Annotated in this window: 53 protein-coding genes (2 of these 53 running past the window's edge); 30 read left to right on the top strand and 23 right to left on the bottom strand. The window is 63.4% G+C overall.

Going from position 1 to position 56,892, the window contains the following annotated elements:
* The 4 genes from murJ to ACFSQT_RS25055 form a co-directional block, all read left to right on the top strand.
* On the top strand, window positions 1-174 hold the 3' portion of the coding sequence (gene murJ / locus ACFSQT_RS25070) for a murein biosynthesis integral membrane protein MurJ (protein WP_379023153.1). Its footprint begins 1,425 nt before the window's first position; only the last 174 of its 1,599 coding nucleotides appear in the window; its start codon lies off the left edge, out of view; it ends in the stop codon at window positions 172-174.
* A 188-nt stretch (window positions 175-362) separates the two neighbouring features.
* Complete coding sequence (gene trpS, locus ACFSQT_RS25065) at window positions 363-1,430, top strand: tryptophan--tRNA ligase (protein WP_379023151.1); 1,068 nt, start codon at window positions 363-365, stop codon at window positions 1,428-1,430.
* A gap of 103 nt (window positions 1,431-1,533) precedes the next feature.
* On the top strand, window positions 1,534-2,025 hold the full coding sequence (locus ACFSQT_RS25060) for a universal stress protein (protein ID WP_111544824.1): 492 nt from the start codon (window positions 1,534-1,536) through the stop codon (window positions 2,023-2,025).
* Between the two features lie 279 nt (window positions 2,026-2,304).
* Window positions 2,305-2,874 (top strand): NifU family protein, encoded by a 570-nt coding sequence (locus tag ACFSQT_RS25055; RefSeq protein ID WP_379023149.1) that lies wholly within the window; start codon window positions 2,305-2,307, stop codon window positions 2,872-2,874.
* Window positions 2,875-3,059: 185 nt separating this feature from the next.
* Here the strand turns inward: ACFSQT_RS25055 and ACFSQT_RS25050 are convergent, their stop codons facing one another.
* Window positions 3,060-3,677: a L,D-transpeptidase gene (locus tag ACFSQT_RS25050; protein ID WP_379023147.1), complete on the bottom strand. Its 618-nt coding sequence runs from the start codon at window positions 3,675-3,677 to the stop codon at window positions 3,060-3,062.
* 222 nt (window positions 3,678-3,899) lie between these two features.
* Between ACFSQT_RS25050 and cueR the strand changes: the two genes are divergently transcribed.
* The gene (cueR, locus tag ACFSQT_RS25045) at window positions 3,900-4,328 is read left to right on the top strand and encodes a Cu(I)-responsive transcriptional regulator (protein WP_379023211.1); all 429 of its coding nucleotides are present in this window, start codon (window positions 3,900-3,902) and stop codon (window positions 4,326-4,328) included.
* Window positions 4,329-4,760: 432 nt separating this feature from the next.
* Here cueR and ACFSQT_RS25040 read toward each other — a convergent pair whose 3' ends face one another.
* The gene (locus tag ACFSQT_RS25040) at window positions 4,761-5,324 is read right to left on the bottom strand and encodes an NADPH-dependent FMN reductase (protein WP_379023145.1); all 564 of its coding nucleotides are present in this window, start codon (window positions 5,322-5,324) and stop codon (window positions 4,761-4,763) included.
* 555 nt (window positions 5,325-5,879) lie between these two features.
* On the bottom strand, window positions 5,880-6,077 hold the full coding sequence (locus ACFSQT_RS25035; protein WP_379023143.1) for a hypothetical protein: 198 nt from the start codon (window positions 6,075-6,077) through the stop codon (window positions 5,880-5,882).
* 198 nt (window positions 6,078-6,275) lie between these two features.
* On the opposite strand from ACFSQT_RS25035, the gene ACFSQT_RS25030 reads away from it, so the two are divergent.
* Window positions 6,276-6,776, top strand: a complete 501-nt coding sequence (locus tag ACFSQT_RS25030; RefSeq protein ID WP_379023209.1) for an MmcB family DNA repair protein — start codon at window positions 6,276-6,278, stop codon at window positions 6,774-6,776.
* Between the two features lie 39 nt (window positions 6,777-6,815).
* Here ACFSQT_RS25030 and nhaA read toward each other — a convergent pair whose 3' ends face one another.
* The 5 genes from nhaA to ACFSQT_RS25005 form a co-directional block, all read right to left on the bottom strand.
* On the bottom strand, window positions 6,816-8,012 hold the full coding sequence (nhaA, locus tag ACFSQT_RS25025; protein ID WP_379023141.1) for a Na+/H+ antiporter NhaA: 1,197 nt from the start codon (window positions 8,010-8,012) through the stop codon (window positions 6,816-6,818).
* Window positions 8,013-8,369: 357 nt separating this feature from the next.
* Window positions 8,370-8,933, bottom strand: a complete 564-nt coding sequence (locus tag ACFSQT_RS25020) for an ActR/PrrA/RegA family redox response regulator transcription factor (protein ID WP_111544836.1) — start codon at window positions 8,931-8,933, stop codon at window positions 8,370-8,372.
* Between the two features lie 85 nt (window positions 8,934-9,018).
* Window positions 9,019-10,344: an ActS/PrrB/RegB family redox-sensitive histidine kinase gene (locus tag ACFSQT_RS25015; RefSeq protein WP_379023139.1), complete on the bottom strand. Its 1,326-nt coding sequence runs from the start codon at window positions 10,342-10,344 to the stop codon at window positions 9,019-9,021.
* Between the two features lie 218 nt (window positions 10,345-10,562).
* The gene (hrpB, locus tag ACFSQT_RS25010; protein WP_379023137.1) at window positions 10,563-13,025 is read right to left on the bottom strand and encodes an ATP-dependent helicase HrpB; all 2,463 of its coding nucleotides are present in this window, start codon (window positions 13,023-13,025) and stop codon (window positions 10,563-10,565) included.
* A gap of 47 nt (window positions 13,026-13,072) precedes the next feature.
* The gene (locus ACFSQT_RS25005; RefSeq protein WP_379023135.1) at window positions 13,073-13,954 is read right to left on the bottom strand and encodes a DMT family transporter; all 882 of its coding nucleotides are present in this window, start codon (window positions 13,952-13,954) and stop codon (window positions 13,073-13,075) included.
* Window positions 13,955-13,983: 29 nt separating this feature from the next.
* On the opposite strand from ACFSQT_RS25005, the gene ACFSQT_RS25000 reads away from it, so the two are divergent.
* The 14 genes from ACFSQT_RS25000 to dhaK all read left to right on the top strand — a co-directional run bounded on the left by ACFSQT_RS25000 (window position 13,984) and on the right by dhaK (window position 26,782).
* Window positions 13,984-14,673, top strand: coding sequence for a PIG-L deacetylase family protein (locus ACFSQT_RS25000; RefSeq protein ID WP_379023133.1), 690 nt, complete (start codon window positions 13,984-13,986; stop codon window positions 14,671-14,673).
* Window positions 14,674-14,948: 275 nt separating this feature from the next.
* Entirely contained in the window at window positions 14,949-16,280 is a 1,332-nt protein-coding gene (locus ACFSQT_RS24995; RefSeq protein ID WP_379023131.1) for an ABC transporter substrate-binding protein, read from the top strand.
* A gap of 126 nt (window positions 16,281-16,406) precedes the next feature.
* The gene (locus ACFSQT_RS24990; RefSeq protein ID WP_379023207.1) at window positions 16,407-17,354 is read left to right on the top strand and encodes a carbohydrate ABC transporter permease; all 948 of its coding nucleotides are present in this window, start codon (window positions 16,407-16,409) and stop codon (window positions 17,352-17,354) included.
* The gene (locus ACFSQT_RS24985) at window positions 17,351-18,301 is read left to right on the top strand and encodes a carbohydrate ABC transporter permease (protein ID WP_379023129.1); all 951 of its coding nucleotides are present in this window, start codon (window positions 17,351-17,353) and stop codon (window positions 18,299-18,301) included. The genes ACFSQT_RS24990 and ACFSQT_RS24985 overlap by 4 nt, the downstream gene beginning before the upstream one ends.
* Window positions 18,298-18,504, top strand: a complete 207-nt coding sequence (locus tag ACFSQT_RS24980) for a hypothetical protein (RefSeq protein ID WP_379023127.1) — start codon at window positions 18,298-18,300, stop codon at window positions 18,502-18,504. The genes ACFSQT_RS24985 and ACFSQT_RS24980 overlap by 4 nt, the downstream gene beginning before the upstream one ends.
* Before the next feature lie 2 nt (window positions 18,505-18,506).
* On the top strand, window positions 18,507-19,619 hold the full coding sequence (locus ACFSQT_RS24975; RefSeq protein WP_379023125.1) for an ABC transporter ATP-binding protein: 1,113 nt from the start codon (window positions 18,507-18,509) through the stop codon (window positions 19,617-19,619).
* Window positions 19,612-20,625, top strand: a complete 1,014-nt coding sequence (locus ACFSQT_RS24970; RefSeq protein ID WP_379023123.1) for an ABC transporter ATP-binding protein — start codon at window positions 19,612-19,614, stop codon at window positions 20,623-20,625. The genes ACFSQT_RS24975 and ACFSQT_RS24970 overlap by 8 nt, the downstream gene beginning before the upstream one ends.
* Window positions 20,626-20,705: 80 nt before the next feature.
* Window positions 20,706-22,349, top strand: a complete 1,644-nt coding sequence (locus ACFSQT_RS24965; protein WP_379023121.1) for a dihydroxyacetone kinase subunit DhaK — start codon at window positions 20,706-20,708, stop codon at window positions 22,347-22,349.
* Between the two features lie 72 nt (window positions 22,350-22,421).
* Window positions 22,422-23,024 carry a dihydroxyacetone kinase subunit DhaL gene (gene dhaL, locus ACFSQT_RS24960; RefSeq protein ID WP_379023119.1) on the top strand — a complete coding sequence of 201 codons (603 nt, stop codon included), beginning with the start codon at window positions 22,422-22,424 and terminating at the stop codon, window positions 23,022-23,024.
* Window positions 23,021-23,410, top strand: a complete 390-nt coding sequence (dhaM, locus tag ACFSQT_RS24955; RefSeq protein WP_027032790.1) for a dihydroxyacetone kinase phosphoryl donor subunit DhaM — start codon at window positions 23,021-23,023, stop codon at window positions 23,408-23,410. Before dhaL ends, dhaM begins: the two co-directional genes overlap by 4 nt.
* 21 nt (window positions 23,411-23,431) lie before the next feature.
* Window positions 23,432-23,734 (top strand): HPr family phosphocarrier protein, encoded by a 303-nt coding sequence (locus tag ACFSQT_RS24950; RefSeq protein ID WP_379023117.1) that lies wholly within the window; start codon window positions 23,432-23,434, stop codon window positions 23,732-23,734.
* Window positions 23,718-25,319 carry a phosphoenolpyruvate--protein phosphotransferase gene (gene ptsP / locus ACFSQT_RS24945; RefSeq protein ID WP_379023115.1) on the top strand — a complete coding sequence of 534 codons (1,602 nt, stop codon included), beginning with the start codon at window positions 23,718-23,720 and terminating at the stop codon, window positions 25,317-25,319. The genes ACFSQT_RS24950 and ptsP overlap by 17 nt, the downstream gene beginning before the upstream one ends.
* Before the next feature lie 8 nt (window positions 25,320-25,327).
* A complete protein-coding gene (locus tag ACFSQT_RS24940) occupies window positions 25,328-25,750 on the top strand; it encodes a hypothetical protein (protein WP_379023113.1) in 423 nt (140 codons plus the stop codon).
* Window positions 25,751-25,795: 45 nt separating this feature from the next.
* Complete coding sequence (dhaK, locus tag ACFSQT_RS24935) at window positions 25,796-26,782, top strand: dihydroxyacetone kinase subunit DhaK (RefSeq protein ID WP_379023111.1); 987 nt, start codon at window positions 25,796-25,798, stop codon at window positions 26,780-26,782.
* A 329-nt stretch (window positions 26,783-27,111) separates the two neighbouring features.
* Here the strand turns inward: dhaK and ACFSQT_RS24930 are convergent, their stop codons facing one another.
* Complete coding sequence (locus tag ACFSQT_RS24930; RefSeq protein WP_379023109.1) at window positions 27,112-27,909, bottom strand: DUF2259 domain-containing protein; 798 nt, start codon at window positions 27,907-27,909, stop codon at window positions 27,112-27,114.
* A gap of 114 nt (window positions 27,910-28,023) precedes the next feature.
* Between ACFSQT_RS24930 and ACFSQT_RS24925 the strand changes: the two genes are divergently transcribed.
* The 3 genes from ACFSQT_RS24925 to ACFSQT_RS24915 all read left to right on the top strand — a co-directional run bounded on the left by ACFSQT_RS24925 (window position 28,024) and on the right by ACFSQT_RS24915 (window position 31,844).
* Window positions 28,024-29,931 (top strand): propionyl-CoA synthetase, encoded by a 1,908-nt coding sequence (locus ACFSQT_RS24925; protein ID WP_379023107.1) that lies wholly within the window; start codon window positions 28,024-28,026, stop codon window positions 29,929-29,931.
* Between the two features lie 182 nt (window positions 29,932-30,113).
* On the top strand, window positions 30,114-31,199 hold the full coding sequence (locus ACFSQT_RS24920) for an acyltransferase family protein (protein WP_379023105.1): 1,086 nt from the start codon (window positions 30,114-30,116) through the stop codon (window positions 31,197-31,199).
* Window positions 31,200-31,373: 174 nt separating this feature from the next.
* Complete coding sequence (locus tag ACFSQT_RS24915; RefSeq protein ID WP_379023103.1) at window positions 31,374-31,844, top strand: nucleoside deaminase; 471 nt, start codon at window positions 31,374-31,376, stop codon at window positions 31,842-31,844.
* Window positions 31,845-31,991: 147 nt separating this feature from the next.
* Here ACFSQT_RS24915 and ACFSQT_RS24910 read toward each other — a convergent pair whose 3' ends face one another.
* The 6 genes from ACFSQT_RS24910 to ACFSQT_RS24885 form a co-directional block, all read right to left on the bottom strand.
* On the bottom strand, window positions 31,992-34,379 hold the full coding sequence (locus ACFSQT_RS24910) for a polysaccharide biosynthesis tyrosine autokinase (RefSeq protein WP_379023101.1): 2,388 nt from the start codon (window positions 34,377-34,379) through the stop codon (window positions 31,992-31,994).
* A 311-nt stretch (window positions 34,380-34,690) separates the two neighbouring features.
* Complete coding sequence (locus ACFSQT_RS24905; protein ID WP_379023099.1) at window positions 34,691-35,587, bottom strand: UTP--glucose-1-phosphate uridylyltransferase; 897 nt, start codon at window positions 35,585-35,587, stop codon at window positions 34,691-34,693.
* Window positions 35,588-35,660: 73 nt separating this feature from the next.
* Window positions 35,661-36,611, bottom strand: a complete 951-nt coding sequence (locus ACFSQT_RS24900; protein WP_379023097.1) for a glycosyltransferase family 2 protein — start codon at window positions 36,609-36,611, stop codon at window positions 35,661-35,663.
* Window positions 36,601-37,551, bottom strand: coding sequence for a glycosyltransferase family 2 protein (locus tag ACFSQT_RS24895; protein ID WP_379023095.1), 951 nt, complete (start codon window positions 37,549-37,551; stop codon window positions 36,601-36,603). The genes ACFSQT_RS24900 and ACFSQT_RS24895 overlap by 11 nt, the downstream gene beginning before the upstream one ends.
* Window positions 37,551-38,546, bottom strand: coding sequence for a glycosyltransferase family 2 protein (locus tag ACFSQT_RS24890; RefSeq protein WP_379023093.1), 996 nt, complete (start codon window positions 38,544-38,546; stop codon window positions 37,551-37,553). Before ACFSQT_RS24890 ends, ACFSQT_RS24895 begins: the two co-directional genes overlap by 1 nt.
* A 40-nt stretch (window positions 38,547-38,586) precedes the next feature.
* The gene (locus ACFSQT_RS24885) at window positions 38,587-39,777 is read right to left on the bottom strand and encodes a glycosyltransferase family protein (RefSeq protein ID WP_379023091.1); all 1,191 of its coding nucleotides are present in this window, start codon (window positions 39,775-39,777) and stop codon (window positions 38,587-38,589) included.
* A 184-nt stretch (window positions 39,778-39,961) separates the two neighbouring features.
* Here ACFSQT_RS24885 and ACFSQT_RS24880 point away from each other — a divergent pair, with 184 nt between their 5' ends.
* Window positions 39,962-41,458, top strand: a complete 1,497-nt coding sequence (locus tag ACFSQT_RS24880; RefSeq protein WP_379023089.1) for a lipopolysaccharide biosynthesis protein — start codon at window positions 39,962-39,964, stop codon at window positions 41,456-41,458.
* 53 nt (window positions 41,459-41,511) lie between these two features.
* On the top strand, window positions 41,512-42,534 hold the full coding sequence (locus ACFSQT_RS24875; RefSeq protein ID WP_379023087.1) for a phosphoribosyltransferase: 1,023 nt from the start codon (window positions 41,512-41,514) through the stop codon (window positions 42,532-42,534).
* A gap of 99 nt (window positions 42,535-42,633) precedes the next feature.
* On the opposite strand, the gene ACFSQT_RS24870 is transcribed toward ACFSQT_RS24875, so the two are convergent.
* The 7 genes from ACFSQT_RS24870 to ACFSQT_RS24840 all read right to left on the bottom strand — a co-directional run bounded on the left by ACFSQT_RS24870 (window position 42,634) and on the right by ACFSQT_RS24840 (window position 49,873).
* Window positions 42,634-43,713, bottom strand: coding sequence for a glycosyltransferase (locus tag ACFSQT_RS24870; protein WP_379023085.1), 1,080 nt, complete (start codon window positions 43,711-43,713; stop codon window positions 42,634-42,636).
* Between the two features lie 67 nt (window positions 43,714-43,780).
* Entirely contained in the window at window positions 43,781-44,230 is a 450-nt protein-coding gene (locus ACFSQT_RS24865) for a hypothetical protein (protein ID WP_379023083.1), read from the bottom strand.
* 14 nt (window positions 44,231-44,244) lie between these two features.
* Window positions 44,245-45,687: a GMC oxidoreductase gene (locus tag ACFSQT_RS24860; protein ID WP_379023081.1), complete on the bottom strand. Its 1,443-nt coding sequence runs from the start codon at window positions 45,685-45,687 to the stop codon at window positions 44,245-44,247.
* A 67-nt stretch (window positions 45,688-45,754) separates the two neighbouring features.
* The gene (locus ACFSQT_RS24855; RefSeq protein WP_379023079.1) at window positions 45,755-47,086 is read right to left on the bottom strand and encodes a UDP-glucose dehydrogenase family protein; all 1,332 of its coding nucleotides are present in this window, start codon (window positions 47,084-47,086) and stop codon (window positions 45,755-45,757) included.
* A gap of 67 nt (window positions 47,087-47,153) precedes the next feature.
* Window positions 47,154-48,017: an endo-1,3-1,4-beta-glycanase ExoK gene (gene exoK, locus ACFSQT_RS24850; protein ID WP_379023077.1), complete on the bottom strand. Its 864-nt coding sequence runs from the start codon at window positions 48,015-48,017 to the stop codon at window positions 47,154-47,156.
* Window positions 48,018-48,168: 151 nt separating this feature from the next.
* Entirely contained in the window at window positions 48,169-48,570 is a 402-nt protein-coding gene (locus ACFSQT_RS24845) for a hypothetical protein (protein ID WP_379023075.1), read from the bottom strand.
* A gap of 280 nt (window positions 48,571-48,850) precedes the next feature.
* Entirely contained in the window at window positions 48,851-49,873 is a 1,023-nt protein-coding gene (locus tag ACFSQT_RS24840; protein ID WP_379023073.1) for a glycosyltransferase family 2 protein, read from the bottom strand.
* 457 nt (window positions 49,874-50,330) lie between these two features.
* Between ACFSQT_RS24840 and ACFSQT_RS24835 the strand changes: the two genes are divergently transcribed.
* The 3 genes from ACFSQT_RS24835 to ACFSQT_RS24825 all read left to right on the top strand — a co-directional run bounded on the left by ACFSQT_RS24835 (window position 50,331) and on the right by ACFSQT_RS24825 (window position 53,434).
* Complete coding sequence (locus ACFSQT_RS24835) at window positions 50,331-50,840, top strand: hypothetical protein (RefSeq protein ID WP_379023071.1); 510 nt, start codon at window positions 50,331-50,333, stop codon at window positions 50,838-50,840.
* 567 nt (window positions 50,841-51,407) lie between these two features.
* Window positions 51,408-52,085, top strand: a complete 678-nt coding sequence (locus tag ACFSQT_RS24830) for a sugar transferase (protein ID WP_379023205.1) — start codon at window positions 51,408-51,410, stop codon at window positions 52,083-52,085.
* A gap of 83 nt (window positions 52,086-52,168) precedes the next feature.
* Complete coding sequence (locus ACFSQT_RS24825; RefSeq protein WP_379023203.1) at window positions 52,169-53,434, top strand: polysaccharide biosynthesis/export family protein; 1,266 nt, start codon at window positions 52,169-52,171, stop codon at window positions 53,432-53,434.
* A 230-nt stretch (window positions 53,435-53,664) separates the two neighbouring features.
* On the opposite strand, the gene ACFSQT_RS24820 is transcribed toward ACFSQT_RS24825, so the two are convergent.
* Window positions 53,665-54,996, bottom strand: coding sequence for an O-antigen ligase family protein (locus tag ACFSQT_RS24820; protein ID WP_379023069.1), 1,332 nt, complete (start codon window positions 54,994-54,996; stop codon window positions 53,665-53,667).
* A gap of 482 nt (window positions 54,997-55,478) precedes the next feature.
* Here ACFSQT_RS24820 and ACFSQT_RS24815 point away from each other — a divergent pair, with 482 nt between their 5' ends.
* Together ACFSQT_RS24815 and ACFSQT_RS24810 are read left to right on the top strand one after the other, a co-directional pair.
* Window positions 55,479-56,810 carry a glucoamylase family protein gene (locus ACFSQT_RS24815; protein WP_379023067.1) on the top strand — a complete coding sequence of 444 codons (1,332 nt, stop codon included), beginning with the start codon at window positions 55,479-55,481 and terminating at the stop codon, window positions 56,808-56,810.
* On the top strand, window positions 56,800-56,892 hold the beginning of the coding sequence (locus ACFSQT_RS24810) for a mercuric reductase (RefSeq protein WP_379023066.1). 1,437 nt of this gene lie beyond the right edge of the window; 93 of the gene's 1,530 nt are visible here — the first part of the coding sequence; it begins with the start codon at window positions 56,800-56,802; the stop codon falls past the right edge of the window. The genes ACFSQT_RS24815 and ACFSQT_RS24810 overlap by 11 nt, the downstream gene beginning before the upstream one ends.

The raw sequence follows: 56,892 nt of genomic DNA, 5'->3' as shown, positions 1-56,892 counted from the left end.
CGAGGCTCGCCGCTGGTCGTCAAGGCGACGACGCTGCTGGCGCTCGTCGCCGGCGGGGCGCTGCTCTACTTCATCGCCGCCTTCGCCACCGGCGGCGCCGATTTCGGCATGATCCGGCGCAACGTCAAGCGGAAGGGCTCCCCTCCCGTCAAGGAACCATCTCCAGATCCGTGAGACGGAATTCGTCCGCAGTCGAAAGCATCGGAACGGCGCAGCAGCGCGCGCAGGCGTAGTGACAACTGTCAGCCAGGTTCAGGGCGTTCTGCGAGCCTCTTGATCCTCTCCCCGCTCTCGTCCATAAGCGCGCCGTCGCAAGACTTTCGCCGCGCGCGAAACGGCCCTCCACAAGCCAAGGGAACAACATGACCGCCTTCAAGCCACTCGTCTTTTCCGGCGTCCAGCCGACCGGCAATCTGCACCTCGGCAACTATCTCGGCGCCATCAAGAAATTCGTCGCCCTGCAGGAAACCTCCGACTGCATCTACTGCGTCGTCGACCTGCATTCGCTGACGGCACAGCTCGTCTATGAAGACCTCGCCGACCAGACGCGGTCGATCACTGCGGCGTTCCTGGCCTCGGGCATCGACCCCACGAAGCACATCGTCTTCAACCAGTCGCGGGTCATGCAGCACGCAGAGCTCGCCTGGATCTTCAATTGCGTGGCGCGCATCGGCTGGATGAACCGCATGACGCAGTTCAAGGACAAGGCCGGCAAGGACCGCGAGAACGCCTCGCTCGGCCTGCTTGCCTATCCGAGCCTGATGGCTGCCGACATTCTGCTCTACCGCGCCACCCATGTCCCGGTGGGCGAGGACCAGAAGCAGCACCTGGAGCTGACCCGCGACATCGCGCAGAAGTTCAACAACGACTTTTCAGACCGCATCGCCGCCCTTGGCGTCGGCATCGAGATGCAGGTCGGCGAGGAGACGGTGAACGGCTATTTCCCGCTGACCGAACCGGTGATCGGTGGACCGGCGGCGCGCATCATGTCGCTGCGCGACGGCTCGAAGAAAATGTCGAAGTCGGATCCGTCCGACCTGTCGCGCATCAACCTGACCGACGATGCGGACGCCATCTCGAAGAAGATCCGCAAGGCCAAGACCGACCCGGAAGCGTTGCCGAGCGAGCTGGACGGCCTGGCCAGCCGGCCCGAGGCGGAAAACCTGGTTGGCATCTATGCGGGTCTCGCCGATATGTCGAAGGCGGACGTGCTGAAAGAGTTCGCCGGCCAGCAGTTTTCGGTGTTCAAGCCGGCGCTGGCCGACCTCGCGGTGGAGAAGCTGGCGCCGATCGCCAGCGAGATGCGCCGCATTTCCGATGACCGCGTCTATGTCGACGCGGTGCTGAGGGATGGCGGCGAGCGCGCCGGCGTGCTGGCCGAAGCGACGATGAAGACGGTGCGCGACATTATCGGGCTGCTGCAGGGCTGACTCTGACGTCGCTGCGCTGCACCATACCGGCGTAAGGCCGGCGGCTTGCCGCCGGTCTGCCGCAGTGGCAGATTGCGGCCGGAAAGACATCGAGTAGACAGACATGGTCTCCAAACGCCTCAGCCGCGAAGCCGGCCATCGCCGCAAATTCCTGGCGATCATCGACGACACGCCGGAATGCGAGCGCGCCGTCGCCTACGCCTCGAAGCGGGCGCAGAGCACCAGCGGCATGCTGGTGCTGCTCTATGTCATCGAGCCGGACGATTTCCAGCACTGGCTGGGCGTCGAGAAGATCATGCGCGAGGAGGCAAACGCCACGGCGCGCGCCGCGCTCGACAGTTATGCCAACAAGGTGCGCCAGAAGCTTGGCATCGAGCCGGAGATGGTGGTGCGCGAAGGCAAGCCAACCGAAGAGATCCACAAATTGATCGAGGAAGACCAGGACATCGCCATCCTGGTGCTGGCCGCCGGCGCCGGCAAGGAAGGGCCGGGACCACTGGTCGGCGCCGTGGCCGGCAAGGGCGCCGCCTTCCCGATCCCGGTGACGGTGGTGCCGCAGAATCTGTCTGACGAGGAGATCGACAGCCTCGCCTGAGGTGTATCGAGATTCAGGTGATGCCGGCCTGCAAACGTCGGCTTCCTGCGCTTCCGGTGCTCGCCTACCCAAAAGTACGCTCCGCTCCGGTTCTCGGAAGCCACCATTTTCGGCTCGGCCTGACCTGAATCTCAACACACCTTGGAGCGCGTCCCAGGGCGCGCAAAAACATTCCGCCAGCCAGCCGTTCCGGCGACGCGTTTCGCTTGAATGTCCCGCCGATAGAGCCTATTTAGAATTATTCCAGACTAGCTGCCCGAAACGGGCACGGAGACGGCCATGTTCATCCAGACCGAATCGACGCCAAACCCGGCGACGCTGAAATTCCTACCCGGCAGAGAAGTGCTTCTGGAAGGCACCGCCGATTTCCGCGATGCCGACAGCGCCGCCACCGCGTCGCCGCTGGCTGGCCGGCTGTTCGAGATTCCTGGCGTTACCGGTGTTTTCTTCGGCTATGACTTCATCACCGTGACCAAGGACGGCCCCGACTGGCAGCATTTGAAGCCGGCGATCCTCGGCGCCATCATGGAGCATTTCATGTCGGGCGCGCCAGTCATGGCCAAGGCCGGGCCTGCCGCCGAGACCAGCCTGACCGGTGAGTTCTACGACAAGGCCGACGAGGAACTCGTCATCACCATCAAGGAACTGCTCGACACGCGGGTGCGCCCGGCGGTCGCCCAGGACGGCGGCGATATCACCTTCCGCGGCTTTGAGAACGGCACGGTGTTCCTGCACATGAAGGGCGCCTGCGCCGGCTGCCCGTCATCGACGGCGACACTGAAGCACGGCATCCAGAATCTTCTGCGCCACTTCGTGCCGGAAGTGCAGCAGGTCGAGCAGGTCTCCTGACCGTTCGACCGGCCGCTTTGCCGGCAAAGCAGATACAATCAATCGCAAAAACAAAAAACCGGGCCGAATTGCCCGGTTTTCTGTTTGGGACGTCCGTTGTTGCCTAGACGGTCCGCGTACGAAAACTGCCTCTTATCTGACCATGATTTTGCCGAAAACCGGTACCGGTTTTTCGGCATCATGGTCTAAAGAACAATGACCTTGGCGCCGACCGAGGCGCGGTCATAGAGGTCGATAATGTCCTGATTCATCAGGCGGATGCAGCCCGACGACATCGCCTTGCCGATCGAATTCCATTCCGGGCTGCCATGCAGGCGATAGCCCATGTCGCCGCCCTTGTTGAACAGATACATGGCGCGTGCGCCGAGCGGGTTCTTCAGGCCCGGCTCCATGCCGCCGGCGAACTTCGCCAGTTCCGGCTGGCGCTGGATCATCTGCGAAGGCGGCGTCCAGGTCGGCCATTCGCGCTTCAGCGCGATATGGGCGGTGCCATGCCACTCGAAGCCCTCGCGGCCAACGCCGATGCCGTAGCGAATTGCCCGGCCGTCACCCTCGACGAAGTAGAGGAACTTGTTCTGCGTATCGACGATGATGGTGCCCGGCTTTTCGTTGGTGTCGTAATTCACCTCTTGCCGATGGTACTTCATCGGCACCTTCTCGATCGGGATGCGCGGCAGCTGGTAACCGGCATCGTTGACTGCGCCGTAGTCGTTGGAGAAAATCGGCATGCCGATGCTGCTGCACCCGGCGATAGCAGTGGAAAGCGCCAGTGCGGCGACAATTGCAAACGACTTCATGCGCATGAGGTGATCCGGAGCCCAACTTCAGCGGCACGAGTCGGCCGCTTTCTCTCACCATCATTCATGCTGGCATTTGCTTTGCTTGCCAAGTACGCGATGCCTATATGTAGTGGCTTACGTGCTGGTAAGCGCATCACTATGGCATTTCGGCAACAGGCCTCACAGGATTGTCGAGCAAATTCAATGGCCCTGTCCGCAAGCCCGTTAGAAATCGAGGAGATCGTCATGAATGTCGGTGACGCCGCCCACCATTCCGGCCTGCCGGCCAAGACCATCCGCTACTATGAAGAGATCGGCCTGATCGCCCCTGCGCGCGCCGCCAACGGCTACCGCGACTATTCCGGCGACGACATCCACCGGCTGGCCTTTCTGCGCCGGGCGCGCAACCTCGGCTTTTCGATCGACGATTGCCGCCAGCTGATGGCGCTCTACAAGGATCGCAGCCGCGCCAGCCATGACGTGCGCGAAATCGCCGCCGCGCATGTCAGGGCGATCGAGGACAAGGTGCGCGAACTGCAGTCGATGCGCTCGACCCTGCAGACGCTGATCCACGCCTGCCATGGCGACGAAAGGCCGGACTGCCCGATTTTGGATGATATGGCGGGGGCGGCGTTGCCCAGCGACAGAGGCGCTTCGGCTTCGGCATCGGGATAGCGTCGACGGGACTTGATGCCTGTCTATTCCAGCCGGGAGACCGGCGCGGCCTCGGCGATCTCGGACTTCAGTCTTATTTGCGCGATTGCTAATATGCCTATAGATTAATCGACGCGGGGGACGCCCAAAACCCCACCCGCTAGCCGGTGCGGCGCAAAGTGAAGCTGCCCCAACGCAGCCGGCCGCACCGGCTATTCATTGCCTTTAAGGCCAACGACGCAAGTCCGGAGGGCGAGGCCGGGCACTGCAACGCACCCACGAATCGCTGTTGAGGACGGTCAAGGACATCACCGGGAAGGATGCGCAGTACATCTGGTGGAACGGTGCAGGGTCGGTGAAGCAGGGTGCCCGCAAGACCCCGCGCCGCGAGATCCATCGGCCATCCCTACGCCTGAGTAGCGCCCGCGCCGTGTCCTGTCACTTATGTGGACGCTAAGCCAGCGCGGTATAGACCCGAGTGATGAAGTTGTGGAATTGTATCATGTAGTCGCGCAGGAACTCCTCGGTCCGGAGCTCGGTGACCTCACCTTCATCGGTGATCAGGCCGGGTTTGAACTGGATGTAAGCCTCGATCGAGTTCATCTGCGGGGAGTTGCAGAAGCCAAGAACGCCGCGAAGGCTTTGCTGCGCCAGCGCGGTGCCGATCGAACCCGGCGAGGTGCCGATGACCGTCGACGGTTTTCGGGTGAACGAGTTATGGCCGTAGGGTCGGCTCGCCCAGTCGATCGCGTTCTTGAGCCCACCTGGGATTGAGCGATTGTATTCCGGCGTGACGAACAACACGGCTTCGATCCCGGCGAGCGCTTCCTTGAATGCCTTTGCCGGCGGAGGGAAATCCGCGTCGTAGTCGTAGCTGTACAGCGGCAGGTCCTTGAACGGGATCTCGGCCATCGAGAGTTCGTCTGGCGCCAAGTTCACGAGCGCCTTGGCTAGTTTCCGGTTGATCGAGCCCTTGGCGAGGCTGCCAATGAGATAACCGACTTTGTACACGGTCATGGGAACGCCTCCTCGGGAGAATGCCAGTAAGCGGCTGGCTGCACAGTCCCGAAGGGTACACCCCCAGGCCGATCAATGCACGCGTGTCGTGGGTAGCGACTGCCCTATGGCTCGGTTTGTTCTGCACGTTTTTCACAGACAAAAACGCGAGTTAGGCACCTTTCATCCGGTGGAATGGGACAGGGCCACTGCTCCGGTTAGTGCCGTCCCTTCAGGAAATGAGCCTCGGCAAAAGCAGTCTCATCGGCTTCGGCTTCCGTATGGGGCGCAAAGAAGCAGCGGATATACGAAAACGGCGGGGACATGCAGATGTGATACTGGCTGTCTTCGCTCTCTATGACGCGGTTCTTGGGGATGAAATATCGCGACTTGGACCCCGTGCGGACATTGAAATTGCCGCCCGGTAGCGGCTGCCAAGATAGCGCTGTCGTTCTATCGCCGAGTTGATGATGCCGCCGAGTTTTTCGCGCAAGGTCGCGTCAATTTTTCATAGCCTAGTCGCCGGCAAGGATGCGGCGTTCATTCGGTGGAACGGGACAGGGCCAGTGCGCTAGCCTACTTCTGCGTGATCCATGCCAGCAATTCAGGATCAATTTCTTCATCGTCGCCGGTGAAGTCGTGGACCAACTGTGCAGCGTGTTCCGGCCAAAGATCTTCGGCTAGGCCAGTTTCATGCACCGATGCCCTGAAGGCACTCCGCAGGATATCGCAGTCAAACGCCGATATCCCACCCGTTGGAGGTTCGTCATCCATAGCAAACACCCCGATATGCGGGCGAGAGCTTAGAGAACCCTCAAGCGTCCGCCTGCCTCTACTGGATGCGGACGACACCGGGAATTATACGCTTGCCCTTGGTCGTCTGCGAGTCCAATCGCATCCGGGTTTGTCAACCGGATAATCGCCCCCAACAAACAGGTTCAAACCGTGAACAAAATCTGGCATGGTGGCGCCATGCCAATCATTTCGCCGATTCTGCAAAACCCACTCATCGACGGTCGCCAGTCGGAGCGCGCCATGCTGGTGCGGCGCGGCGTGCAGCGGCTGTTGAGGGAGATGGGCGCGCATGTGCTGCCCGAACTGTCGCTGGCCACCGGCCGGCGTGCCGACCTCGTCGCGCTGACGCGGCAGGGCGACATCTGGATCATCGAGATCAAATCGTCGATCGAGGATTTCCGGGTCGACCGCAAATGGCCCGACTACCGGCTGCATTCCGACCGCTTCTTCTTCGCCACCCATCCCGGCGTGCCCGCGGAAATCTTTCCGCAGGAGTGCGGCTTCATCCTCTCGGACGGCTACGGCGCCGAGATCCTGCGCGATGCGCCCGAGCACCGCATGGCGACGGCAACGCGCAAGGCGCTGATGCTGCGGATCGCGCGGGCTGGCGCCTCGCGGCTGCTGGCGGCCGAGCTTGCCGGCGTGTCGGTGCCGGCGCTGGAGGGTGAGAGCGAGTAATTCGCAGGGGTGAGGAAACCCAAGAGCTGCCGGTCCGCCCTACTCCTCGCCCTCTTCCACCCCAGCAGCCGCCGGCGCCATCAGCAGCACGGTGGCGCCGAGGATGGCGGCGAGGAAGGAGCCGGCGAGGATGCCGACCTTGACCGCGTCCTGAAGCGCCGTGTCGCTGGCGAAGGCGAGCAGGCCGATGAACAGGCTCATGGTGAAGCCGATGCCGCACAGCAGCGAGATGCCGATCATGTGCCACCAGCCCGCACGGGCCGGCAGGTCGGCAAGGCCGAGCCGGATGGCAAGTGCCGAGGAGCCGAACACGCCGACCAGCTTGCCGACGACGAGGCCGGCGGCGACACCCAGCGTCAACGGTTCGATCAGCGCGCCGACGCTCAGGCCGGCGAGCGAAACGCCGGCATTGGCGAAGCCGAAGATCGGGATGACGACAAAGGGCACGATCCTGTGCAGGCCGTGCTCGAGCCGGTGCAGCGGCGAATGGTCGAGGTCGTGGCCGATGCCGGCGGAGCGCTCGAGCGGAATGGTCAACGCCAGCGCCACGCCGGCCAGCGTCGCATGCACGCCCGATTTCAGCACCAGCACCCACAGGATGACGCCGAGCACGAGATAGGGCACCAGCGTCATCACCCGCATGCGGTTGAGCATGACGAGCACGGCAATGACGGCGAAGGCGGCGCCGAGATAGGCCAGTGACAGGCCGTTGGTGTAAAAGATGGCGATGATGATGACGGCGCCGAGGTCGTCGATGATGGCGAGTGCGGTGAGGAAGACCTTCAGCGAGGCCGGCACACGACTGCCGAGCAGCGACAGCACGCCAAGCGCGAAAGCGATGTCGGTGGCGGTCGGGATCGCCCAGCCGGACAGCGCCGCCGCATTGTCGCGGTTGATCGCGACATAGACGAGTGCCGGAACCACCATGCCGCCGGCGGCGGCGATGCCGGGCAACGCGCGCCTCGGCCAGGTCGAGAGCTGGCCGTCCAGCATCTCGCGCTTGATCTCGAGCCCGACGAGCAGGAAGAACACCGCCATCAGCCCGTCATTGACCCAGTGCGAGACGCTGAGCGGGCCAAGATAGGCGTGGAGAACGGAGAAATAGGTTTCGGCCAGCGGCGAGTTGGCGACGATCAGGGCCAGTGCGGCCGCCGCCATCAGGATGATGCCGCCGGCCGCTTCACTATCGAGGAATTCGCGAAAGACGGAAACCGGCCGCTGCTTCAAATCCTGCATCTCGCCTCCGTCATGCCGCCTGTCGGCCGGCGTCATTCGCGATGATGCTCAAACTGCAGCTGCCGGGCAAGCATCGAACTATGTCTACCTGCAATCGCCTCAGATTCGAATTCGCCCCATCCCATTTCCGAACGCTGGCTCCGGCCCTCACCTGCCTGCCGGCATCCTCTCCCCGTATAGTGACGGGGAGAGGGGCGCTCTCATCGGCGATTCGCCAATCACCAGGGTCGCAAGAAGGGCGTTTAAGTTGCGGTCCGCGTCCTTCTCCCCGTCACTATACGGGGAGAAGTGCCCGGCAGGGCGATGAGGGGCAGCGCCCACTTCCGCGGTTGATGGTCCTGATCACGAGCGGCAATCTCAGCGCGGTGCGCGCTTGGCCAGTATCCGCTGCAAGGTGCGGCGATGCATGTTGAGCCGGCGCGCGGTCTCGGAGACATTGCGCTCGCACATTTCATAGACGCGCTGGATATGCTCCCAGCGGACGCGGTCGGCCGACATCGGGTTTTCCGGAGGCGCCGCACGCTCGCCGGCCGTGCGGGTGAGCGCGGCGAAGATGTCGTCGGCATCGGCGGGCTTGGAGAGATAATCGACGGCGCCGAGCTTCACCGCCGTCACCGCGGTGGCGATGTTGCCATAGCCGGTCAGGATGATGGTGCGGGAATCGTCGCGCTTCTCACGGATGGCGGCAACAACGTCGAGACCGTTGCCGTCGCCGAGCCGCATGTCGACCACGGCATAGGCCGGCGGGTTGGCGCGCGCCTTGGCAACCGCCTCCTCGACGCTCTCGGCCGTCTCGACCACGAAGCCCCTGGTTTCCATGGCCCGGGCCAGGCGCGTGAGGAACGGCTTGTCGTCATCGACTATGAGCAGCGAGGTGTCCTCGCCTTCAACCATTGCGCCAATATTTTCGTCGCCTGTCATGGTCTCAAAATTCCTGCTGCCTTAATTTTACGCAGATATAGTTCCTGAGCCTCATTGTCCAATTTTTCGAGCCCTTGCAAGGCTCTCAGGCGGTGTCGAACATACTGGCCGAGGTGATTTCCGGATTGAGGAACACCCCGCGCGGCCACGATATCTGTACCACGGCGCCCTCGCCCAGGCCGCTCGAATTGCGGAAATCGAGCGTCGCACCCGAGCGTTCGAGCAGCGTCTTGGCGATGAACAGGCCCAGCCCCAGGCCGCCGCCGGCTTCCGTGCCCTGGCGCGTCGACATATAGGGCTCGCCGATACGGTCGATGATCTCGGCCGGAAAGCCGGGACCGTCATCTATGATCGAGAAGGTGACGGTGGCCTCGTCCCAGTTCCAGCGCACGGTGACGCTCTCGCGGGCGAAATCGACGGCGTTCTCGACCAGGTTGCCGAGACCGTAGATGACGCCCGGATTGCGGCGCCCGACCGGCTCGGGCCCGATGCGCTCGCCGGGGCGAAGCTTGATCGAGATGCCGAAGTCGCGATGCGGTGCGGTGACCTCCTCGACCAGCGAGGTCAGCGGCAGCCGGGAAAGATGCGCCTCGCCCTCGGACGACAGGCTGGTAAGGCGCTTGAGGATCTCGCGGCAGCGCTCGCTCTGCGAGCGCAGCAGCCTGACGTCTTCGCCGTATTTGGGATCGTTGCCGAGCGCCTTTTCCATCTCCTTGGCGACAAGTGTGATGGTGGCGAGCGGCGTGCCAAGCTCATGCGCGGCGGCGGCCGCCAGCCCGTCGAGCGCCGATAGGTGCTGCTCACGCTGCAGCACCAGTTCGGTGGCGGCAAGCGCATTGGCCAGAAGCCGCGCCTCGGCGGCGACCCGGAAGGCGTATATGGCGGTGAAGGCGATCGAGGACAGCACCGCCATCCAGATGCCGGCGACGTAGATGAAAGGCATCTCCAGCGGCGCGCCTTCACGCCAGGGCAGCGGCAGATGGACAAAGACCAGCAAGGTCGCCGCCGCCATCACCAGCCCGCCGAGGATAGCGGTCAGGCGCAGGGGCAGCGACGTCGCCGAAATGACGACAGGCACGGTCATCAGCAGCGAGAACGGGTTGGTGAGGCCACCAGTCATGTAGAGCAAGCCGGCAAGCTGCAGGCTGTCGAAGATGAGGATGCCGAAGGCCGCCAACGGGGTTAGCCGGTGCGCCGCCGGAAAGCGAAAGGCGAGAAACAGGTTCATCCAGGCCGAACAGGCGATCAGCGCGAAGCAGAGGCTGACCGGCAGCGGGAATTTCAGGCCATAGGCGACGACGAGCACCGCCAGGCTTTGACCGACGATGGCAAGCCAGCGCAGCCTGATCAGCGTGTTGAGGCGCAGTCTCTGGCTCTGCTGGAAATCGGGCGAACGCAAAACGTTGGACATGGTAATGGATTACAGCCGCGGGACGGTGAACGCTAGGTACCGTTGCTCAGGGATTGACGGGCCAAGCTTCCCCGACTTCGTCATCCACGGGCGGAGCGGGAGCGAAGCGGACGCGCAGACCCGAGGATGACGAAGTGATGGGCGTTTGCGCCAATCGCCGAGGCATGCGATCCGCCAATGCGACCACATCAGATCCGACCCTTCGAGACTTCTGCGTCCTAGGTACCTCTGGGCTTGGCGCGGGCGGTGGCGGCGGCGAGCAGCGGATTTTCCGGCCACACATGCTTGGGATAGCGGCCGCGCATGTCGGCGCGCACATCGGCCCAGGAGCCGCGCCAGAAGCCGGGCAGGTCGCGTGTCGTCTGGATCGGCCGGTGCGCCGGCGACAGCAGTTCGAGCGTCAGCGGCACCGTGCCGCCGGCAATGGCAGGATGGCGGTCGAGGCCGAACAACTCCTGCACGCGAACCGCCAGCACCGGCCATTCGCCGTCGTAGCGGATCGGCACATGGCTGCCCGACGGGGCGTCGAAATGGGTTGGCGCCAGCGTGTCGATCCGGCGCTGCAAGTCGTGCGGCACGAGTGTGGCCAGCCCGGCCGGGACAACAGCCGGATCGATGGCGGCAAAGGATGCCGCGCCGGACAGGAACGGCAACAGCCAGTCGTCGAGGCGCTCGATGAGGGCGGCATCCGCCATATCGGGCCACGGCGCACCGAGCCCGCGATGCAGCCAGGACAGCCGATGGCGCAGCGTTTGCGCCTCCTTGCCCCAGGTCAGCAGCGACAGCCCATGCTCGCGCACCGCATCGAGAATGGCGCGATCGGCGTCAGCGCCGGTCGGCGGCGGCAGCATGCGCTCGGAGAGCGTGATGGCGCCAAGGCGCACCGTTTCGCGCACGCGCACGGCGCGCTTGTCGCGGTCAAAGCTCGTTTCCCGGCGGGTTTCGATCCTGTCCGCCAGCGTGGCGCGGACATCGTCCTCGCCGATTGCCGCCGCTGCAGTGATGCGCGCATTCTGCGCCTTGCCCTGCAGGTCGGCGACGACCAGGAACGGCTCGCGCGCCAGCGGGTCGGCCGCGTCGAGCATGGCGCCGGAGCCATTGGCCAGCACGAAACGGCCACGCTCGCCGCGCGCCTTGGCGACGCGGTCCGGCCAGGCGTGAACGAGGAGCGCGCCGGCAGAAACGGTTTCACCGTTCTTCGCGCCGCCGGCCTGTCTCGCCAGCCGTTCGGCGAGCTGGCGCGCGGCGGTGGCACGCGGCGATCGTTCCGAGCGGAAGCGCATCAGTCGCCGCTCGAGATCGGCGCCGTCGCCGCCAAGGCCGCGCTCGGTCAGCAGCACCGCAAGCATGGCTGCCTCGTCGGCATGGCCGCTCCTGGCTGCCTCGGCGACCATATGCGCCAGCCGCACGGGCAGAGCGAGCTTGCGCATGGAAGCACCCGCCTCCGTCAGGCGCCCGGCCGCGTCGATGGCATCGAGCGCGCGCAGCAGCAACCTTGCCTCGTTGAGCGCCGGAGCCGGCGGTGGGTCGAGAAAGGCAAGCCCCGTCGGGTCGGCGACGCCGAAGGCGGCGCAGTCGAGCAGCAGGCCGGACAGGTCGGCTTCGAGGATTTCCGGTGGCGTGAAGGCGGGAAGTGCGGCCGTCTGCTCGGCCCGCCACAGCCGCATGGCGACACCCGGCTGCGTGCGCCCGGCACGGCCGGCGCGCTGGTCGGCGGAAGCCTTGCTGACGCGCACGGTCTCCAGCCGGGTGAGGCCGCTGGCCGGCTCGTAGCGCGGCAAGCGCGACAGGCCGGAATCGACGACGACGCGCACGCCGTCGATGGTGATGGAAGTCTCGGCGATGGAGGTGGCCAGCACCACCTTGCGGCGGCCAGCCGGCGCCGGCTTGATCGCCGCGTCCTGCGCCTTGCCGTCGAGCATGCCGTAGAGCGGCACGAGGTCGGTCTCGGCGCCGACCTTGCCGGCCAGCCGCTCGGAGGTGCGCTCGATCTCGCGCTGGCCGGGCAGGAAGGCGAGCACGCTGCCGCTTTCGTCGGCAAGCGCGGCGCGGATCGCCTTGGCCATGGCATCCTCGATGGCGATGCCGGCCGGCCGTTCGTCGTAGCGGATATCGACGGGGAAGGCGCGACCCTCGCTCTCGATCACCGGAGCGCCCGACAGCAGTCTCGCGACACGCGCGCCGTCGAGCGTCGCCGACATCACCAGCACCCGCAGGTCCGGCCGCAGCGCGCCTTGCACGTCGAGCGCCAGCGCCAGACCGAAATCGCCGTCGAGCGAACGCTCGTGGAATTCATCGAAGATCACCGCCGAGACGCCGGGCAGTTCGGGGTCGTCGAGGATCATGCGCGCCAGCACGCCCTCGGTGACGACGAGGATCTTTGTCCGTGCCGAGGTGCGGTTCTCCATGCGCATGGCATAGCCGACGGTCGCGCCGGGCTCCTCGCCGATGAGTTCGGCCATGCGGCGGGCGGCGGCGCGGGCGGCGAGCCGGCGCGGTTCGAGCAGAACGATCTTGCCGGCACCCAGCCAGGGCGCGTCGAGCAGCGCCAGCGGCACCAGCGTCGTCTTGCCGGCGCCGGGCGGCGCCACCAGCACGGCGCTGTTGCGTTCGGCCAGCGCTTCACTCAGCGCCGGCAGCACGGCCGATACGGGAAGCTCCGGCAAGGGGTTCGTGGTCATGGCGTCCGCATATCAGCGCTCGCGGTCGCGGCGCAACCGGGGCCAGTTTAGAGCCGGGTGCGTGAAAACGGATTCCAGCGCACGGTGCCGAGCCGCGCCTCTTCGCGCACCATGGTCAGCAGGCCCGCGCCGCCGACGACGGCAAGCCCGACCAGCGACAGCCAGTCAGGGTATTCCCGAAAAAACAGCGCGCCTAGGACAACCGCCCAGACGATCTGCGAATAATGCGTCGGTGCGATCCGGTTGGCGGGTGCGTATTTGGCGGCGAGCAGCTGCATGAATTGCCCTCCGGCCGTGAAGGCGCCGGCCATGGCCAGCCAGACAAGCTGTACGACATTCGGCAAGGCGAACGAGGTGGTTGCCGCGCCGACCCCGTTGAACAACAGGCCGAGCACGCCGAGCATCGATGTAAGCTTCTCCTGCTGGGCAAGCGATCGCATCAGGGTGACGCTGGTCGCGGCGAGGAAGGCATTCACGAAGGTCGCCAGGTGGCCGAGATTGAGCTCGCGAAACCCCGGCCGCACCACCAGCATTACACCGGCAAAGCCGGCAACCACGGCCAGCCAGCGCCACGGGCCGACCTTTTCCTTCAGGATGACGGTCGACAGGATGGTGACCAGCAACGGTGCCAGAAAGATCAGAGCGTAGACTTCCGCCAGCGGAATGTGGGTGAAGGCATAGACGCTCAGCACGCCCGACGCGATGCCGGCCCAGGCCCGGGCCTGCACTGCCCATGGCCGCTTCATGCGCCAGAAATCACGCCAGCGTTCGTTCGCTGGCCGGGCGAAGAACAGCAAACAGCCGGCAAACAAGGTCACGAAGAAGCCGATCTCGAAGACGGTCAACTGTCCGCCCAGGCTCTTGATAACGGCATCGCTGCCCGAATAGCTTGCATAGGCGAGCAGGGCGAGCAGAATTCCGTTCGTCACGTTTTTCCATTTCCGGGGAGAGAGCAGCTTTGAAAATCCTGGCGCTCGGTGCGCATCCGGACGACATCGAGATCTTCATGTTCGGTACGATGGCCGCCTATGCCGCGCAAGGCGCAGAACTGACTTTTGCCATGGCCACGGATGGGGCCAAGGGCGGCAAGGGTGATCCCGGCGCGCTTGCCCGGGCGCGTCGCCATGAGGCGGCTCAAGCGGCAGCCTTGCTTGGTGCCGCGCCACGCTTTCTCGACTTCCCGGATGGCGCGCTGGTGGCCGATGCCACGCTGATCGCGGCGCTGAAGGCGCTGATCGGCGAGATCGGCCCGGACCTTGCGATCACCCATGCGCCGAACGACTATCATGGCGACCACCGCGCGCTGTCGGACGGCGTGCGCATCGCGGCCTCGTTCGATGTGCCGGTGCTGCACGCAGACACGCTGGGCGGCACGGGTTTTTCGCCGACGCACTATGTCGATATTTCCGCGCATGCCGAAGTCAAGGCCAAGGCGATCCGCATGCATCAGTCGCAGGATCCCGAGCGCTTCGTCGACGCGGCGCGGACGCAGAACCTTTTTCGTTCAGGCCAGTGCAACGGCGCGCAGGGTTCATTGGCGGAAGCCTTCCGCTTCGAACCTGTGTTTCCGTTCGCCGACATCCGCGCCCTGCTGCCGCCGGCGCCGTCGATCCGGCCGGTGACGGTGAGCACCAAACGGGTCGACTGAGAGCCGAGAGGAGCTTCAGGTCTGGCGGGCTCGGCCCGCAGGGCTTCGACAGTCCGACCCGCGATCCACGCTTTTCCCAACATTTTCAAACACCGTCGCCGGCATGCTGCGGCGCAGCAACGATTTCGCTTGCGTTGTTTAGTAAAAATTGCATCACTAAACAAATTACTAAACATCCGCAGCGCTGTCGCGCCGCCATGTTTAGGCCCCTGAGGAGAGGGGTTGAGGGCTCTTGAAACCGTCATCCGGACGCGTTTCGCAAATGGGAGGAAGGCATGAAATCGAGCTTGAAACTGGCGTTGGGACTGGCCTCGGCGATTACAGCGTCGACAGCCGTCACGACCGTCGCGCACGCTGAAGACCTGACGCTGTGCTGGGCCGCCTGGGACCCGGCGAACGCGCTCGTCGAACTGTCCAAGGACTTCACCAAGGAAACCGGCATCGGCATGAAATTCGAATTCGTGCCGTGGACCAACTATGCCGACCGTTTCCTCAACGAGTTGAACTCGCACGGCAAGCTGTGCGACCTGATCATCGGCGACAGCCAGTGGATCGGCGGCGCCGCCGAGAACGGCCACTACGTCAAGCTGAACGACTTCTTCGACAAGGAGAAGATCAGCATGGACGACTTCGTGCCGGCAACCGTCGTCGGCTATTCGGAATGGCCGAAGAACACGCCGAACTACTGGGCGCTGCCGGCCATGGGCGACGTCGTCGGCTGGACCTATCGCAAGGACTGGTTCTCCAAGCCGGAGCTGCAGAAGGAATTCAAGGAGAAGTACGGCTGGGATCTCGGCCCGCCGGCCACCTTCGACCAGCTGAAGCAGATCGCCGAATTCTTCCAGAAGCGGCAGATCGACGGCAAGACCGTCTATGGCGCCTCGATCTATACCGAGCGCGGCTCGGAAGGCATCACGATGGGCGCCATGGACGTGCTCTACAGCTACGGCTTCCAGTACGAGAACCCGAAGAAGCCCTACGAGATGGAAGGCTTCGTCAATTCCGACAAGTCGGTGAAGGGACTGGAGTTCTACAAGGCGCTCTATGATTGCTGCACCCCTCCGGGCGCGTCGAACAGCTACATGGGCGAAGGCGTCGATGCCTTCAAATCCGGCCAGGTGGCGATGCACATGAATTTCGCCTTCACATGGCCGGGCCTGCAGAAGGACGAGAATGTCGGCGGCGACAAGATCGGCTACTTCGTCAACCCCAAGGGGCCTGACGGCGACCAGTTCGCCCAGCTCGGCGGCCAGGGCATCTCGGTGGTGTCCTATTCCGACAAGCAGGAATCGGCGCTGAAATACATCAAATGGTTCGCCAACAAGGACGTGCAGGCCAAGTGGTGGTCGCTCGGCGGCTATTCCTGCCTCAACGCGGTGGTGAAGGACCCGGCATTCCCGGCCAGCCAGCCCTATGCGCAAACCTTCCTCGACTCGATGGCCATCGTGAAGGACTTCTGGGCCGAGCCGAGCTACGCGCCGCTGCTGCAGGCGTCGCAGAAGCGCTTCCATGACTATGTCGTCGCCGGCCAGGGTTCGGCCAAGGATGCCCTCGACGGCCTGGTCAAGGACTGGACGCAGGTCTTCCAGGACGATGGCAAGATGTAACCGGGGCAAGAAGTAACCGGCTCCTCCCGAGCTAGGCCCAAGCGTCCCGTGCCGCCCTTGGCACGGGACGCAGTTCAGATAAATTCCATGACAGAGACGACCCAAGTGACCGAAGCAGGACTGACCATGCTCAATCGGACCGCGGAGAACGTTGCCCGGGCGACCCCGGAACCGTTGGCCCGCAAAGTCCGGGGCATCAGCGACAAAGGCCTCGCCTGGCTGTTCATTTCGCCGACGATCCTGTTGCTGCTCGCCATCAACATCTTCCCGCTGTTCTGGGCGATCTATCTGTCGTTCACCAACTACCGCGCCAACCGGCCGAACGAGGTGGTGAAGAATCTCGGCTTTGCCAACTACCAGCGCATCCTCGGCGACAACGACATCTGGATCGCCATGCAGACGACGGCGCATTTCGTGTTCTGGACCATCCTGCTGGAGACGCTGATTGGCTTCACGCTGGCCTGGCTGATCGACAGGAAGTTCCGTGGCCACGCCTTCTGGACGACGCTCATCCTGGTTCCGATGATGCTGTCGCCGGCGGTGGTCGGCAATTTCTGGCGCTTCCTCTACGAGCCGCAGATCGGCCTGTTCGCCTATGCCATTTCCTTCGTCACCGGCATCCCGCCAACAAACATCCAGATGCTCTCCAACGTGTCGCTGGCGCCATGGTCGATCATCATCGTCGACACCTGGATGTGGACGCCCTACGTGATGCTGATCTGCCTCGCCGGACTGCGCTCGATCCCCGAATACATCTATGAAGCGGCCGAGGTCGACCGCGCCTCCAACTGGCGGCAGTTCTGGTCGATCACGCTGCCGATGGCGCTGCCGTTCATCATGCTGGCGGTGCTGTTTCGCGGCATCGAGAACTTCAAGATGTTCGACATGGTCAATCTGTTGACCGGCGGCGGGCCGGGCTCGACCACCGAGGTCGCCTCGATCACGCTCAAGCGCCAGGCCTTCGAAAGCTGGCGCACGGGCTATTCCTCGGCCTTCGCCATCATCCTGTTCGTCGCGGTGTTCGGTCTCGCCAACATCTACGTCAAGGCGCTCAACAAGGTGAAGCAGAGATGAGCCTGACCACTGCCCACTCCGTCGTCGCACCCTCGGCAAATTCGAAGCGCATCGCCGGTGCGATCATCATCGGCTACGCGCTGATCTCGATCGTGCCGCTGCTGTGGATCTTCGCCACCAGCTTCAAGACGCCGCCGGATTCGATCGCCTATCCGCCGAAGCTGCTGTTCCAGCCGAGCCTCGAGGGCTACTGCAACCTGTTCACAACCCGCACCCGGCAGACGCCGGAATACATCAACTCGCTGGGACCGGCGACGGGCTTCTGCGACGAGACCACGCGCAAGCGCAACATGGTGATCGCCGGTCCGTCCAACTTCCTGCCGCGCTTCGTCAATTCGCTGATCATCGCCTTCGGCTCGACCTTCTGCGCCGTCTTCCTTGGCACGCTCTCGGCCTATGGTTTCTCGCGCTTCAAGGTGCCGCTGGCCGACGACCTCCTGTTCTTCATCCTGTCGACGCGCTTCATGCCGCCGATCGCCGTCGCCATTCCAATCTACCTGATGTACCGCGAGCTCGGCCTGTCCGACACCGCGCTTGGCATGATCCTGCTCTACACGGCGGTCAATGTCTCGCTGGCCGTCTGGCTCTTGAAAGGCTTCATCGACGAGATCCCGCGCGAATATGAGGAGGCGGCGATGATCGACGGCTATACGCGGCTGCAGGCCTTCTGGCGCACCGTGCTGCCGCAGGCGACCACCGGCATCGCCGCGACCGCCATCTTCTGCCTGATCTTCGCTTGGAACGAATATGCCTTCGCGGCCCTTTTGACCTCCGGCACGGCGCAGACCGCGCCGCCCTTCATCCCGACCATCATCGGTGAAGGCGGCCAGGACTGGCCGGCGGTCGCGGCCGGCACGACGATCTTCCTGGTGCCGATCCTGGTCTTCACCATCCTGCTTCGCAAGCAATTGCTGCGCGGCATTACCTTCGGCGCGGTGCGCAAATGACCCTGACCAGTCCTCAGAAACGCAAATCGCGCTGGCCGCTCTGGGCGAGGCGCGGGCTGATGGAAAACATCGCCACAGTGCTGATCGCCATCGGCTTCCTGATGCTGTTCCAGCCCTTCGCGCTGTCGCTCTACACCTATTCCTTCATCACCATGCTCGCCGGCACCGTGATGTTCATCATCGTCTCGAAGTTCCCGGAATAGCCATGGCCGAAATTCGTGTTCAGCACCTGAGAAAGGCCTTCGGCGATTTCGTCGCCGTGCAGGATTCCAACTTCGTCGTCGAGGATGGCGAGTTCTTCGTCATGCTCGGGCCATCGGGCTGCGGCAAGACGACGACCTTGCGCATGATCGCCGGGCTCGAACTGCCGACCGGTGGCCAGATCCTGCTCGGCGGCGAGGACGTCACCATGCTGCGGGCGCGCGAGCGCGACATCGCCTTCGTTTTCCAGCTGTTCGCGCTCTATCCGCATATGAACGTGCGCAAGAACATCGGCTTCCCGTTGCTGGCGCAAGGCATGCCTTCGGCAGAGATTCGCGAGCGCGTCGAAGAGACGGCCAAGCTGCTGCGCATCGACCATCTGCTCAACAAATCCGTCTCCGGCCTCGCCGGCGGCGACCGCCAGCGGGTAGCGCTCGGCCGCGCCATCGTGCGACGGCCAAAATGCTTCCTGATGGACGAGCCGCTGGGAACCCTCGATACTGAATTCCGCGATTTGATGGTCCATGAGCTGCGCGAACTGCACAACCGCATCCACGCCACCACCGTCTACGTCACGCACGACCAGATGGAAGCGATGTCGATGGCCGACAAGATCGCGGTGATGAACCATGGCGTCATCGAGCAGTTCGGCACGCCGCGTGAGATCTATGACCGGCCGGCGACCATGTTCGTCGCCGATTTCATCGGCTCGCCGCCGATGAATTTCCTGGGGTTCGGCGGCGGACTGGCAAAGGGCGCGAAAGAAATCGTCGTGCAGGGCGCGACAGTGGCGGTGCCGGAAGTGCGCGAGGACATCGCGCCGGCCGATATGGCGCTCGGTATCCGCCCAGAACACATCCGCTTCGACGACAACTCGAAGCTACGCGGCGCCATCTACGGCACCGAATATCTCGGTACCACCCAGATCGTCGCGGTGGAGACGGCGGACGGCATCATCAAAGCGCGGGTGCCGGCCGAAATCCGGCTCTCGACCGGCGACCATGTCGGCCTGACGCTGAGCAGTGCGCGGCTGTCGCTGTTCGAGAAAGGGTCGGGCCGCGCGGTGAGAACCGCGATCCACGATGCGGTCTCGGAGCGGAGAGCACAGCATGGCTGACGTGCGCATCAAGAACGTGAGCAAGAGTTTTGGCGAGCATGTCGCCGTCAACGGTCTCGACCTCTCCATCGCCGATGGCGAGTTCGTCGTGCTGCTCGGGCCGACCGGGGCGGGCAAGACGACGACGCTGCGGCTGATCGCCGGGCTGGAGCGGCCGGATGCCGGCACCATCGAGATCGGCGGCCACAATGCCACGACGCTGTCACCGGCCGAGCGCGACACCGCCTTCGTGTTCCAGCAGTACTCGCTCTATCCGCATTTGTCGGTGTTCGACAATCTCGCCTTCCCGCTGCGCTCGCCGGCGCGAAAAATGCCGGAGGAGCAGATCCGCCGCCGGGTCGAGGAGGTGGCGAAGATGGTGCGCATCCATCACAAGCTCGCCAATCGCTCGACCAAGCTTTCAGGCGGCGAAATGCAGCGTGTCGCCATCGGCCGCGCGCTGGTGCGCAAGCCGGCCATCTACCTGATGGACGAGCCGCTGTCGTCGCTCGATGCCAAGCTGCGGGCGGATCTGCGGCTCGAACTGAAGCGCATCCAGTCCGAACTTGGCGCCACCATGCTCTATGTCACGCACGACCAGATCGAGGCGATGACGATGGCCGACCGCATCGGCATCCTCGCCGACGGCGTGCTGGTGCAGATCGGCTCGCCGCGCACGATCTATTCGGAGCCGGCAAACCTGCATGTCGCGGCCAGGCTCGGCCAGCCGGCGATCAATCTCCTGCCGACCGGGCTGCTGCCCGATGGCGGCGCGCCGGTGGGAACAAAGACGATCGGCGCACGCACCGAACATCTGTCGATCGAGAAGGCCGCGAACGGCCACGCCGACGGCGTCGTCGACTGGGTCGAGCATCTCGGCGACCAGAACCATCTGCATGTAACGGTGGGGGCCAGGAAGCTGGTGACGCTGACCGATCCCGACACGGATCTGGGGCAAGGCGACAGAGTGGTGATCCGCTACCGGTCGCCGCTGTATTTTGGTGCCGACGGACAAAGGCTGATGTGAACGGTTTCGGTGTTTCCCCTCGAGGGTTCAACACCGGCTTCTGATTGGACGATCGCGAATACAGGACTGGACGAAATTCGATGAAGCACTTTTTCAATCGCAGGGAAACGATCGTCACCGAGGCGCTGGACGGCCTCTTGCGGACCATTGGCGCCGGCGACCTGGCGCGCCTCGACGGCTATCCCGAGATCAAGGTCGTCCTGCGCGCCGACTGGAACAAGACGAAGGTGAGCGTCGTCTCCGGCGGTGGCGCCGGGCACGAGCCGTCACATGCCGGCTTCGTCGGCAAGGGCATGCTGACGGCTGCGGTTTCGGGCGAGATCTTTGCCTCGCCAAGCGTCGAGGCGGTGCTGGCGGCCATTCGCGCGGTCACCGGCCCGGCCGGTTGCCTGCTTATCGTCAAGAACTACACCGGCGACCGACTCAATTTCGGCCTGGCTGCCGAGAAGGCGCGCGCCGAAGGTTTTCACGTCGAGATGGTGATCGTCACCGACGACATCGCGCTGCCCGGCATTGCCCAGCCGCGCGGCGTTGCCGGCACCTTGTTCGTGCACAAGATATCAGGGCATCTTTCGGAAGCCGGGCACGATCTGGCTGATATCGCGGCGGCCGCGCGAGCCGCGGCCAAGGACATCATGTCACTCGGCGTGTCGCTGTCGTCGTGCTCGATCCCCGGGTTGCCGCACGAAGACAGGTTCGGCGAAAATGACGGCGAACTCGGCCTTGGCATTCATGGCGAGCCGGGCGTCGAGCGGATTGCGGTGCAAAGCGCCAGCAGGCTGGTCGCGATCATGGCGGAACGCCTTGCGGCGCGGCTCGATCCCGCGGCCAGCCATGCGTTACTGATCAACAATCTCGGTTCGGTGCCGCCGCTCGAAATGTCGCTCGTCGCCAACGCGGTGCTCGCCTCGCCGCTGGCCCAAACAGTCAAGCTGACGATCGGCCCCGGACCGCTGATGACGGCGCTCAACATGAACGGCTTTTCGCTGTCGCTGATCCGGCTGGACGCCGTGCGCGAGAAAGCCCTGCTGGCGCCGGTCGGCCCGCACGCCTGGATGCCGGCGAAGCCTGTTGTTGCGCCATCTGTCGTGCCGTTGACGAACCCAGCCGCTGAAGGCGCGGCACGCAAACCCAGCCAGGATGCTCGCACCAGACGCCTTGTCGTCACCATCTGCGAAACGCTGATCGTGCTCGAAGCCACTTTGAACGGGCTCGACGCCAAGGCGGGAGACGGTGACACCGGTTCGACGGTGGCGACAGGTGCGCGCAGTGTGCTGGAACGCCTTGATACGCTGCCGCTTGCCGATCCTGCGGCAACCCTTGGCGCGGTCGGCGACATTCTAAGCGCGTCGATGGGCGGCTCCAGCGGGGTGCTGCTGTCGATCTTCTTCACGGCAGCGGCGCAGGCCCTGGACGGCGGCGCCGGCTTGGCGAAAGCGCTGCTTGCCGGCCTTGAGCGGATGACCTTCTATGGCGGCGCAAAGGTCGGCGACCGCACCATGGTCGACGCCCTCGAACCTGCCCTGAAAGCGCTGGACGCCGGCGGCCTGGAGGAGGCGGCAACAGCGGCCCGACGGGGTGCCGAGGCCACGTCCGCCATGGACAGGGCAAAGGCCGGGCGGTCCGCCTATGTCGGCAGCAAGCTGCAAGGCGTGGTCGACCCCGGTGCCCATGCGGTGGCCGAGGCCTTCGCGGCCGCGGCCGCGCAGCTTGCGGCGGCCTGACGCATGCTTCAGTTGTCGAATGAAAATTCTTTCGCTACTGCCGTCAGGGTGGAAACCGGGAATTGGGCTGACATGGCGGCGTTGAACCTTTCCAGGCTGATCGCGGCTGCCGCGGACACGATTGCGGCTCACGCCGAGGCGTTGACGGCGCTGGACCAGGCGATCGGCGACGGCGATCATGGGCTGAACATGAAACGTGGTTTTGAGGCCGTGCGCGGCGAAGCCGAGGCGTTTTCGGCGAAGCCGCTGCCCGAAGCCTTGAAGGCGATCGGCACCAAGCTGGTGATGACGGTCGGCGGCGCTTCCGGTCCGCTGTTCGGCACCTTGTTCATGGCGCTCGGCAAGGAGATTTCCGCCGCGCCCGATCGAGCCAATCTGACCCTGGCTTTCGGCAAGGCCATCGAAGCGGTGGCCGCGCGGGGCAAGTCACAGGTCGGGCAGAAGACGATGCTCGACGTGCTGCAGCCGGTGCATGATGCACTGCTGCAGGGAAAGGCGGCGGCGGAAATTGCCGATATCGCCGACGCGGCCGCCGAAGCGACCGTGCCGATGAAGGCCCTGCGTGGCCGCGCCTCGTTTCTTGGCGACCGCTCGATCGGCCACATGGATGCCGGCGCGCGCTCAACCGCATTGCTGGTGCGGACAGTGGCGGAAACCGTCGGGGAAAGCGCATGAGCAATGTCGGCATCGTCATCGTTTCGCATTCGCCGCTGGTTGCCGAAGGCACGGCCGACATGGTCCGGCAGATGGTGGGCGACGAAGTGCCGCTTGCATGGTGCGGCGGAAACGGCCATGGCGGGCTCGGCACCAATGTCGAGGCGATCATGAGCGCCATCGACAAGGCCTGGTCGGAAGCCGGCGTCGCCATCCTGGTCGATCTCGGCGGCGCCGAGACCAACAGCGAAATGGCAGTGGAGATGATCGGCGAGCCGCGCGCGCAGAAGATCATCGTCTGCAACGCGCCGATCGTCGAAGGCGCGGTGATGGCGGCGACCGAGGCGTCCGGCGGCGCCTCGCTGCGGGAAGTGGTGGCGACGGCGCACGAATTGTCACCGTCGTGAACGAACGGGAATCTTGAAAACATGTCCGCATCCGCCGAAGCGACCGTCCTGATCACCCACGAGGTGGGTCTGCATGCGCGTCCTTCGGTGAAGTTCACCAAGCTGGCCAAGACCTTTGCCGCCGAGGTGGAAATAGCGCTGGCCGCCAACGGGCCATGGTTCGACGCCAAGAGCATCGTCAAGGTGATGGCGGCAAAGGCGCCGAAGGGCACGGTGCTGCACATCCGGGCCACCGGCGATGGCGCCAACGATGCCGTCGACGCGCTGGTTGAACTGGTGCGGCGCGATTTCGACGAAGGCGCGGACCATGTCCGAACCGCTTAGGCTGCAAGGCATTTCGGCCTCGGCCGGTTATGCCGAGGGACCGCTGTTCGACCTCGACCGGATTGCCATTGCCTACGCCTGCAAGGAAAATGCCGACGACGAGAAGGCTGCACTCGAGACCGCAATCGCCATTGCGACGGGCCGTCTCGCCGCATTGATCAAAGTCGCTGACGGTGACGCCGCCGACATCCTCGAATTTCAGATTGCCATGCTGGGGGACGACGCGTTGAGCGGCCCGGCTTTTGCGGCGATTGCCTCCGGACACCCCGCCGATGCGGCATGGCGACAGGCGCTGGATGCCGAAATCGCCGGCTACGAAACGTCGGACCAGGATTATTTCCGGGCACGTGCCGCCGACATCCGCGACATCAGGGACCAGGTGCTGCGCGCGCTGGCAGAGGATGGCGAGGTTCAAGCACCAGCCGGCGCCATTCTCTACGGCGAGGACATCGCGCCGACGCGTTTTCTCGAGACCGACTGGAGTGGCGGTGGCGGCATCGCGCTGAAGGCGGGCAGCACGGCCAGCCACGTCGCCATGCTGGCGCGCTCGCGCGGCGTGCCCATGGTCGTCGGGCTTAGGGTGGTGGGTCCTGGCAACTCGCCCGCCAATCTTGCCGGCATCGCACTGCTCGATGCCGAACATGGCGGCATCGTGCTGTCGCCGTCGAAGGCCGAGATCGACGCGTTTCGGCGATCGTCTTCATCGTTCGCGGCGCGCCGCGACCGGGCCGGGATTTTCCTGACGCGGCCGGCGGTGACCAGGACCGGCGTAGCGGTGCGCGTGCAGGTCAACATCGCCGACCCGTCCGATGTCGACGGCATCGACATCGCGACCTGCGACGGTGTCGGGCTGATGCGCACCGAATTCCTGTTCGGCAAGACATTACCCGATGAGGAGACGCAGTATCGCGCCTATCGCAAGGTGCTGGAATGGGCCGGCGAAAAACCGGTGACGATCCGCACCGTCGATGCCGGCGGCGACAAGCCGGTGCCCGGCTTCACCGTCGCGGAAGGCAATCCGTTTCTCGGCCTGCGCGGCATAAGGCTGTCGCTGGCAAGACCGGAGGTGTTTCGTGTACAGATCCGGGCGCTGCTGCGCGCCGCCATCCACGGCAGTCTGAAAGTGATGTTCCCGATGATCGCCATTGTGGAGGAATACAGGCAGGCAGCGGCGATGTTCGCCGAGGAGCAGGTGGCTCTTGCCGCGCGCGGCGTTCCGCAAAAGATGCCGCCGCTCGGCATTATGGTCGAGGTGCCATCGGTGGCGATCGTGCCGGAGGCCTTTGCAGAGGCCGCCTTCTTCTCGATCGGCTCCAACGATCTCACTCAGTATGTCATGGCGGCTGCCCGCGACAACACCGCGGTGGCGCACCTCAACTCGGTCCGTCATCCGGCGGTGCTGCGGCTTGTCGCCGCCGTGACCGCGTTTGGCATGCGTGAAGCAATCCCGGTCAGCCTGTGCGGCGATGCCGGCGGCGACCCCGCCGCGATCCCGTCGCTGCTCGAGGCCGGCCTGCGCGATCTGTCCGTTGCCCCGGCGCAACTCGCCATGGCCAAGGCGGCCATCGCGGACGTTTCGGTCTAGGCGCCGGCATGGTCGACAAGATCCCTGAACCCGGTTCCGAAGAGGCGATCCGCGCCTACAAGACGATCCTGTCGCACGTCATCGACCAGCGGCCGTCCGGCATGCGCCAGCGGCTTGCCGATGCGCTCGGCAAGCATCGCAGCTTCGTCACGCAGATTTCCAGCCCGGCCTATTCGATCCCGATTCCGTCAAAGCATTTGCCTTCCATCTTTTCCGTCTGCCATTTCAGCCCGGCCGAGCGCGACCAGTTTCTCGCCGCCTACCATCAGGCGCATCCGGGAAAAATGTCTGTCGCGGCAGGCATGCGCAAGACGCGGCATGTGTCGCTGATCGTGCCCGATTTTGGCGACGAAAAGCAGAACGCCGCACTCGATCGGGCAGTGAATGATTTCATCCAGAAGATCACCAGCATCACCGGCAAGGGTGGCTGATCCGTTAGAGCGGTTCAACAAGGCCCATTTCGGGAGGAGACGGCCGTGAAGAAATTTATGAATTCGGTGGACACGGTGCTGACCGAAAGCCTCGACGGCTTCGTCGCCGCTCATGCCGACATTCTCGCGCTTGGCGACGAACACAAATTCGTCCGCCGCAAGGCCTTGCGGCCAGGCAAGGTGGCGCTGATCTCCGGCGGTGGTTCCGGCCACGAGCCGCTGCATGGTGGCTTTGTCGGTCACGGTATGCTCGACGCCGCCTGCCCCGGCCAGGTGTTCACCTCGCCGACGCCGGACCAGATGCTGGCTGCAGCGGAAGCCGTCGACACCGGCGCCGGCTGCCTGTTCATCGTCAAGAACTATGAGGGCGATGTGATGAACTTCGAGATGGCGGCCGAAATGTCGGAAGGCGTCATGCAAATCGTCACCAATGACGATGTCGCCGTCGAGAACTCGTCCTACACGACCGGCCGGCGCGGCGTTGCCGGCACGCTGGTGGTCGAAAAGATCGTCGGCGCGGCGGCCGAGCATGGCCTGGCGCTGGCGCCGCTGAAGGCGCTGGGCGAACGCGTCAACACTGCCACCCGCTCGATGGGCGTGGCACTGACCAGTTGCACCGTGCCGGCCGCCGGCAAGCCGACTTTCGACATCGGCGACGGCGAGATGGAGTTCGGCGTCGGCATCCACGGCGAGCCCGGCCGCCGGCGCGACACATTGAGAAGCGCCGATGCCATTGCCGAGGAGATCTGCGCCACGATCCTGGGCGATCTCCGCGACAAGGCAAAAGGCCCGGCGCTGCTGTTCGTCAACGGCTTCGGCGGCACGCCGCTGATGGAACTCTATCTGATGTACAACAGCGCGCGGAAAATCTTCGAGGAGCACGGCGTGACGGTGATCCGTTCGCTGGTCGGCTCCTATGTCACCTCACTCGACATGGCCGGCTGCTCGATCACGCTGACCATGCTCGACGCGGAAACGACCGCATTTTGGGATGCGCCGGTGCACACGGCGGCTTTGCGTTGGGGCATGTAACCTTGCTGCCAGGCCGGCGATTGAAATCGCTCCCGTCGTCGGCTTCCGGCAGCGATCGTCCCAGAAATAGTCTTCTTCGCGATGCGGGCACGCCCGAACCGTCCGGGCCGGACCGTTGCTTTTCTTCCCCTAAGTAAGGTAAAGACTCCTCGGGACTTCGGGAGATAGCGTATGCGTTACAATTGGGAGCGGGCTCCGACGAGCTTCGAACGTCACAGAAAAGCCTTGGCGACAGCCATTTTGATCTTCGGCGGCATAGGCCTCATGCTTGTGGCGTTGCCGATCTAGGGAAATCAACATCAATCGAATGGATGCGGCCTGTGTACCTGTCAGCGCGGCTGGCCGGTCACGGCAATGAAGCGGCGGTCGCGCCCCTCGAAGCCTTGGCTGAAGCGCTGCACCAGAACAACAATCACGGCCGGTTTGCCGGCGGGGGTGAATTTGTAGGATTCCGACAGGCTGTAGGAAGTCGGGCAGTTCCTCGACCCCGGCACGGCCTTGTCCTCGTGCAGGACCTTGAACGGCTTGCCGTCCTGTCCCTGCAGCGTCAGACGAAAACCAAGCGCCTTGCCGGTCTTGTCGCCTTGCTGCGTCTCGTCGAAACTTGCCGAGCAATCCGTGTTGCTGTTGGCCAGTATCTGGTCGAGCTGGATGGTCGAGATGCCAAGCTCGTCATAGATCGGCGAAAGCCATTTCTGCGACACCTGTTCGAGGCGGGAAATGTCGTTGTAGGCAACCGTCTCATCGGGAAAGGTGAACTTGTCGGAAGCCGTCTGCTCGCCGCGCGACGCGATGGCATATTTGGCAAGGATGGGCGCCGCCTTCGCCGCGGCCTGTGCCCTCGCCTGCTCCAGGGTCAGCGTCGCCTCCTCGGACTCGTCGACAATGAGGATCGGCTTGCCGCCGACAAATTCATCGGTACGGGTGTCGATGATGTCGATCTCAGAATAGCCGGACGCTGAAGCACCGGCATCGAGCTGGCCATATTGCTCGAAGGCGAAATAGTTCCCGTCGGGCGAAAAGCCGATGATGCGCCGTGCCGCAGCATCGCCGGCCTGAGCGGCGGACGCGACTGTCAACGACAGCGCCGCCAGCACGGCCGCTCCAATCCGATGTCGCAATTTCATCGCAGCTTGCCCCCAAGCGCCCGGTCGGTGCCGGTCGCACAATGGCGCGCATTTGCGGCCAAGGTTAGAGCGCGCTATCTGGAGGATAGAAAATTGTTCCTGGGGAGATGTCCGATGGCTTCACGCTATCACGAGGTCTATGACGGCTGGAAACGCGATCCGGAAAAGTTCTGGGCGGAGGCGGCCGAGGCCATCGACTGGTATTCGCCCTACGACAAGGTGTTCGATGCCGATGCCGGTGTCTATGGCCGCTGGTTTGCCGGCGCCACCTGCAACACCTGCTACAATGCCGTCGACCGCCACGTCGCGGGCGGACGCGCCGACCAGGTCGCCCTGATCCACGACAGCGCCATCACCGGAACGATCAAGAAATTCACCTATGCCGAGCTGAAGCGCGAGGTGGTCGCGCTGACCTCGGTGCTGAAGAACCGCGGCATTCGCAAGGGCGACCGCGTCATCATCTACATGCCGATGGTGGCCGAGGCCGCATTCGCCATGCTGGCCTGCGCGCGCATCGGAGCGGTGCATTCGGTGGTCTTCGGCGGCTTTGCCTCGCATGAGCTTGCCACCCGCATTGACGACGCCAAGCCGAAGCTGATCATTTCCGCCTCCTGCGGCCTGGAGCCGGGTCGCGTCGTCGCCTACAAGCCGCTGCTCGACAAGGCGATCGAGATTTCCCGCCACAAGCCGGATGCCTGCCTGATCCTGCAGCGCGACCAGTTGCGCTGCGAGCTGAGGGAGTATTTCGACATCGACTATGCCGACGCCGTCGCTCGTGAGCGGGCAGCCGGCGCCAATGTCGACTGCGTTCCGGTGCTCGCCACCGACCCGCTCTACATCATCTACACATCGGGCACGACCGGCCAGCCCAAGGGCATCGTGCGCGACAATGGCGGCCACATGGTCGCGCTGAAATGGACGATGGAAAACGAGTTCGGCGTCAAGCCGGGCGAGGTGTTCTGGGCCGCCTCCGATGTCGGCTGGGTGGTCGGCCATTCCTATATCGTCTACGGGCCGCTGCTGCATGGCTGCACCAGCGTGCTGTTCGAAGGCAAGCCGATCGGCACCCCCGATGCCGGCACCTACTGGCGCGTGATCTCAGAGCACGGCGTCGTCGCGCTGTTCACCGCGCCGACGGCGTTTCGGGCCATCAAGGGGCAGGATCCGAAGGGCGAGTTCATTCCGAAATACGACCTGTCGAAATTCCGCACGCTGTTCCTCGCCGGCGAGCGCGCCGATCCGGAAACCATCAAATGGGCGGAGCAGAAGCTGAACGTGCCGGTGGTCGACCACTGGTGGCAGACCGAGACCGGCTCGCCGATGACGATCAATCCCGCCGGATTGGGGCTCTTGCCGGTGAAATACGGCTCGCCCGGCGTACCGATGCCCGGCTACGACATCCGCGTGCTTGACGATGCCGGCCACGAAGTGCCGCGCGGCACGCTGGGCAATGTGGTGGTCAAGCTGCCGCTGCCGGCCGGCTGCCTGCCGACGCTGTGGAACGCCGACCAACGGTTCCGCCAAGCCTATCTCGACGAGTTTCCCGGCTTCTACAAGACGGCGGATGCCGGCATGGTCGACGAAGACGGCTATCTCTACGTCATGGCCCGCACAGACGACATCATCAATGTCGCCGGCCATCGGTTGTCGACCGGCGCCATGGAGGAGGTGCTTGCCGCCCATCCCGATGTGGCCGAATGCGCCGTCATCGGCATCGCCGATGCGATGAAGGGCCAGGTGCCGCTTGGCTTCGTGGTGCTGAATGCCGGCGTTTCACGCGAAACCGGTGTCATCGAGAGCGAAGTGGTCGGCCTGGTGCGCGAGCGCATCGGCCCGGTCGCCGCCTTCAAGACAGTGGTGACGATCAAGCGCCTGCCCAAGACACGCTCAGGCAAGATCCTGCGCGGCACCATGCAGAAGATCGCCGACAAGGAAGAATGGACGATGCCGGCGACCATCGACGACCCGGTCATTCTCGACGAGATCACCGCCGCCCTGAAGGAGCGCGGGATCGCGGTTTAGCCTGTAGCAATTCCTTCGGATGGATGCTGGTTCGCGAAGGCTGCGCTGCCCTTCTCCTGTGCACAGCGGGGAGAAGGGTTGCGCCAAACCTGACTGATTTGCTGCACCGCAGCCAATCTTTTGTTGTGCAATGCAGCAATGCGCCCTACAGTCCCTGGCGGGGGGCCATCGACAGGGGTCGCATGGCTCAGCAGAAGAAAATCACATTTGGCGGCGTCGATATCCTGCGGTTCCTCGCCGCCGTCATGGTCATGGTCTACCATTATGGCTTCTGGGTGTGGGCGTTCCCGGACGGCGTTTCGGCACGCGCCACGGGCGGGATCCCCGCGCAGCCGGCGATAGGCGCCTGGGTCGAATCCGGCTGGGTCGGCGTCCAGATCTTCTTCGTCATCAGCGGCTTCGTCATCGCCTTCAGCGCCGAGACATCGACGCCGCTGCGGTTTTTCGAGGCAAGGTTGAAACGACTGGCGCCGGCGGTCTGGATCTGCGCGCCCATCACCGCGGTCGTGCTTTTGATCGTCGGCCTCAGCTGGCCGACCGACGCCGTCACCAGGCTGGTTCGCACCGGCCTGTTCGTTCCCTACGCACCCTGGGTGGACAGCGTCTACTGGACGCTCGGCATCGAAATCGCCTTCTATGCCGTGGTCTGGACCTTGCTTCGGCTTGGCCGCTTCCATCGGATGGAATTGGTGGCCATCGCCATCGGGCTGGTCAGCACGCTTTTCTGGTGCCTCTATTACCCGCTCGGCTGGACCGACCTTGCCGAGACACGCACGCTCGACCTCTTGTTGGTGCATCACGGCGTTTTCTTCGCGATCGGCGTCATGCTGTGGCTGATGCGCTTCAAGGCGGTGACGACCGCTCGCCTTGCCTTCTGCGCCCTGTTCCTGGGCGGCGGCGTGCTGCAGATCGCCAGTTCGGTCGACGTTCACATCCTGAAGGTCGGGCAACAGATGCCGTTCGCGCCGCCGATCCTCATCTTCCTCGCCGGGGTCGGACTGATGGCGTGGTCGCTTCGGCTCGACCTCTCCTGGAGCGGCTGGCGCCGGATCGGGCTGATGACCTATCCGCTCTACCTCCTGCATGACGTCGTCGGCGCGGCCCTGCTCGGTGTCCTGGTCCGCGCGGGTCTGCCGCATCTCTCCTCGATGGTGGTCGTCGGCGCGACAATGATCGCGGCAAGCTGGCTGGTGGCGACCGAGGCCGAGCCACGCATCCGGCGGCTGCTCGACCACACCGTTTTCCGCTATCGGCTCAAGGCCGCGTAGCAGCGACCTCGCCGATCTCTCGGTCCAATGGATCAGACTCGTGCATGGCCGTGTCACCGAGCCTGGAGCAGGTGGACGCGCAAGCGACGAGCTCTTGCCAATCGTGTCCCTTGGCAGCAATCTCGGCTCAAAGAGCCGCTCATCGGGTGGATGTCGGCTTGATGGGATTTTGCCATGACCCGCGATCAGATGCTCGCCCACCTCCGATCCGCCGATGCCGTCGCGCGCGAGGCGGCGGCGCATGGGCATCATCCGTTCGGTTGCGTGCTGGTCGGGCCGGACGATCGCGTGCTGATGCGGCAGGGCAATCTCGACACGGTGCGCCATGCCGAGACCGAGCTCGCCCGGCGTGCCGCAGCGGCCTACGAGCCGGAGTTCCTGTGGCAATGCACGCTGGTCTCGACCGGTGAGCCCTGCGCGATGTGCACCGGAACGCTCTACTGGGCGAATATCGGCCGTCTGGTCTACGGCTTCGAGGAGGCCAAGCTCCTGGCGCTGACCGGGAACCACGCGGAGAATCCGACGATGAGCCTCTCTTCGCGCACCGTACTCGCCTCCGGCCAGAAAAAGATCGAGGTCTTTGGGCCCTTCCCCGAAATCGCGGACGAGCTGATCGCACCGCACCGCGATTTCTGGAAGCGCTGACGCGGTTGTCTCCAGAACGGGCGTCGCGCGGTCCAGGCGCGATCCTTCGCACGACGGTGAGGTGACAACGTCACATCAAGGCGCGCCGACTAAACCCGTCTCAACGCGATGCGCTTTGGAACGGACCTGCCTGGACAACGGCCGATATCAGACCGTTGCCTTCGCCCGCACGTCCGACTTTTCCAGATAGTAGGTCGAGTATTTGTCGAAGAATTTCTCGGAGGCGCCGAACGATCCGTATTTGGCCAGCTTTTTCAGATCGACCTTGTTCAGCACCGCCCCGATGATCTTGTTGGCGACATAGGGTTCGGATTCCAGCATCGACCTCACCATCGCGCGGGGCGTGCGCCCCCATTCGGTGACGAGCACAAAACCGTCGACCAGCGGCGCGAAAGCCTTGGCGTCGACCACGGGTCCGAGCGGCGGCAGATCGACGACGATGTATTCGAACGTCTCCTTGGCATTTTCGATGAAACGCCGCATCCCGGCCGAGGAGAGAAGTTCGCTGGTGTGCGAGAAGTGGCCGCGCAACACGGCCGGGATGATTGCCAGCTTCGTCTGCCGGTCGATCTTGCCGACGGACTGCCAGGTCTGGCCGTTGACCACCGCTTCCATCAAGCCTTGCTCGGTCTCCATGCCAAGGCCGCGGCTGAGGCCGGGGTTGCGCAGGTCGCCGTCGATCAGCAGCGTCTTGGCGCCATTGGCGGCAAGCAATCCCGCAAGATTTGCCGCGACGGTCGACTTGCCCTCGCCGGGAAGCACCGAAATGATGCCGATGACGCGGCTGCCTTGCCCTTCCATCACGACGTCGAAGGCGATCTTGGCGCTGCGCAGCGTTTCGGAGAACATCGACGCAGGCGAATCGATGCTCACCCGCATGCGCGCCCGCTTTTCGGCTGAAGATAGCGATTTGGCGGTCTTGGCATCCACCTGGGTCTCACCCGGCTTGTCTTCCTTGCCGAGCTTGCCGCCGATCGCCGGCAGATAGCCGAGGAATTTCAGGCCGACACGGTCGCGCACGTCCTCGCCGGTCCTGAAGAACCGTTCGTTGAATTCATTCAGGCCGCCGAAGCCGGCGCCCATCAGCATGCCAAGCACCAGCGAAAGGCCAAGCACGATGATCGTGCGTGGACTTGACGCGGCCATCGGCATCGAGGCGTCCGAGATGATACGGATCTTGCCGACCGGGAAGGATTGCTGCTGCGCGGCTTCCTCGTAACGGCCGAGGAATGTCTGATAGAGCGTGGTGAGCGCCGTCGCCTGCTGATCGAGTTCACGCAGCTTGACTTGCGTCTGGTTGTCGACGGAACTCTTGCCTTGCGCGGCCGCGACATTGGCCCTGAGCGCGGTCTCGCGTGCCTGCGCCACTTCATATTCGTTGCGATAGCTTTCCGTCAGCTGCTTCAATTCGCCGAAAATCTGCGTCGATATGTCGGCCTTCTCCTTGGCAAGCGCCACCGCCTGCGGATGCTGGGCGCCGAAATTCGCCTCGACGTCCTGCAGCCGCTTGGAGACCGTGAGGTAGCGGGTCTTGAGCGCCGCGATGACCGAGCTGCTCGGCTGGTCGCTTGATATGGCGGCATCATTGAACGCGTTGTCGGAGCCGCTTTCGACAATCGCCTTATACTGCTGGTAGCGGGCACTGGCGCGTGCGGTGTCTGCCTGCGCGACGATGAGCTGGGCGTTGAGGTCGGAGAGCTGCTTGTCGCTCATCAGCTGACCATCGCTGTTGGCGGCCAAGCCATGTTCGGCCCTGAATTTCTCGACCGCGAGCGATGCCGCCTGCGAGCTCTCGCGCAATTCCGTCAACCGGCCCTGCAGCCAGACCGCCGCCCGCTCGGTGGCGTCGAAGCTGGCATCGAGCTGATCGGCGAGATAGGCATCGGCGTAGGCTTTGGTGATCGCCTTGGCCAGGGCCGGATCCGTCGACTGATAGCCGAGGGCGATGACGTAGCTTCGCCCGGTGCGCTCCGCCCGCACCTCGTTCTGCAGCTTGAGGATCGCGTAGTCGCGGCGCGACGTGGCGATGAGCGCATCGCGGGTCGCGGGGTCGAGCTTGCTGATGTCACCAACGCCCGGCATGGCAGGGCTGGGGCGAACATACTGGATCAGGCTGCGGACCAGACCGATACCCTTCGCCAGAGCCGATACTGGCGGATTCATGAACGCATCGTTCTGGTCGAGCTTCAGCTTGTCGACGACCACGGCGGCAAGCCGCGTCGAGGTCAGGATTTCGATCTGGCTCAGGATGGCGGAATCGGTCTGCATGGTTGTCGATGCCGCCGAGATGTCATCGACGATCTTGTTCAAGCCCTCGTCGATCAGCACGCTTGAGACCGACTGATATTGGGGCGGCGTGGTCTGCAGATAGAGCATGCCTAGAAAGAGACCGATGACGGCGCACACGGCAACCACCTTGGCCTGCCGCGAAGCCATGCCAAGCAGCCGCTCGATATCGATGAAGTCTTCGCCGTCTCCTGCGTCCGAATTCGGCAATGGCATCCTCTTGTCGAGAGGAAAGTTGGCATAATTCATCTTCGGTCCAATTCTAGAGCCTGTTCCATCCCGATGATCGGGATGGGGTTCTATCTCTTTGTTTGAGCATGACCTTTTCCGAAAACCGGTAGCCACTTTTCGGGATCATGCTGCCCAGTGTTTGAGCATGATCTTTTCCGAAAACCGGTAGCCACTTTTCGGGATCATGCCTTGGCTTGCAGGCGCGGCGGCTTGCAGGCGCAGCGAAGATCGGGAGCATTGCGCAACACAATGCAAACTTTGTGCCAGACAGCGCGGGAGCTATCGCCCCGCGCCGTCAGCCATCTGAAAATGCTCCCGAAACATGGGCATTATGCGGCTTCTTCCTGGCGTTCATGCGACCGGACGAACTCCTGAAGCATCTCGAAGATCGGGCCCTTCATGTCGTCGCGTGCCAGCGCGAAGGCGATGTTGGCCTGGATGAACCCTTCCTTCGAACCGCAGTCGAACATGCGACCCTTGAAAGGTTGGGCGAAGAACGCTTGATCCCGCGACAGCCGGACCATGGCGTCCGTCAACTGGATCTCGTTGCCGGCGCCGCGCTGCTGATTGCCCAGAAGCGCGAAAATCTCGGGCTGCAGGATGTAGCGGCCGTTGATGTAGAAGTTCGACGGCGCGTTGGCCGGTGCCGGCTTTTCGACCATGGCCGTCACCTCGAAGCCGCCGCCGATATCGGCGCCACGGCCAACGATGCCGTATTTGTTGGTCTCGGTCGGATCGCAGCGCTCGACGGCGATCACGTTGCCGCCGGTTTCAGCGTAGAGGTCGACGATCTCGGCCAGGCAGCCGCGCCCACCGAACGACACCATGTCCGGCAGCAGCAAGGCGAAGGGCTCGTTGCCGATGACTTCGCGCGCGCACCAGACGGCATGGCCCAGGCCTTGCGGCGATTGCTGGCGGATGAAACTGGTGGCGCCGGCTACCGGCAGCAGGCTTTCCAGCGACTGCAATTGCGCCTTCTTGCCGGTCTGCTCCAGGGTTCCGATCAGTTCCGGATGGAGGTCGAAATAGTCCTCGATCACCGCCTTGTTGCGGCCGGTCACGAACACGATGTGCTCGATGCCCGCCTCGAAGGCCTCATCCACCGCATATTGCACGACAGGCCTGTCGACGACGGGAAGCATTTCCTTCGGCATCGACTTGGTCGCCGGCAGGAACCGTGTTCCAAGCCCCGCCACCGGTATTACGGCCTTCCTGATTTTCTTCATCGCAAATTCCTTCTGAGGAGATCGACTTCAGTCCATTCGCAGGCCACGAAAACCCCTCCATGCGCCTGCATCTTCACCTCCCCACCCCAACGGCAAACTGTGCCGCCATTCTTCGCAACCGCACGGCTATCGGCATGCCCATATGCCTGACCGCCGCCGGGTCGCTGAGCGCCGTCCGGATCGCCTTGAGCGGGGACCGCGCCTTGATGTGCTGAACCATCGACAGGAACGATGCGGCCTTGCGCAGGCTGCGGCCGCGCCGGGCGAACGCGACTTGCGCGGCCTCGTCCATCGAATGGGTTTGAGCGAACACAGCATCTGCCTTGCGCATCGCTTCGACGTGATGAAGCTCGAGCACGCGGGAGATGGAGCCGCTGCGGATATGGTAGGCATAGCCGATCGTCGGCTCGACGACGCATTTGCCGCCCTTGGCCAAAGCATTGGCCAACAGGATGTAGTCTTCGCCGATGATCAGTTTTTCATCGTAGCGAAGCCCGTTTTCGTCCAGGAACGCGCGCAGGAAGATCGGCTTGAGATAGCCGAGATTGAACTTCGATTCGAAAACGACGTTGCCGGCGATGTAGCTGGCCAGCGAGATTTCGCTCAAATCCTCCAGATAGCGCGTCGGGAACATCGCGTCCTCGACGACACCGTCCTCGCGAATGACCTGCAAATTGTCGACGGCGATCTCGGCGCCGGCCTTTTCGGCGCGAGCGATCATGGTGGCGAGGCGGTCGGGAAAAACGGCGTCGTCGGAATCGAGAACCGCGATCCATCTGCCGCGGGCGGCATCGAGCCCGGCATTCCTGGCGCCGCCAGGACCGCGATTGCTGGCCAGGGCCACGACGCGAACGACATCGGGCGGATAGGCCCGCGCCACGTCGAGCGTCGCGTCGCGCGACTTGTCGTCGACGACGACGATTTCGACGCTGACGTTTTTCTGCGCAATCGCGCTTGCGATCGCCCGGTCGAGGGTCGCATCGGAATTGTAGGCGGCGATGACAAAGCTGACGTCAGGCTGCACGCTTGCTCCCTTCCTGCGGCGAAGGCTGGCCGTAGAGGCGGATTTCGCGGATGCCGACGAGGCCACTGACGACACCGACATGCATAATGCCGCGCAGCACGCTGCGGTTCCTTCGAACCGGACTGATGACGACCGGAAGCGCCGAGGCGAAGCAATAGATGGCCTTTGCCGACGCCAGGCCGACCTGCTTGACCAGGCCGATGCCGCGCGCGTCGCGCCCCAGAAGATGCCCATGCGTCTGCCCGACGCGGAAGCGGCGGCGGCCGAGCCAGTCGAAGGCCGCCCTTGAGCGCGGCACCACCTCGTCGACCCAGGCCTCGGGCGAAAAGGCGATGCGGCCGCCCGCTTTGTGCATCTGGTCGAAGAACTCGGTGTCCTCGCCGCCCGTCTGGCCGCGCGCCAAGCTGAAGCGGCGGCCACGCAGGCTGTCCGATCCCATCCGGAGCAGGACGTTGCAGGTGTAGCCGGTATTTATCTCGCCGCGCACCCAGACGGGCAAGGTCGAATGGAAGTCGCCACGGCGCATCCAGTCCGGCGCATCCGGACGATAGCGCGCCCTGACCGGGCCGAGCACGGCGGCCGCACCGCTCGATTGCGCCATCGCGACCAGCTCGGCGAGCCAGCGGGGCGTGGCCGTCTCGTCATCGTCGATGAAAGCGACGAAATCCGCGGCGCTGGCGTCGAGGCAAGCGTTGCGGGCGATCGAAATGTTGCGCGCCGGGCAATGCTGATAGCGGATCGGCACCGTCAATTCCCGCGACAGCGCCGTCACCAGGTCCCGGGCTGTCGGCGTATCGTCATTGTCGGCGACGATGATGCTGATATCGAACCCCGCCGGCATCTCCATGGCGTCGAGCGAGCGCAGCGTGTCGGCCAGTTCCGGCCGCCGGAACGTGCAGACGCCGATGTCGATGGTGAGGTTCCTGGTTTGCACCGCCATCACGCCACCCCGCGCCGCGACCCGAGGCCGAGGAGTTGCAGCCAGAAGCCGACAGACCAGCCAAGATGCATGACCATCGCCGAGACGCCGGCAAGCGCGATGTCGGCATTGCGCTGGCGGATGGCCGTCCACAGGCCATAGCCCAGGCAAACCGACGCCCACAGCACCAGCGGCACCGCCGCCAGCCAGTGCACGAATGAAAAGGCCGCCAGCAGCACGACCGGAAACACCAGGAGCGGCACCATCTGCCGGACTTTCGGGATGACGCGATGCTTCAGCACATTCTTGGCCCGGCCGCGGCCATAGCCGAGATACTGGAAATAGAGGCCGCTGAGCGAGGCGCGCGGATAATAGACCATCTGCGTTTTGCCGCTCATCCAGATCTTGTAGCCGGCTTGTCTCAGCCTGTAGTCGAGCTCGGCATCCTCGTTGTGGCTGAACGTCTCGTCATAGCCGCCGACAGCCCCGAACGCCGATATCCGCATCAGCGCATGATGACCGTGGTCGATCCACTGTCCGGCGGAGAGGTGCCGGTGCCTGGAGCCGCCGGTGCCGAGTTTGGAATTCTGTGCCGCCGCGGCGGCCTTCTGCACGGTGCCGCTGCCGCTGGTCAGCATCGAAACGACAACCGAATCGGCTCCGGTGGCCAATGCCTCCTCGACCAGCCGGTCACAATAGTCGTCAGGATAGCCGCCATGCGCATCGATGCGGATGAGATAGTCGGCACCCTCGCCGAAGGTGCCGACGGCGAGGTTGATCGCCGCACTCTGGATGCGCCGCTTGTTGTGGAGCAGGATAACGCGCGAATCCCTGCCCGCGATGTCCTCGACGATGGCCAGCGTGCCGTCGGTACTGCCGCCGTCGGCGACGATGATCCTGCCGCCAAGCCTTGCCGCGGCGGGGCGCAGTTGATCGAGCAGCGCACCGATATGCGCGGCTTCGTTCAGGCATGGGATAACGATCAGGCTGGATGAAGGTTTTTCAGTCTGCGTCATCAGCCTCTGTCCATCTTGCCTCTGTCCATCTCTGGCCATCCTATGCCAATGCCTCGGCTGCAAACGAACCGGGTATGGCGGTCAGGCCGCGCAGCCGCTCGACAAGCGCCCGGCAATCGCTGCTATCGTAGCTCCACGTCCCCGGGTTGCGGGCCAGAACACGCGCCTTCAGCCTGGCGAAACGATGTTGGTCCATCTTGCCAAGCGTGGCTTCGAGCGCCGCGGGCGAAGCTTCGGCCAAGAGAATGCCGATATCCTGCTGGCTGAGGAACCGTCCGGTTTCGGTGTTGCCCATCGAGATCGGCACCGCGCCGAAGCGGCAGCCTTCGTAGAGGCGGTTAGGCAGTAGCCATTCGGAGTTCTGTCCCGCTTCGAAGAAATCGATCGCCCAGGAAAAATGAACTTCGCCGTAGATCGCCGCCATGTCCTCGGGATTGCGATACGGTCCGCCAAACGACAGCCATGGCTCGGATTCGACGAAAGCATGGAAATCCGGGAATTCGGACAAAGCGGGACGGCCGCGCAGCACGATCTCGAAGCGTCCCTCCATCCGGCGGGAGAAATCGGCCAGCAGTTCGAGCGAGCGGCGGCAGCGCAGCGCGCCGAACCAGCCGATCCGCCATGGCGGCCCGATTGGGCTCTCAATCGCCTCAGGATCGCCAGGCGCCTCAGACCCACCGGGCAAAATCGCGGCTGCCTCGAAATACTTGTTCTCGACCAGCTCGATCGGCGCCGCGACCTGGCCGAACGGCTTGAAATAATTGGCGATGAAGGCGGGCGAGCTGGTCACCAGCAGCTGCACGTCCCTAGCCAGAAAGCGTTCGGTGGCGCGCAGCGCCTTGCCCAGGACATCGTTGCGAAGCACAAGGCGATGAATGTCGAGGCACTCGTAGACGATCGGCACCGTGGCGCCGAACGCCGACTTGGCGCGGCCGGCAAGCGCCAGCATTTCCAGATTGCGCGCGACGATGAGATCGGGCCTTGGCATATCGCCGAGCTTCGCGCCGATCGAAACCGCCGCCTTGGCGATCGCGGCGAGCCGCTGGCCGAATCGCCCGTCGCGCGTCGCGCCAAGGTCGATCGGCCGCAATCCCTCGATATCCGCAATCGGATTCGTGGTGCGACGGAAGCCGGCCAAGGTGACCTGGGCCCCACCTGCCTTGAGCATTATGATCCGCCGGCGCACGGCCGGGTCGGAAACGTCGTGCACAAGGTACAAGACATGCAGCATGAAAACTCGACCGCTGTTGGCCCACCCAAGGGAAGCCTAGTACAGCTCTTGCTGCATCGCAACATTTTTGGCACGACGATCCACGTTTTCTGTTGCACTGCAAAATTATTGCCGTAGTTTGTCGTTGGCGGCGGTAGTGGATTTTCGGGCTCGGAAATCCGCGCAAAAATCAGGAATCCTGAATTTGGAAGCCAATGCATTCGATCCGCCGGAAGGCTCCCTGCGCAAATCGGTCGGGCGCGGCGCGGTTGTCACGGCCATGGCGCAATCGGTGCGGGTCGCGACGCAGATCATATCCGTCATCGTGCTGTCGCGGCTGCTGTCGCCGCAGGATTTCGGCGTCGTGGCGATGTGCGCGCCGGTGCTGGCCTTCATCGCGCTGTTCCAGGATTTCGGCCTGACCCAGGCGACGATCCAGAAAAGCGGCATCCGGAACGAGGAGGTGAATTATCTCTTCTGGATCAATGTGGCCGTCAGCGCGATCCTGGCCTGCGTGCTTGCGGGCGCCGCGCCGCTGGTCGCCGCCTTCTACGGCGAGCCGCGCGTGGCCGGTCTGGTGGCCGCGTTCGGGCTGCAGATCATGGCCTATGGGCTCGGCGCGCAGCATCTGGCGCTATTGACGCGCCGCATGCAATTCGGCCGGCTGGCCGTCATCGACGTCGCCAGCGCCATTGCGGGGCTTGCCGTATCGATCGCCTGGACCTTCATCGACCGCTCCTATTGGGCGCTGTTTGCCGGCACGCTGACCGGCGCGGTGTTGCCGACGCTCTGCTATTGGGCAAGCTCGCGCTGGCGGCCGGGCCTGCCGCGCAAGGTCGCTGGAATCAGCGAATTGATCAATTTCGGCGCCGGCATCACCGGCTTCAACTTCGCCAACTTCTTTGCCCGCAACCTCGACAATGTGCTGATCGGCAAATACTGGGGCGAGGCCCAGCTCGGCCTCTATGACCGCGCCTACAAGCTGCTTTTGTTTCCGCTGAGCCAGATTACCAACCCCTTGTCGAAGGTCATGGTTCCGGCGCTGTCCAGGCTGAAGGACGAGCCGGACCGCTACCGCAGCGCCTATCTGCGCGTCATGCCGCTGATCCTGCTGGTGGCGCTTCCCGGTGTCGCCTTCGCCACCGCGATGTCGGACGTGCTGATCCCGTTCGTGCTCGGCGAGCAATGGCGCGCCAGCGCCAGCATCTTCCTGGCGCTCGGCTTTGCCGGACTGCTGCAGCCGCTCAACAATCCGGCGGGATGGCTTTTCGTCAGCCAGGGCCGCTCCGGCGATTTCATGCGCTGGGGCATCATCACGGCGGTGACGTCGGTGCTGGCCTTCGTGCTCGGCCTGCCCTATGGCGCGCTGGGCGTGGCGATTGCCTATGCGATCAGCGAGTATCTGAGGACGCCATTCCTGTGGCTCTATGTCGGCAAGAGCGGGCCGCTGCAGGCGCACCATGTGCTGCGCGCGGCCGCGCCGTTCGTGCTTGGCGCCCATCTGGCGCTGGCCGCCATCTGGTTCATCAAGCCGATGCTGCCGCAGCACCATGTCATCGGCCTGGCCAGCGGCGCCATTCTCGCTTACCTGATCACCATCGTCATCGCGTTGGCATTCGCATCCGGCCGCGAAGCCCTGCGCGAGGCTTTGAAGATGCTGCCGGCAAGGCAGCCCGCGGCAACACCACGCGAGGCGCAGTAATTTCTCGCGACCTCGACAGGTACGGACATTCACCCCAGGACCAGGTCTGACCCATGCACTACCGATCGATTTCCGACATGAATGACGCCATCGTCAGGGGCCTGCACAGGCTGCCGCGCGACATCGACCTGGTCGTCGGCGTTCCCAGGAGCGGCGTGCTCGCGGCAACGCTGGTGAGCCTGTCGGCGAACATTCCGATGACCGATCTGGACAGCTTTCTGGCCGGCCGGATCTATACCTCCGGCATCACCAAGCGCCGGGCGGCACTCGACCGCAAGGTCTCCGAGATGCGCAAGGTGCTGGTGATCGACGACAGCGTCGCCGGCGGCAACGCCATGCGTGACGCGCGCGCCCGTATCCAGGCTGCCGGCATCGAGGCCGACTTCACCTTTGCGGCCGTGTTCGGCCTGCAGCCGCAGCATCAGGAAACCGACCTCGTCTTCGAGGTCGTGCCGCATCCGCGCATGTTCCAGTGGAATTTCATGCATCACAAATTCCTGGCGCAATGCTGCGTCGACATTGACGGCGTGCTGTGCCTGGATCCTACGGAAGCAGAAAACGACGACGGCCCGGCCTACGAGAAATTCCTCAGCGAGGCGCGGCCTCTCCATGCCCCCACCCACAAGATCGGCTGGCTCGTCACCAGCCGGCTGGAGAAGTACCGTGCGCTGACCGAGGCGTGGCTCGACAAGATCGGGATCAAATACGACCAGCTGATCATGCTCGATCTACCTAGCAAGGCGGAACGGCAGCGGCTTGGCGCGCATGGCAGTTTCAAGGCGGATTTCTATCGCAAATCCAATGCCATCCTGTTCATCGAAAGCGAGCACGAGCAGGCGCTGAAGATCACCGAACTGTCCGGCAAGCCGGTGCTGTGCGTCGAAACGCATATGGTCAGCTTTCCCGACGCGCTGTCGCTGCCGGCACTTGGCCAGGCAGCCCGCAACCTGCCGGCGAGGCTGAGGCAGATCAATTCACAGGCGGGCCGCAAGAGCGCCGCCAAGGTCCTGGCCCGCGCCCTGCTTGGCGCGCGCGGTTACGACACGCTGAAGAGCCGGGTCAAACGCCTGGCCTGATCCGCGGCCCCGGAGCGCCGGTTAGATAGAGCGGTTCGCCGTTTCACGGAAACGGTGAGCCGCACTATCTCTTCGTTTCACAATCTTCCTCGAACCGCTCTAAGCGGCCACCCGCGCGCGCTGCTGTATCGCCCTGTCCAATATCGAGAAGAAGGTGATGAACTGGCGATCGGGATCGAGTTCCGGGCGTCCGGCGAAGCCGCGCGCGAGGCCTGAGAGCCGGTCATATTCCTGGTTGTCGTTCCACAGCCGCCTGACGGCCGCGACCCAGTCGGCAAGCGGCGCGTCATAGTCGAGCACCACGCCACCCGGGCCGATCGCTTCGGGCAGTCCACCACGCCGCGAGCCGACAACCGGGATTGCGCTGCAATGGGCCTCCGACGCGACGCGGCCCCAGGCCTCTTCCCACTTGCTGGGAGCAAGCAGGATCTTGGTGCGGCCATAGACCGTCTTCATGTCGCTGGTGCGGTTCTCCAGCACGACATTGCCCAAAGGTGCGATCGTCTGTTCGATCCGCGCCCGATGCTCGTCCTCCAGCTTCCAGCTTTCGACGAACAGGAACGGGATTTCACGGCACGCGCCGGCGATGCGCACCGCGAGCTCAAAACCCTTTTCCTCATAGGGATTGATCAGCGTGACAAACTGGCCCGTCGTCGGCGTGCTGTAATGCGCCGGATTGATGGTCGGCGGAATCACCGTCGCCTCGATGTCGAACTCTCGCTTGTAGGTGCGCGCGGTGAACTCGGAATTCGCGATGTAAAGCGCTGAATGCAGCTCGCGCAGGTCGCCGCCCAGTTCATGGAATTCGACATTGCGGAGATAGACGACCAAAGGCACGCCCTCTGCCTGCAGCGCCTTGCCGATCGGAACCGACTTGTGACACTGGACCACGGCCACATCCGGCTTCTGCCTGTCGACGGCAAAGGTCGCCGCTTCCCAGGGAAACCAGGCCCGCACCACCGGATAGCCGGGATAGCAGTCGACAACCGCCGGCTGCCGCAACAGCTTCATCTTGGCGCGCGCCTTGAAGCCGAAGACACCATCGCCGAACAGAGCGGCGAGCACCGCGGCTTCATGCCCATGTTCGATCAGCTGTTCGGCCAGATGGTGCGTGCTCGACTGGACGCCGCCGCTGAACTCGGGCGGATAGCCGTTGCCACCTGCAAAAAGGACTTTCATGGGATCGGGCTCCTTGTCGCAACTCGTATTTCGTTGCGAGGCCACCGGCGGCGCCTCGCTTTCGACGTCAGGCAAGCTTCGGCGGCTCCAGATTGGCAAAGGGATTGGTGCAGGATTGCCAGCCGGTAAACCGGATCGGGTCGTTCGGCGAACTGCGCCAAGCGTAGTCCGTCAGCATATGGAATTCGGCGATGACCCAGCGGTCGAAATTCACCAGATTTTCCCGTTTCTCCTGGGGCAGCAGGCGGCGCACGGCGCCCAATTTGAGCTCCTCGACCAGAGTGACGGCGTCGCTAAGCTTCTCGCTGGGAAATATCCACGGGTTCCGATTGCGGAATTCCAGCACGAACTGCTGCAGATGCTCGATGCGGATGTTCAGCCTGCCGAGGTATTTCTCGAGGGTGACGCGCACCAGGTCCTCATCGGAAAACGAGCTGACGGCGGCAAAGGCGACGCCCGTCGACACCACCCCACCGGCCACGATGGCTAAGGCCGAGCGTCTGGAAACTTCGATCATCCGATGCCCTCCTCTCACGCCATGCGGCTCGCCGCCCTCAGGGAGAGGGCCGCGGCGGTCAGGCTCGGGTTGGCGCAGGAGCAGCTCGGATAGGTGCTGGTGCCGACGACAACCAGGTTTCTCAACTGGTGATGGATCATGTCGCTGTCGATGACCGAATCGGCCGGGCCGGTTCCCATCCTCAGCGTGCCCTGGACGTGCGATTCGGTTGGCCGGATGCCACGATCGAAGAGCTTTTCGACCGGCAGCGGGGCCAAAAGATCCGGCAATTTCTCCAGCGCGCGCGCCATGCCCTTGACCGCGTAGTCCGACGGCGCCTTGAAGCTGACGAAGGCGTTCTCGTCCTCGTCGAGGGTGACGAAATTTTCGTGGTCGAGCAGGTTTTCGGTGACCACGACGAGCGGCAGCGCCTGGCGCAGCCGCCCCTTTTCCGCACGCATTCCATGCTGCCAGCGGTTCTCGAAATAGACCAGTGCCGCCGCATGCTCCGATCGGTGCGGACCGTCATAGAGGCCGAAGTTCAGGCCGGTGGTGATGGTGCTGCCGTCGAAATTGTCGACCCCGTCGAGATAGACCTCGAAGTTCCAACCGTAGGATTCGTGCAGGCCGCGGCCGACAAATTCGCCGCCCAGGCCGGATCGCAGCATGATCGCCGCGCTCTGGATGGCGTTGGCGCCGAGAATGAAAAGGTCGCCGCTGACCTGATATTCCTTGCCGTCACGCATGAAAGTGACCGAGCGGACGGTGCCGCCGACGTGATCGAGCCGCCGCACCTCCGCACCGAGGCAAACCGAAACGTCGGGATGCTCGAAGACATGCATCAGCCCGTTGTTGACCGTGAATTTGGCGTCGACGGGACACAGCCAGCAGCGCAGATTGGCACAGCACGAGGTGCGCTGCGCGGTCGGCACACGCGCCCGCGCCGTCGGCATGACGAAATGCTGGCCGGGCTGCGCCGCCTTCATCAGCCGGTCCGGCGTCGACATGCGATGCGGGGGTTGCGGAAACGGCTTCGAGCGCGGCAGCATCGCCGCCATGTCGGGATCGCCCGAGATCGACATGATGTCTTCGGCGTCGCAGTAGAACGGCTCGACGTCGTCATAGCTGATCGGCCAGTCGTTGCCGATGCCGTAGGTGCTTTTCAGCCTGAAGTCATTGGGATGGAACCTTGGCGTCTGCGCGAACCAGCAATTGGTGCCGCCACCCAGTCCGATAGTGTAATTCCACGGCTTGTCGGAATTGGTCTTGTAGGTCGTCTCGTCGTCGATATCGGTGTTGGCGTTCTGCGCGAGCTGCCATTCATGGGTGTTGTGGCGGCCCCATTCGAGCACCAGCACGCGTGCCTTTCGGCGCTTGGCGAACTCATGCAGGAAGAAGGCCGAACCGAAGCCGGAACCGATCGCGACGACATCGAAATGATCCCTGGTGATTTGCTCGGGCTTTACGTCCAGCACCATCAGCCACAACTCCTTTCCGCGCCGGGCGCGCCCGCCAGAACCTGCCTCCGGCTCTTCGCTCCCGGCCTCACGCCGCCATTCTGCCGATCGAGTGATATTCGATGCCGTGACGGGCAATGACCTTGGGGTCATACAGGTTGCGGCCATCGAAGATGATCGGCGTGGTCAGCGCATCTTTCATCGCGTCGAAGGACGGCGCGCGGAAACTCTTCCATTCGGTGGCGATCAGCAGCGCGTCGGCGCCGCGCAGGGCCGCTTCCTTTGTGCCACACAACAACAGGTCGTCGCGCAGCCCGTAGATGGCCTGGCATTCCTGCATCGCTTCGGGGTCATAGGCCTGCACATTGGCGCCGGCGTTCCACAGCGCCTCCATCAGCGTGCGTGCCGGCGCCTCGCGCATGTCGTCGGTGTTGGGCTTGAAGGCCAGCCCCCACAGCGCAAAGGTCTTGCCCTTGAGATTGCCCTTGAAATAGCGGTTCACCTTGTCGAACAGCACGGATTTCTGCTCGTTGTTGCGCTCCTCGACGGCGCGCAGCAGCTTGGCGTCGAACTTGACGCCTTCGGCGGTCTTGATCAGGGCGCGCACATCCTTGGGGAAGCACGACCCGCCGTAGCCAAGACCCGGATAGATGAAGTGGTAGCCGATGCGCGGATCGCTGCCGATGCCCTTGCGGACCTCCTCGATGTCGGCTCCAAGCTGCTCGGCCAGGTTGGCCATCTCGTTCATGAAGCTGATCTTGGTCGCCAGCATGCAATTGGCCGCGTATTTGGTGAATTCGGCGCTGCGCACGTCCATCACGATCATCTTCTCGTGGTTGCGGTTGAACGGCGCATAGAGCTCGCGCATCACCGCCTCGGTGCCCTCGCTGTCGGTGCCGACGATGATGCGGTCGGGCTTCATGCAATCGGCCACCGCGGAACCCTCCTTGAGGAACTCCGGATTCGAGGCGACGTCGAAGGTCAGGTCCTCGCGCCCTCTTTTCTTCAGTGTTTCGGCGATCCTGGCCTTTACCTTTTCGCAGGTGCCGACCGGCACGGTCGACTTGCCGACGACGATCTTGGGGGTGTCCATCTCGCGGCCGATGGTCTCGGCGACAGCCAGCACATATTTGAGATCGGCCGAGCCATCCTCGCCCGGCGGCGTGCCGACCGCGATCATCTGGATTTCGCCATGCCTAACCGCGGCCGCAGCATCGGTGGTGAACTTGATGCGGCCGGCGGCGTGGTTCTCCTTGACGAGGCTTTCGAGCCCCGGCTCGAAGATCGGCACGAAGCCCTGGTTGAGCCGTTCGACCCTGCTGGCGTCGATGTCGACACACACCACCTGGTGCCCGACTTCGGCAAGCACCGCCGCCTGCACGAGACCGACATAACCAATTCCAAAGACCGTCAAATTCATTCGGTTTCATTCCCATGCAAGGCGGCGGACGGCTTTCGGTCCGGCCAGTTCAAATCGACTTTCCCAACTACTTTATGCTGCATGCCAGCGATTCCGGAAACTGACAGGGCTCGCCCAAGGCCGTGAACGCCACGCGATCGATCTGCAATGTGAGCTTGCGGCCTGGATCCGCGAACGCCCCCATCCAGCCGGTCATCGTGTCGCTGCCCCAAAGGCTGAAGAATATCTTCTGGGCATGGGTTGGCAATTTCGCCGGATCGGTGATGGTGTTGACCAGCTGGCCGTTGACGTACCAGCGCAAGCTGTCCTTCTCCCAGACGAAGGCGTAGTCGTTGAAGGCCTTATCGGTGCCGCCGGCCACGTCGACCAGCTTCTCATTCTTGCCCTTGCCGGCGATATAGGCGTTGACCTGCACCTTGGAGGTGTCCTTGGTCAGGATTTCGAAGTCGATCTCATCCCAGGGCTGCTTGTCGGTGGGACCGATATAGGAGAAGAAAGCCGCATTGATGCCGGAGCCGGTGTCGGTCTTCATCCGCGCCTCATAGGTGCCGTAGCCGAAGCGCTGCTTGGTCTGGATCTCGCCGCAGGTGTAGTCGCGATCCTTCAGCTTCTGCTTTTCGAAGCCGAGCGACAGCACGCCGTCGGAAAGCTCGACCAGGCCTTTCGACCAGGTGCAATTTTGATGACTGCCGTTCGACCAGCCGTCGGAAACATACCAGCGTGCACGATCGAAGCTGGTGAAATCATCGACGAATGATGGCGACGTCGGAATGTCCTGGGCGTGGGCGGGAGCCGTCAACACGCTCCCAAGAGCGGCCAGCAGCAACGCGCCGATGGAACTCAACCGCTTCAGGCCGGCTTGCCTGGCCTGGCGCGTGAACGACGTTCGGCCGGTTGCGATGGTGGACATAGTTCTCGGATCCGAATTCATACCAAACTCACCTTTGTGCTGTGCATCCCCAACCCAAAGTCGACGTTCGAACCACTCCTGAACGGGCCAACCTTGACCTCCTGCTTGACCCTCCCCGTATCCTTGTCCTGCCTCGCACCAAGTCTGTTGCAACAATTCCGAACCTTCACGTTCAACCTCTGCCAGCGCCCGCCGGTCGGGCGAATTCGGCAGCGCTGGCCGAATCGGAAGGTGCATTTTCGTCGAAGACCTTATCCAGCGAATGACGGAGCTCTTTCATCATGCCGTTCTGGCGCGACAGTTCCGCGATGCGGCGTTCGCAATTCAGGATCGACTTGGTCAGTTCGCTGACTTCCGACGACCGACGGTCGGAGGCGGAGCCGTTCTCCATCGCCTCGACCAGAAAAGCGGCGTTGGTCGCCTTCGTCCTATAGCGATTCTCCAACCCGGCCCTCTCGGCCTCGATCTCGACCGCGATCTGCTCAAACAGCTTTGCCAGCCGATCGAGGCGTGAACCATCGGTCTGCCGGTCGCGGGCCGGATCCCTTGATCTGAAACCGAATATCGAGGCCATCACCTTAGATTCCCGTCATCGCCGGCCGGTGGGCCGGGCTTCTGGCCGGTCCCCGCAGCTGGGGCTCAAAAACTCATGTTGCATTGTCCTGCTTCTCTGAGAGAGACACATCAGACCAATCCGATCGGGGCCGGTTCGGTTGGTCGTCCAATTTGCTGCACCGCAACATAGACTGCCATCGTCGGAGCCGCGAGGCAACCACCCAGTTCGTAAACTCATAAATCCGACCGAAATGGTTTGCGCGATGGGCCGGCGGGCAAGCCGGACGAAGCGGACAGTTTCACCGCTCCTTGCCGGTGCTGGTGCCGGCCATCAAAAAACGCAGCGGCGGCACGTGCTTGTGCCTGGACACCAAGCCGATGCGGCGAAACAGCGCCGCGAGCTTGTCGGAAGCCACGCCCTGGACGATGGGGACAAGATTGGATTGGCTGGCGAAGGCATAGGCCGCAGCCGATGCCAGCCCGCGCTCTGCCTTGACGTCGAGGAAATTGCGCAGCCGGTACTTGTCGCGCACGTGCCGCTCGTGCCGCCGCAGCACCGCTTTCGACCCTTCCGGCAGGCTGTCGATCGCCAGCAGCGCCAGATCCGCATCGGCCAGACGCTTCAGGTCCTGCGTCTTGTGGCGGCCGCTGAGAGAATCAGCGCGGACGATGGCGCCGTAGCCGCACGAGCGGATGACCTTGAACCGCGCCCCGCGGGCGACCGCGCGGGCGTAGAGCTCATAGTCCTCGCCCAGCCGCAAGCTCTCGTCGTAGCGCAATCCATGGCGGTCGAGGAAGGCACGGCTGATCACCGGCTTGAGGAAGCCCAACTCGCCCCTTTGCACGCGGCGCCTGGAGATATTACCCTCGACGAAGCGCTCGAAATCGAGGAATTCCGGATCCGCGGCAAATTGCGGGGCGACGATTTTCGTCGCGTCATCAGTCGCATCATCCCTGATCAGCATGATGTTGTCGGCCGCGAAATCCCAGTCGGCGCCGGCAAACAGGTTGCGAAACCGGCCTTCGAGAAAAAAATCGTCGGCGTCGAGAATGCTGATGAACGGCGATTTCGAGCCGGCGATCGCGGCGTTGCGGGCGAAGGAGGGGCCGCAATTGACGTCGAGCCGCACCACCGCAAGCCGGCCGCTGCCGTCGTCGGCGGATCGCGCGACCGTCGCGGTGTCGTCGGTGGAGGCGTCGTCGACGACGACGACTTCCGCGACTTCCGGTTCGCGCAACGCGGACGCGATGGCGACGGCGATTGTCGCCGCCGCGTTTTTGGCCGCGATGATCACGCAGACTTGGGAATTCGTCATCGACATGGGTTTGCCTCTCGTACAGGTGATATCGATTTGCCCTCGCCCCGTACCCGTTCGATGCCCGGTCTATTTTCCATCAGCACCCGATCTGTTTCCATCAGCCCCGACCTTGAGGACAAAGGTCGCGACCTTGTTCAGCATGGCGATGTCAGCGACATTGCATAGGAACCATCTGGCAAGGCCATTTAGTGCACAGTCTCCGAAAAAGCGATTTGCGCGACGCGTATGCTGCAACCGCGAACAAGCATCACCAAAAACCTTGATGCCGTAAAGCCTTTCCTTTTGCAGTGCGGAATTTTACAACCGGAGCGTTTATCGGCATCGTCTAAAGGCGGCGAAAACCGCGGTTGAAATGCCGCCCCCGCAGTGCGTTTCGCTGCCACCGCCTTCGGCCACCAGCGCGCTCGACTGGCAGAACCAGTCACTGATCGCTAGGTCGATCGACGGATTGCGCGGCACGATGACGATCCTGACCATTGCGCACCGGTCGTCGATGATCGCCTTCGCCGACTGGGTGGTGGCGATGGAAAACGGCCGTGCCATCGAAGTCGGGCAATATCAGCGGCTGAAGGAAAAAGCCGGAAGCCGATTGTCGAGGATGCCGTCGGGCGAACAGTCCGAAAGGGACGCGACGTGGCCTGAGGCTCGGGCGCCTTCGGCTCTAGTGCAGGCTGCGCCTGGCGCCCAGCTTCTCGCCTTCGTTCACCTCGGGCGCACTCAGCTTTCTTTCGGCGTCGCGAACCCTGTCGGCCGGCGTCGGCGCGCTCCTGGCGATCATCGCGTAGACGAGCGCGAAGTAACCCGCCTGAATGATGACGGCGCAGATGATGACGCGGACCAGCGTCGTGCCTATCGACGCGCCGCCCAACCAGGACCAACCAACGACGATAGCCAAAGCGAATATCATCCCGATGATGAATTTTGGAAGTGCCATACCCAACAGCCCATAAACCGGCTCGGGTATATTTAACGATTGCCCCACCCGAGCGCCGTCCCTTGTCATGCGGGCTTGTTAAGGTCGCCCGCTCTCGGCCGGTTGCTTCCGGCCTTTTCTACCTGTCGCCACTCTGACAGATATAATTTGCAATTCTATTAAGCCGAGCAGTAGGCGGCAAGGGCAACTGCGGATATTTTTGACTGGGCTTTTGTGATCGACTCCGCCATGCTGCAATGCACGCAAGCGGAATTAAGCCGATCTCCGATCGGCGCCATTTTTCAGTAAAGAAACAACATTAAGTAGTATTTTATGTGGTTCGCCTTGAGTACCGAGCCATGCTAAAGCACTAATATGCTCCTTGCCTTATCGCATAGGACGACCTGCCTAAAAACCGCCTCAAAAGGGTGCTTAATTTTCAACTCTGCCCACTTATTGTCACAAATGTGCTAAATATCCCGAAATTTGTGCATGCCTAGCTTATTATTTAGTCAATTCATGACGCGACTATTTCAACGAGCTGGGAAATTGTGTGTTGCGCTGCAACATTTTTTTGGTATCGTGCCGGGCGAACCATTCGTTCAACGCATGGAGTTATACGGCATGAGGGACGTTGCCAAGTCGGCCACCGCGGGCTTTTCGCAGGCTGACATCGATTTTCCGCCGCCGATCGGCGGCCTGCTCAAACGCAGCTTCGATATCACCGGTTCACTGATTGGCTTGATCGCCCTCAGCCCGCTGTTTGTCATGATTGCTCTGCTCGTCAAATTTTCGGACGGCGGATCGATTTTCTACGGCCACAGGCGAATCGGGCGCGGCGGGCGGGTTTTTCCGTGCCTGAAGTTCCGCACCATGGTTCCCGATGGCGACAAGGTGCTGGCCGCCTATCTCGCCACCAACCCGGACGCCAACGCGGAATGGGTAGCGACCCGCAAGCTGAAGAGCGATCCGCGCGTCACCCGCGTAGGAGCGGTCCTGAGGAAACTCAGCCTCGATGAGCTGCCGCAGATCATCAACATCCTGCAGGGCGACATGAGCCTTGTCGGACCGCGTCCGGTCGTGCGCGACGAACTGGAGATCTATGGCACCTCCGCCGTCTACTACCTGAAATCCCGCCCGGGCCTGACCGGCCTGTGGCAGGTCAGCGGCCGCAACGACGTTTCCTATGACAGCCGCGTCGCCTTCGATCGCCACTATGTCGAGAACTGGTCGCTGTTCGAGGACCTTCGCATCATCATCAAGACCGTCCCTGCCGTCTGGATGTCGCGCGGCTCTTACTGACCGGCCGTGATGCCAAACATTCGGCGACAAGCTCATCGGGCGATGGGGCTAAAGCGGATCGGAACATTCAGTTGAAAAGAGATTTGTTCGAAGCCTTTCGCAGCGGCCCGTTTTCCGGCCGCCTGCGGCGGGCGCGTTTGCTGGCTACATGCGTTGCCGTGTCGCTGGTCATCCCCCACATCGCCACCGCCGACGAATACCGGCTCGGATCGCAGGACAAGCTCACCATCCGGGTTGCCGAATGGCAGACCGTCGAAGGCACATTCCGTGACTGGTCGGCGGTGAATGGCGAGTACACGGTCGGCCCTTCCGGCACGCTGTCGGTACCGTTCGTCGGCGAGCTGCCGGCATCCGGCAAGACCACGTCCGAAATCGCCGCGGCGATCGGCCAGGCGCTGCAGCGCAAGCTCGCCTTGTCGGACAAGCCGGAAGCCTCGGTCGAAATGGCCCAGTTCCGGCCATTCTACATTTCAGGCGAGGTGCAGAACCCTGGCCAATTTCCTTATGTGCCCGACCTGACGGTGCTGAAGGCCATCAGCGTCGCCGGTGGCATCCGGCGAAACGCCGACTACGGCCCTCAGCTCGGCAAGGACCTGGTCACCGCCAAGGGCAACTACGATATCTCTGACGACCTGCGCGTTCGCCTGATCGTCAAACGCGCCCGCATCGACGCCGATATGGCCGGCAAGTCGAGCTTCGACGTGCCAAAGGAGGTCGAAGGCGATCCGCGGTTGCAGGCCATCGTCGCCGATGAGATGACGATCCTGACGTCCGACCAAAAGGCGCTGAAGCTGAAGCTCGAGGCGCTCGACGACCTGAAAGGGGTTTTGCAGTCCGAGATCGAATCGCTGCAGAAGAAGATCGTCAACCAGCAGCAGCAGGTCGACCTGGCACAGCAGCAACTCACCAGCATCGGCCCGCTGGCTCAGAAAGGGCTGATCGCCAACGCCCGACTGCTGGATTCGCGGCAATCCGTCGCCGACCTGCAGGGCAAGATCCTGGACTACGAAACGGCCATCCTCACCGCCAAGCAGTCGATCAGCAAGGCGACGCAGGACGCTATCGATGCCCAAAACACCTTGAGTTCGAGCCTCGCCACCGACCGGCAGCAGACCGAAGCCGATCTGAACGAGGCCGCGCTGAAGGTGAATATGCAGAAAGGCCTGATAGCCCAGGCCAGCGATCCCGCAATGACGGCCGCTATGACAAATGATCAGCAGCCTACCCTGCTCTATTCACTGGTGCGCAATGTCGACGACAAGACCAGCGAAATCGCCGCCAAGGAAGACACACTGGTGCTGCCTGGCGATGTGATCAAGGTCAAGCTGGCGCCGCTGGCCAGCCAGTAGACCCCAGCCAGCAGACTCCGGGGACCCCAGCGCGATCCGGCGTTTCGATCCATCCCGCCAGGGATGGATCCCGCCTCGCGCCAGGTCCGCTTGGGCGAAACCTCTCTTGAGTTTCCTCGACCCCGGCTTCAGCCCGCGAAACGATCAAGCGCGCCGGGGGATCCATGCAGCGCGCTTATGTCTTTGTTTTTCTCAAAACCGCTGCGCGCTGTTGAGCGACGTGCATTGGCTCATGGCCGGCCGGCGGCCGCCGGACCGCCGACGTGTTGGGGCCAGGCAGCCTCTTTCTTCACAGCATCCGCCCTCTTCGCCGCTTCCGCCGGCTCGAACGCCGGCGACCACCGCGTCCGCGTAGCCGGCAGCCGCGCCAGCTTGAAGAAGCTGAAATACATCAGGAAGGAGCCCATGATGTAGGGGGTGAGAATCTCGACCTCGACGAAGGAACGGATCAAGAGCAGCACCATCACGCCGAAGAGGATCACCGAATCCGCTTGCCATGCCCTGAAGATCACCGCCGAGACGTGGCCGTAGAGCGTGCGCAGCATGACCAGCGAGACAAGCGTCGCCCCGACGAAGCCGAGTTCGACGAGCGCTTCGATATAGGTGTTGTGGAAGTGGAAGCCGGTGCGGGCGGTGATGTAGAATTCGTTCCACAGCCGTTCGGCCTCGGCGAAGCCCTGCACCCAATAGGCGGCATAGCCGATGCCGAGAATCGGTGCTTTCTGCACGGCGTTCCAGCCCTGTTCCCACAGATAGGTCCGCCCGGTGAGCGTCGAATCCTTGCCGAAGAGGCCAAGGACGAAGTCCATCAGTCCGAGATTCAAGGCGACGAAGACAACCACGACCAGCAGGCCGGCGCCGATCAGGAAGATCACCCGGCGATAGCGCCGCGACAGCAGTTTGCTCATGGCAAGTAGCGCCACCAGCGCCAGGACCGCCGGTATCGAGGCCATCGAGGTGGCGGAATGAGAAACGACCAGCAGATAGGCCGACAACAGCACGATAGGCACGGCCAGGATGACGCTCAGCCAGCCGCGCCTGTAAAAAGCAATGAATACAACGCAGAAATAGATGCCGAGCGAGGCGACAAAGCCGATCTGGTTCTTGGAGGCGAAGGCGCCGACGAAGTTGAAGGTGCCGTCGAGAACGTCCTCGGAATAGTTTCCGACCCGCAGCGAATAGAGCAGGACGACAAATATCCCAACCAGGGCGCCTATGGTCAATGTGCGCACGCTGACGGTGCGCGCCGCGACGTAGGCGCAGGCAATATGGGAAAAATACTGAACTGAAGTCCTCGCCGTGACGCCGGGCGCTTGCGACCAGAAGACCGACATACAGATATAAGCGGCAAACAGCAGCGGCAGCCAGGCACTGGACAGGTGCCGCAGGAACCGGCGGTAGTCGACCAGGATGAGCGGAAGCCAGACCGCGTAATAGGCCAGGATAAGCACCTGGCCGAAAATGACCGAATAGGAAAACGCCCAAATCGAGACGGCCACGGCAAAGGCGCCATAGACCGAGTTCTTCTCGGGATCGACCAGCAAGGACTTTGGAATCTTCATCTCAGAGTCCCGCCGGCGCAACCCAGGGCCAGCGGGCCATGGGCCGGCCGGCATATCCGCGAACAAGGGCGTGCAATAAACGGCGTCTCCATTGTGCAGTGCAATATAACCTATCGCGCCCGGCGCTCAATGGCAAATCCGGTCACCTTGTCTTACAGCGAGGCGATTGCTGAGATCAGGTCGTGCGCGTCCGGCTACCTGGTCGGCGGGGATCACTCGGGAAGGATCCGCCTTCCATTCGTCTACGTCGGCACGACTCGCGTCGCGCTCTTGCCGGATGCAATTACAATTCTGCGTGACGGGGCAACGAAGGGAGCACGACATGCGTATAATTGCCAACGCCCGAATCGACGATGACGCAAGAAGATATGGGAAGGCCATGACACGGAGTGACCGTTCGGCATGCGCGACAGCCTGCCAGGGGCTGCCCATCGCTGTGCGACCGATGAAGGCTGCGGCCATCAGGCTGGAGTTTGCATCGTTTGCTTAGAGCCGAACCCGCCGCGCTGTCCGATGACGAGCTTCTGGACCGCTACCAGCGTGCGGCCTTCGACTATTTCCTCGAGAACGTGAACCCTGAAAACGGGCTGGTTGCCGATACGTCGCGGCCGAATTCGCCGGCCAGCATCGCCGTCGTCGGTTTCGCCCTGTCCTGCTATCCGATCGGCGTCGAGCGCGGCTGGATGGCGCGCGACGCGGCTGTGAAACTGACCCTTGCGGCGCTGCGCTTCTTCTGGACTAGCCCGCAAGGCAATGGCGACGACGTCACCGGCCACAAAGGCTTCTACTACCACTTCCTCGACATGCGAACCGGCCTGCGCGTCTGGCGCTGCGAGCTGTCGATGGTGGATACGGCATTGCTGATCGCCGGCATGCTGGTGGCGGGCGCCTATTTCTCCGGTGACGATGACGAGGAAGCCGAAATCCGCCAGTTGGCCGAGGCGCTCTACCGGCGCGTCGACTGGCGATGGGCGCAAGGCAGCAGTCCAACCTTGCGGCAGGGCTGGAAGCCGAAGAGCGGCTTTCTGCATTATGGCTGGGAAGGCTACAACGAAGCGACGATCCTCTATGTGCTGTCGATGGCCTCGCCCGAGAGCCCGACTTCGGACGACAGCTACGAAGGCTGGACGGCGACCTACCAGTGGGAAAACATCTACGGCTACGACGTGCTCTATGGCGGACCGCTGTTCATGCACCAGTTCTCGCATGCCTGGATCGATTTCGCCGGCATCCGCGACGCTTTCATGCGCGAGAAGAATTCGGACTATTTCGAAAACAGCCGCCGCTCGACCCACCTTCACCGCGACTATGCGCGCCACAATCCCTATGGCTATGACGGCTACGACGAGAACCTGTGGGGACTTTCGGCAGGCGATGGGCCGGGCGGCTTTCGCACCAGCGTAGAGCGACAGCGTCGCCGGTTTTCAGGCTATGCGGCGCGCGGCGCCCCTTTCGGGCCGGATGACGGGACGATCGCCCCATGGTCCTATCCGGCGTCGTTGCCTTTCGCGCCGGATATCTGCCTGGCGGCGCTGCGCCATCTCGGCGAGCGCTACCCGGAAGTGATCGACAATTTCCGGCTGCCGAGCGGCTTCAATCCGACGCTGGCGAACCGGCGAAAATTCGGCCGGCACGGCTGGGTGTCGGAAGGCCACTACGGCCTGGACCAGGGCATTGTGGTGATGATGATCGAGAACCACCGCTCGCGCCTGGTCTGGGAGCTGATGCGGTCCAACCGGCACATCCGTCTCGGCTTGCGAAAAGCGGGTTTCACGGGTGGATGGCTGTCGAGGGATGGCGGCGATGGCGCGTGACCGGACCATGGCTGCCGCCTTCCCTGTCGACCGCAATGACATCAATCTGATCAAGAGCGCCCATCCGCCACACTGGAGGAAC

This window comes from Mesorhizobium calcicola, from assembly GCF_042682105.1.
Lineage (GTDB): Bacteria > Pseudomonadota > Alphaproteobacteria > Rhizobiales > Rhizobiaceae > Mesorhizobium > Mesorhizobium calcicola.
This window is presented reverse-complemented; position numbering and strand designations above follow the sequence as displayed.

Coding starts and splice junctions, on each gene's coding strand:
- trpS (WP_379023151.1), top strand. CDS start 363: ATGACCGCCTTCAAGCCACTCGTCTTTTCCGGCGTCCAGCCGACCGGC.
- ACFSQT_RS25060 (WP_111544824.1), top strand. CDS start 1,534: ATGGTCTCCAAACGCCTCAGCCGCGAAGCCGGCCATCGCCGCAAATTC.
- ACFSQT_RS25055 (WP_379023149.1), top strand. CDS start 2,305: ATGTTCATCCAGACCGAATCGACGCCAAACCCGGCGACGCTGAAATTC.
- ACFSQT_RS25050 (WP_379023147.1), bottom strand. CDS start 3,677: ATGCGCATGAAGTCGTTTGCAATTGTCGCCGCACTGGCGCTTTCCACT.
- cueR (WP_379023211.1), top strand. CDS start 3,900: ATGAATGTCGGTGACGCCGCCCACCATTCCGGCCTGCCGGCCAAGACC.
- ACFSQT_RS25040 (WP_379023145.1), bottom strand. CDS start 5,324: ATGACCGTGTACAAAGTCGGTTATCTCATTGGCAGCCTCGCCAAGGGC.
- ACFSQT_RS25035 (WP_379023143.1), bottom strand. CDS start 6,077: ATGGATGACGAACCTCCAACGGGTGGGATATCGGCGTTTGACTGCGAT.
- ACFSQT_RS25030 (WP_379023209.1), top strand. CDS start 6,276: ATGCCAATCATTTCGCCGATTCTGCAAAACCCACTCATCGACGGTCGC.
- nhaA (WP_379023141.1), bottom strand. CDS start 8,012: ATGCAGGATTTGAAGCAGCGGCCGGTTTCCGTCTTTCGCGAATTCCTC.
- ACFSQT_RS25020 (WP_111544836.1), bottom strand. CDS start 8,933: ATGACAGGCGACGAAAATATTGGCGCAATGGTTGAAGGCGAGGACACC.
- ACFSQT_RS25015 (WP_379023139.1), bottom strand. CDS start 10,344: ATGTCCAACGTTTTGCGTTCGCCCGATTTCCAGCAGAGCCAGAGACTG.
- hrpB (WP_379023137.1), bottom strand. CDS start 13,025: ATGACCACGAACCCCTTGCCGGAGCTTCCCGTATCGGCCGTGCTGCCG.
- ACFSQT_RS24995 (WP_379023131.1), top strand. CDS start 14,949: ATGAAATCGAGCTTGAAACTGGCGTTGGGACTGGCCTCGGCGATTACA.
- ACFSQT_RS24990 (WP_379023207.1), top strand. CDS start 16,407: ATGCTCAATCGGACCGCGGAGAACGTTGCCCGGGCGACCCCGGAACCG.
- ACFSQT_RS24985 (WP_379023129.1), top strand. CDS start 17,351: ATGAGCCTGACCACTGCCCACTCCGTCGTCGCACCCTCGGCAAATTCG.
- ACFSQT_RS24980 (WP_379023127.1), top strand. CDS start 18,298: ATGACCCTGACCAGTCCTCAGAAACGCAAATCGCGCTGGCCGCTCTGG.
- ACFSQT_RS24975 (WP_379023125.1), top strand. CDS start 18,507: ATGGCCGAAATTCGTGTTCAGCACCTGAGAAAGGCCTTCGGCGATTTC.
- ACFSQT_RS24970 (WP_379023123.1), top strand. CDS start 19,612: ATGGCTGACGTGCGCATCAAGAACGTGAGCAAGAGTTTTGGCGAGCAT.
- ACFSQT_RS24965 (WP_379023121.1), top strand. CDS start 20,706: ATGAAGCACTTTTTCAATCGCAGGGAAACGATCGTCACCGAGGCGCTG.
- dhaL (WP_379023119.1), top strand. CDS start 22,422: ATGGCGGCGTTGAACCTTTCCAGGCTGATCGCGGCTGCCGCGGACACG.
- dhaM (WP_027032790.1), top strand. CDS start 23,021: ATGAGCAATGTCGGCATCGTCATCGTTTCGCATTCGCCGCTGGTTGCC.
- ACFSQT_RS24950 (WP_379023117.1), top strand. CDS start 23,432: ATGTCCGCATCCGCCGAAGCGACCGTCCTGATCACCCACGAGGTGGGT.
- ptsP (WP_379023115.1), top strand. CDS start 23,718: ATGTCCGAACCGCTTAGGCTGCAAGGCATTTCGGCCTCGGCCGGTTAT.
- ACFSQT_RS24940 (WP_379023113.1), top strand. CDS start 25,328: ATGGTCGACAAGATCCCTGAACCCGGTTCCGAAGAGGCGATCCGCGCC.
- ACFSQT_RS24930 (WP_379023109.1), bottom strand. CDS start 27,909: ATGAAATTGCGACATCGGATTGGAGCGGCCGTGCTGGCGGCGCTGTCG.
- ACFSQT_RS24925 (WP_379023107.1), top strand. CDS start 28,024: ATGGCTTCACGCTATCACGAGGTCTATGACGGCTGGAAACGCGATCCG.
- ACFSQT_RS24920 (WP_379023105.1), top strand. CDS start 30,114: ATGGCTCAGCAGAAGAAAATCACATTTGGCGGCGTCGATATCCTGCGG.
- ACFSQT_RS24915 (WP_379023103.1), top strand. CDS start 31,374: ATGACCCGCGATCAGATGCTCGCCCACCTCCGATCCGCCGATGCCGTC.
- ACFSQT_RS24910 (WP_379023101.1), bottom strand. CDS start 34,379: ATGAATTATGCCAACTTTCCTCTCGACAAGAGGATGCCATTGCCGAAT.
- ACFSQT_RS24905 (WP_379023099.1), bottom strand. CDS start 35,587: ATGAAGAAAATCAGGAAGGCCGTAATACCGGTGGCGGGGCTTGGAACA.
- ACFSQT_RS24895 (WP_379023095.1), bottom strand. CDS start 37,551: ATGGCGGTGCAAACCAGGAACCTCACCATCGACATCGGCGTCTGCACG.
- ACFSQT_RS24890 (WP_379023093.1), bottom strand. CDS start 38,546: ATGACGCAGACTGAAAAACCTTCATCCAGCCTGATCGTTATCCCATGC.
- ACFSQT_RS24885 (WP_379023091.1), bottom strand. CDS start 39,777: ATGCTGCATGTCTTGTACCTTGTGCACGACGTTTCCGACCCGGCCGTG.
- ACFSQT_RS24875 (WP_379023087.1), top strand. CDS start 41,512: ATGCACTACCGATCGATTTCCGACATGAATGACGCCATCGTCAGGGGC.
- ACFSQT_RS24870 (WP_379023085.1), bottom strand. CDS start 43,713: ATGAAAGTCCTTTTTGCAGGTGGCAACGGCTATCCGCCCGAGTTCAGC.
- ACFSQT_RS24865 (WP_379023083.1), bottom strand. CDS start 44,230: ATGATCGAAGTTTCCAGACGCTCGGCCTTAGCCATCGTGGCCGGTGGG.
- ACFSQT_RS24860 (WP_379023081.1), bottom strand. CDS start 45,687: ATGGTGCTGGACGTAAAGCCCGAGCAAATCACCAGGGATCATTTCGAT.
- ACFSQT_RS24855 (WP_379023079.1), bottom strand. CDS start 47,086: ATGAATTTGACGGTCTTTGGAATTGGTTATGTCGGTCTCGTGCAGGCG.
- exoK (WP_379023077.1), bottom strand. CDS start 48,017: ATGAATTCGGATCCGAGAACTATGTCCACCATCGCAACCGGCCGAACG.
- ACFSQT_RS24845 (WP_379023075.1), bottom strand. CDS start 48,570: ATGGCCTCGATATTCGGTTTCAGATCAAGGGATCCGGCCCGCGACCGG.
- ACFSQT_RS24840 (WP_379023073.1), bottom strand. CDS start 49,873: ATGTCGATGACGAATTCCCAAGTCTGCGTGATCATCGCGGCCAAAAAC.
- ACFSQT_RS24835 (WP_379023071.1), top strand. CDS start 50,331: ATGACGATCCTGACCATTGCGCACCGGTCGTCGATGATCGCCTTCGCC.
- ACFSQT_RS24830 (WP_379023205.1), top strand. CDS start 51,408: ATGAGGGACGTTGCCAAGTCGGCCACCGCGGGCTTTTCGCAGGCTGAC.
- ACFSQT_RS24820 (WP_379023069.1), bottom strand. CDS start 54,996: ATGAAGATTCCAAAGTCCTTGCTGGTCGATCCCGAGAAGAACTCGGTC.